Origin of the sequence: Streptomyces sp. NPDC026672, assembly GCF_040638185.1 — a bacterium.
GTDB lineage: Bacteria > Actinomycetota > Actinomycetes > Streptomycetales > Streptomycetaceae > Streptomyces.
Genome location: NZ_JBEZXS010000004.1, coordinates 1 through 57,330 on the forward strand (window position 1 = coordinate 1; position 57,330 = coordinate 57,330).

The 57,330-nt window shown below is 72.3% G+C and carries 46 protein-coding genes, 1 tRNA gene and 1 pseudogene (1 of these 48 only partly in view); 28 read left to right on the forward strand and 20 right to left on the reverse strand.

Annotated features, from left to right (window positions below):
- Positions 1-171: 171 nt before the first annotated feature.
- The 3 genes from AB0F77_RS04895 to AB0F77_RS04905 form a co-directional block, all read right to left on the reverse strand.
- Positions 172-369 carry a sigma-like protein gene (locus tag AB0F77_RS04895; RefSeq protein ID WP_361941525.1) on the reverse strand — a complete coding sequence of 66 codons (198 nt, stop codon included), beginning with the start codon at positions 367-369 and terminating at the stop codon, positions 172-174.
- A gap of 220 nt (positions 370-589) precedes the next feature.
- Entirely contained in the window at positions 590-3,541 is a 2,952-nt protein-coding gene (locus tag AB0F77_RS04900) for a BTAD domain-containing putative transcriptional regulator (protein ID WP_361941528.1), read from the reverse strand.
- 143 nt (positions 3,542-3,684) lie between these two features.
- Positions 3,685-4,077, reverse strand: a complete 393-nt coding sequence (locus AB0F77_RS04905; RefSeq protein WP_361941531.1) for a nitroreductase/quinone reductase family protein — start codon at positions 4,075-4,077, stop codon at positions 3,685-3,687.
- A 44-nt stretch (positions 4,078-4,121) separates the two neighbouring features.
- Here AB0F77_RS04905 and AB0F77_RS04910 point away from each other — a divergent pair, with 44 nt between their 5' ends.
- The gene (locus AB0F77_RS04910; RefSeq protein ID WP_361941534.1) at positions 4,122-4,820 is read left to right on the forward strand and encodes a GNAT family N-acetyltransferase; all 699 of its coding nucleotides are present in this window, start codon (positions 4,122-4,124) and stop codon (positions 4,818-4,820) included.
- Between the two features lie 582 nt (positions 4,821-5,402).
- Here AB0F77_RS04910 and AB0F77_RS04915 read toward each other — a convergent pair.
- Positions 5,403-6,911, reverse strand: a complete 1,509-nt coding sequence (locus tag AB0F77_RS04915; protein ID WP_361941537.1) for a CehA/McbA family metallohydrolase — start codon at positions 6,909-6,911, stop codon at positions 5,403-5,405.
- 131 nt (positions 6,912-7,042) lie between these two features.
- Between AB0F77_RS04915 and AB0F77_RS04920 the strand changes: the two genes are divergently transcribed.
- The 4 genes from AB0F77_RS04920 (at position 7,043) to AB0F77_RS04935 (ending at position 12,532) form a co-directional block, all read left to right on the forward strand.
- Entirely contained in the window at positions 7,043-7,888 is an 846-nt protein-coding gene (locus AB0F77_RS04920; protein ID WP_361941540.1) for a TIGR03619 family F420-dependent LLM class oxidoreductase, read from the forward strand.
- A 138-nt stretch (positions 7,889-8,026) separates the two neighbouring features.
- Positions 8,027-10,612 carry a bifunctional FO biosynthesis protein CofGH gene (locus AB0F77_RS04925; protein ID WP_361941543.1) on the forward strand — a complete coding sequence of 862 codons (2,586 nt, stop codon included), beginning with the start codon at positions 8,027-8,029 and terminating at the stop codon, positions 10,610-10,612.
- A gap of 105 nt (positions 10,613-10,717) precedes the next feature.
- Positions 10,718-11,281: a hypothetical protein gene (locus tag AB0F77_RS04930; protein ID WP_361941546.1), complete on the forward strand. Its 564-nt coding sequence runs from the start codon at positions 10,718-10,720 to the stop codon at positions 11,279-11,281.
- 135 nt (positions 11,282-11,416) lie between these two features.
- Positions 11,417-12,532: an ADP-ribosylglycohydrolase family protein gene (locus tag AB0F77_RS04935; protein ID WP_361941549.1), complete on the forward strand. Its 1,116-nt coding sequence runs from the start codon at positions 11,417-11,419 to the stop codon at positions 12,530-12,532.
- A gap of 69 nt (positions 12,533-12,601) precedes the next feature.
- On the opposite strand, the gene AB0F77_RS04940 is transcribed toward AB0F77_RS04935, so the two are convergent.
- The 3 genes from AB0F77_RS04940 to AB0F77_RS04950 form a co-directional block, all read right to left on the reverse strand.
- A complete protein-coding gene (locus tag AB0F77_RS04940; protein ID WP_361941552.1) occupies positions 12,602-14,155 on the reverse strand; it encodes a sodium:solute symporter family protein in 1,554 nt (517 codons plus the stop codon).
- Between the two features lie 309 nt (positions 14,156-14,464).
- Positions 14,465-16,402: an MFS transporter gene (locus tag AB0F77_RS04945; RefSeq protein WP_361941555.1), complete on the reverse strand. Its 1,938-nt coding sequence runs from the start codon at positions 16,400-16,402 to the stop codon at positions 14,465-14,467.
- Positions 16,403-16,588: 186 nt separating this feature from the next.
- Positions 16,589-19,870 (reverse strand): D-alanyl-D-alanine carboxypeptidase, encoded by a 3,282-nt coding sequence (locus AB0F77_RS04950; protein WP_361941558.1) that lies wholly within the window; start codon positions 19,868-19,870, stop codon positions 16,589-16,591.
- 243 nt (positions 19,871-20,113) lie between these two features.
- Here AB0F77_RS04950 and AB0F77_RS04955 point away from each other — a divergent pair, with 243 nt between their 5' ends.
- The 3 genes from AB0F77_RS04955 to AB0F77_RS04965 all read left to right on the forward strand — a co-directional run bounded on the left by AB0F77_RS04955 (position 20,114) and on the right by AB0F77_RS04965 (position 22,410).
- Positions 20,114-20,875, forward strand: coding sequence for a GPP34 family phosphoprotein (locus AB0F77_RS04955; RefSeq protein WP_361941561.1), 762 nt, complete (start codon positions 20,114-20,116; stop codon positions 20,873-20,875).
- A gap of 296 nt (positions 20,876-21,171) precedes the next feature.
- The gene (locus tag AB0F77_RS04960; protein ID WP_361941564.1) at positions 21,172-22,029 is read left to right on the forward strand and encodes a helix-turn-helix transcriptional regulator; all 858 of its coding nucleotides are present in this window, start codon (positions 21,172-21,174) and stop codon (positions 22,027-22,029) included.
- A gap of 189 nt (positions 22,030-22,218) precedes the next feature.
- Positions 22,219-22,410 carry a DUF397 domain-containing protein gene (locus tag AB0F77_RS04965; protein WP_361941567.1) on the forward strand — a complete coding sequence of 64 codons (192 nt, stop codon included), beginning with the start codon at positions 22,219-22,221 and terminating at the stop codon, positions 22,408-22,410.
- Between the two features lie 174 nt (positions 22,411-22,584).
- On the opposite strand, the gene AB0F77_RS04970 is transcribed toward AB0F77_RS04965, so the two are convergent.
- From AB0F77_RS04970 to AB0F77_RS04980, 3 genes are all read right to left on the reverse strand, one after another.
- Positions 22,585-23,433 (reverse strand): MerR family transcriptional regulator, encoded by an 849-nt coding sequence (locus tag AB0F77_RS04970; RefSeq protein ID WP_361941570.1) that lies wholly within the window; start codon positions 23,431-23,433, stop codon positions 22,585-22,587.
- A gap of 150 nt (positions 23,434-23,583) precedes the next feature.
- Complete coding sequence (locus tag AB0F77_RS04975; protein WP_361941573.1) at positions 23,584-24,084, reverse strand: glutathione peroxidase; 501 nt, start codon at positions 24,082-24,084, stop codon at positions 23,584-23,586.
- A 9-nt stretch (positions 24,085-24,093) separates the two neighbouring features.
- On the reverse strand, positions 24,094-25,077 hold the full coding sequence (locus AB0F77_RS04980) for an ArsR family transcriptional regulator (RefSeq protein WP_361941576.1): 984 nt from the start codon (positions 25,075-25,077) through the stop codon (positions 24,094-24,096).
- Between the two features lie 318 nt (positions 25,078-25,395).
- Here AB0F77_RS04980 and AB0F77_RS04985 point away from each other — a divergent pair, with 318 nt between their 5' ends.
- Together AB0F77_RS04985 and AB0F77_RS04990 are read left to right on the forward strand one after the other, a co-directional pair.
- Positions 25,396-26,589: an MFS transporter gene (locus AB0F77_RS04985; RefSeq protein ID WP_361941579.1), complete on the forward strand. Its 1,194-nt coding sequence runs from the start codon at positions 25,396-25,398 to the stop codon at positions 26,587-26,589.
- Between the two features lie 68 nt (positions 26,590-26,657).
- Complete coding sequence (locus AB0F77_RS04990; protein WP_361941583.1) at positions 26,658-27,194, forward strand: GNAT family protein; 537 nt, start codon at positions 26,658-26,660, stop codon at positions 27,192-27,194.
- 70 nt (positions 27,195-27,264) lie between these two features.
- Here AB0F77_RS04990 and AB0F77_RS04995 read toward each other — a convergent pair whose 3' ends face one another.
- Positions 27,265-27,777 carry an HNH endonuclease signature motif containing protein gene (locus tag AB0F77_RS04995; RefSeq protein WP_361941586.1) on the reverse strand — a complete coding sequence of 171 codons (513 nt, stop codon included), beginning with the start codon at positions 27,775-27,777 and terminating at the stop codon, positions 27,265-27,267.
- Between the two features lie 173 nt (positions 27,778-27,950).
- Between AB0F77_RS04995 and AB0F77_RS05000 the strand changes: the two genes are divergently transcribed.
- The 6 genes and pseudogenes from AB0F77_RS05000 to AB0F77_RS05025 form a co-directional block, all read left to right on the forward strand.
- Entirely contained in the window at positions 27,951-28,805 is an 855-nt protein-coding gene (locus tag AB0F77_RS05000) for a GNAT family N-acetyltransferase (protein ID WP_361941589.1), read from the forward strand.
- Between the two features lie 329 nt (positions 28,806-29,134).
- Entirely contained in the window at positions 29,135-29,803 is a 669-nt protein-coding gene (locus tag AB0F77_RS05005) for a 1,4-alpha-glucan branching protein (RefSeq protein WP_361941592.1), read from the forward strand.
- Between the two features lie 224 nt (positions 29,804-30,027).
- Positions 30,028-31,047, forward strand: a complete 1,020-nt coding sequence (locus tag AB0F77_RS05010; RefSeq protein WP_361941595.1) for a fatty acid desaturase — start codon at positions 30,028-30,030, stop codon at positions 31,045-31,047.
- A gap of 137 nt (positions 31,048-31,184) precedes the next feature.
- On the forward strand, positions 31,185-31,454 hold the full coding sequence (locus AB0F77_RS05015; protein ID WP_361941598.1) for a prevent-host-death protein: 270 nt from the start codon (positions 31,185-31,187) through the stop codon (positions 31,452-31,454).
- Positions 31,444-31,911 carry a type II toxin-antitoxin system VapC family toxin gene (locus tag AB0F77_RS05020; protein ID WP_361941601.1) on the forward strand — a complete coding sequence of 156 codons (468 nt, stop codon included), beginning with the start codon at positions 31,444-31,446 and terminating at the stop codon, positions 31,909-31,911. Before AB0F77_RS05015 ends, AB0F77_RS05020 begins: the two co-directional genes overlap by 11 nt.
- A gap of 94 nt (positions 31,912-32,005) precedes the next feature.
- Positions 32,006-32,230 (forward strand): annotated as a pseudogene (locus tag AB0F77_RS05025) (tyrosine-type recombinase/integrase); the annotation flags it as partial.
- A gap of 49 nt (positions 32,231-32,279) precedes the next feature.
- On the opposite strand, the gene AB0F77_RS05030 reads toward AB0F77_RS05025, so the two are convergent.
- Together AB0F77_RS05030 and AB0F77_RS05035 are read right to left on the reverse strand one after the other, a co-directional pair.
- A tRNA-Arg gene (locus AB0F77_RS05030) sits at positions 32,280-32,355 on the reverse strand.
- A 267-nt stretch (positions 32,356-32,622) separates the two neighbouring features.
- A complete protein-coding gene (locus AB0F77_RS05035) occupies positions 32,623-33,921 on the reverse strand; it encodes a M6 family metalloprotease domain-containing protein (RefSeq protein WP_361941604.1) in 1,299 nt (432 codons plus the stop codon).
- Positions 33,922-34,268: 347 nt separating this feature from the next.
- Between AB0F77_RS05035 and AB0F77_RS05040 the strand changes: the two genes are divergently transcribed.
- Entirely contained in the window at positions 34,269-34,913 is a 645-nt protein-coding gene (locus AB0F77_RS05040) for a TetR/AcrR family transcriptional regulator (RefSeq protein WP_361941607.1), read from the forward strand.
- 337 nt (positions 34,914-35,250) lie between these two features.
- On the forward strand, positions 35,251-36,777 hold the full coding sequence (locus tag AB0F77_RS05045; RefSeq protein ID WP_361941610.1) for an MFS transporter: 1,527 nt from the start codon (positions 35,251-35,253) through the stop codon (positions 36,775-36,777).
- Positions 36,778-37,096: 319 nt separating this feature from the next.
- Here the strand turns inward: AB0F77_RS05045 and AB0F77_RS05050 are convergent, their stop codons facing one another.
- A complete protein-coding gene (locus tag AB0F77_RS05050) occupies positions 37,097-37,609 on the reverse strand; it encodes a MarR family transcriptional regulator (protein WP_361941613.1) in 513 nt (170 codons plus the stop codon).
- Between the two features lie 117 nt (positions 37,610-37,726).
- Here AB0F77_RS05050 and AB0F77_RS05055 point away from each other — a divergent pair, with 117 nt between their 5' ends.
- Positions 37,727-38,515 (forward strand): class III extradiol ring-cleavage dioxygenase, encoded by a 789-nt coding sequence (locus AB0F77_RS05055; protein WP_361941616.1) that lies wholly within the window; start codon positions 37,727-37,729, stop codon positions 38,513-38,515.
- 56 nt (positions 38,516-38,571) lie between these two features.
- On the opposite strand, the gene AB0F77_RS05060 is transcribed toward AB0F77_RS05055, so the two are convergent.
- On the reverse strand, positions 38,572-39,090 hold the full coding sequence (locus AB0F77_RS05060; RefSeq protein ID WP_361941619.1) for an N-acetyltransferase family protein: 519 nt from the start codon (positions 39,088-39,090) through the stop codon (positions 38,572-38,574).
- A 189-nt stretch (positions 39,091-39,279) separates the two neighbouring features.
- Here AB0F77_RS05060 and AB0F77_RS05065 point away from each other — a divergent pair, with 189 nt between their 5' ends.
- Positions 39,280-40,278 carry a sigma-70 family RNA polymerase sigma factor gene (locus AB0F77_RS05065; RefSeq protein WP_361941622.1) on the forward strand — a complete coding sequence of 333 codons (999 nt, stop codon included), beginning with the start codon at positions 39,280-39,282 and terminating at the stop codon, positions 40,276-40,278.
- Between the two features lie 835 nt (positions 40,279-41,113).
- On the forward strand, positions 41,114-41,755 hold the full coding sequence (locus tag AB0F77_RS05070; protein WP_361942533.1) for a TetR family transcriptional regulator: 642 nt from the start codon (positions 41,114-41,116) through the stop codon (positions 41,753-41,755).
- Here the strand turns inward: AB0F77_RS05070 and AB0F77_RS05075 are convergent.
- Positions 41,749-42,792: a WYL domain-containing protein gene (locus AB0F77_RS05075; protein ID WP_361941625.1), complete on the reverse strand. Its 1,044-nt coding sequence runs from the start codon at positions 42,790-42,792 to the stop codon at positions 41,749-41,751. The two genes, AB0F77_RS05070 and AB0F77_RS05075, sit on opposite strands and share 7 nt — an antisense overlap.
- Before the next feature lie 644 nt (positions 42,793-43,436).
- On the opposite strand from AB0F77_RS05075, the gene AB0F77_RS05080 reads away from it, so the two are divergent.
- The 5 genes from AB0F77_RS05080 (at position 43,437) to AB0F77_RS05100 (ending at position 49,519) form a co-directional block, all read left to right on the forward strand.
- Entirely contained in the window at positions 43,437-44,852 is a 1,416-nt protein-coding gene (locus tag AB0F77_RS05080) for an MFS transporter (protein WP_361941628.1), read from the forward strand.
- Between the two features lie 182 nt (positions 44,853-45,034).
- Positions 45,035-45,796, forward strand: a complete 762-nt coding sequence (locus AB0F77_RS05085) for a DeoR/GlpR family DNA-binding transcription regulator (RefSeq protein WP_361941631.1) — start codon at positions 45,035-45,037, stop codon at positions 45,794-45,796.
- Positions 45,793-46,740: a 1-phosphofructokinase gene (pfkB, locus tag AB0F77_RS05090; RefSeq protein WP_361941634.1), complete on the forward strand. Its 948-nt coding sequence runs from the start codon at positions 45,793-45,795 to the stop codon at positions 46,738-46,740. The genes AB0F77_RS05085 and pfkB overlap by 4 nt, the downstream gene beginning before the upstream one ends.
- A gap of 409 nt (positions 46,741-47,149) precedes the next feature.
- The gene (locus AB0F77_RS05095) at positions 47,150-49,150 is read left to right on the forward strand and encodes a fructose-specific PTS transporter subunit EIIC (RefSeq protein WP_361941637.1); all 2,001 of its coding nucleotides are present in this window, start codon (positions 47,150-47,152) and stop codon (positions 49,148-49,150) included.
- A gap of 108 nt (positions 49,151-49,258) precedes the next feature.
- Positions 49,259-49,519: a hypothetical protein gene (locus AB0F77_RS05100; protein ID WP_361941640.1), complete on the forward strand. Its 261-nt coding sequence runs from the start codon at positions 49,259-49,261 to the stop codon at positions 49,517-49,519.
- Positions 49,520-49,537: 18 nt separating this feature from the next.
- On the opposite strand, the gene AB0F77_RS05105 is transcribed toward AB0F77_RS05100, so the two are convergent.
- The 4 genes from AB0F77_RS05105 to AB0F77_RS05120 form a co-directional block, all read right to left on the reverse strand.
- Positions 49,538-50,284 carry a DUF6227 family protein gene (locus AB0F77_RS05105; protein WP_361941643.1) on the reverse strand — a complete coding sequence of 249 codons (747 nt, stop codon included), beginning with the start codon at positions 50,282-50,284 and terminating at the stop codon, positions 49,538-49,540.
- A gap of 277 nt (positions 50,285-50,561) precedes the next feature.
- A complete protein-coding gene (locus tag AB0F77_RS05110; protein ID WP_361941646.1) occupies positions 50,562-51,782 on the reverse strand; it encodes an Ig-like domain-containing protein in 1,221 nt (406 codons plus the stop codon).
- A 155-nt stretch (positions 51,783-51,937) separates the two neighbouring features.
- On the reverse strand, positions 51,938-52,969 hold the full coding sequence (locus AB0F77_RS05115) for a P1 family peptidase (protein WP_361941649.1): 1,032 nt from the start codon (positions 52,967-52,969) through the stop codon (positions 51,938-51,940).
- Positions 52,970-53,005: 36 nt separating this feature from the next.
- A complete protein-coding gene (locus tag AB0F77_RS05120) occupies positions 53,006-54,241 on the reverse strand; it encodes a low temperature requirement protein A (RefSeq protein ID WP_361941652.1) in 1,236 nt (411 codons plus the stop codon).
- 228 nt (positions 54,242-54,469) lie between these two features.
- Between AB0F77_RS05120 and pflB the strand changes: the two genes are divergently transcribed.
- Positions 54,470-56,767, forward strand: a complete 2,298-nt coding sequence (pflB, locus tag AB0F77_RS05125) for a formate C-acetyltransferase (RefSeq protein ID WP_361941655.1) — start codon at positions 54,470-54,472, stop codon at positions 56,765-56,767.
- A 12-nt stretch (positions 56,768-56,779) separates the two neighbouring features.
- Positions 56,780-57,330: the 5' portion of a pyruvate formate-lyase-activating protein gene (gene pflA, locus AB0F77_RS05130; protein ID WP_361941658.1), read on the forward strand. It continues 289 nt past the right edge of the window; 551 of the gene's 840 nt are visible here — the first part of the coding sequence; it begins with the start codon at positions 56,780-56,782; its stop codon lies off the right edge, out of view.

Consider the following 57,330-nt stretch of genomic DNA (forward strand, 5'->3'; position numbering starts at 1 on the left):
ACCGGCCCGCCCGACGTGCCGCCCCCCCCCGCCACCCCCACCCGTACCGCCGGGGTGGCGGGGGGCCCGCCCCGGGTCCACCGCGTCGCTCTTCCTGTTGGTGACATGGTTCGGCCGCGGTGGCGCTCCCCCTGTGCGCGCCGCCGCGGCCGGTCCCCCGTCGGGCTGGTGTCAGGCGGTCTCGCCGGAGGCGTGGTTGTCCTGGACCGTGACCTTGCCGCCGGAGGCGTGGTTGTCGAGCGTGGTCACCTCGTCCTCGGGCTTCGGGGCCGCCGTCTCCTTCGCGGCCGCGAGGAGACCCTCCTCGACGACGGAGGCGTGGTTGTCGAGCGGCTTGAGGACGTCGTCGTTCTTCTCGGCGTGAGCCATGATCATCAACTCCAGCGATTTTGTGCTGCACAGGACGGAGCGGCCCGTCCGACGACTCCCCCGAGGGCCGTCGGACGGGCGCATGAAGGCCGCTCACCCTAAACGGTGGAGCCTCTCCGCGATCCGCCTGCCCCCCGACGCGACGGATCGACGCAGTCAGTCTGGCGAGGGACGATAAACAAACGATGAACGGTCCCCCGGCACGCGCTCCCGGCCGTCGCTACGCGGCGGGCAGCGGAGCCAGCAGACCGCGGACCTCCTCCGCCTCGACGGACCCCAACCGCTCGTAGATGGACAGGGCTTCGCGCCAGCACGCGTCGGCCCGCCCGGACTGGCCGAGCGCCAGGAGGGCCCTCCCGAGGACGGTGAGCACCGTGCCGCGGCGCCACTCCCCGCCGATGCCGCGCAGCGCGATCGCCTGCTCCGCGTGGCTCGCCGCCTGGGCGAAGCGGTGCCCCGCGAGGTGCACCTCCGCGATCCGGAAGTGGGTGACGCCCTCCCAGAGGGGCTGGCGGTTGTCGTGGAACAGGGCCAGCGCGTCGGTGAGTTGGGCCAGCGCCTCGACGAGCCGGCCCGCCTGGGTCAGCGCGATGCCGAGGGCGTACCGGCCGTTGGCCAGCCGCAGGGTGAGGCCCATGCGGTCGTAGATGTCGATGCCCTGCTGCGCGAGTTCGATGGCGCTGTCCGTACGCCCCATGGCCAGCCGGATCCGCGACAGGTTGCACAACGCGCTGGCCTCGCCCACGTCGTTGCCGTCGGCGCGGAAGTTGTCGATGGCCTGCTGGAGGTAGCGCTCGCCGTCGGCGTGCCTGCTCTGGTAGATCGCGATGATCCCGCGGTCGTTGGGCGCCCAGCAGCTGGGCAGCGGGTCCCGGGCCTCGTCGGCCAGTTCCATCGCGAGCCGCGCCTCGTCGTCCGCCTCGTGGAAGCGGCCCGCCACGAGGTGCACGTTCGTCAGCGCGGTGCGGGCCCGGGCCTCGGCCCGCGAGTCCCCGGCCAGACGGGCCGCGTCCCGCAGGGAGAGGGCGGCCACCTCGTACCCGCGCGCGTTGGCGCCCGACTCCGCCAGGTCCTTCGTCGCCCACAGGAGGTCGACGGCCCGGCGCAGCACGGCGGCCCCGGTCGACTGGCGCACACACGCCATGAGGCAGTTCGCCTCGGTGTAGAGCCAGTCCTGCGCGGCGCGCGGCGTCGTGAAGACCAGCCCGGGATAGGAGGTCGGCTCCAGGTGGTGGACCAGCCGGTCGCCCGGCCGCTCCATGGCGTAGACCCGGGAAGCGGTCGCCAGGTAGAAGTCCAGCAGCCGGGACAGGGCCGCCTCCCGCCCGCTGGGCGGCCACTCGTCCCGCTCCGCGCAGGCCCGCGCGTACAGCCGCACCAGGTCGTGGAAGCGGTACCGTCCCGGCGCCGCCGACTCCAGCAGCGACGTGTCGACCAGGGACTCCAGCAGGTCCTCGGTGTCCTCCGCGGCGAGGTCCAGCATCGCGGCGGCCGCGGCCAGCGAGATGTCGGGGCCGTCCGCCAGGCCGAGGAGGCGGAAGGCCCGGGACTGGGCGGTGTCCAGGGCTCCGTAGCCGAGTTCGAACGTGGCCTTGACCGCCAGGTCGCCCGCCTGGAGCTCGTCCAGCCGGCGGCGTTCGTCCGCGAGCTTCGCCGCCAGCACCGACACCGTCCACGTCCGCCGCGCGGCCAGCCGGGACGCCGCGATCCGGATGGCAAGCGGCAGGAAGCCGCACGCCGCCACCACGTCGAGCGCGGCCTCCCGCTCCGCAGCCACCCGCTCCTCGCCCACGATCTTCGTGAACAGGGACAGCGCCTCGTCCGGAGACATCACGTCCAGGTCCACCAGGTGCGCGCCCGCCAGGTCGACCATCCGCACCCGGGACGTCACCAGCGCCGCGCAGCCCTCCGTGCCGGGCAGCAGGGGCCGTACCTGCGCCGCGTCCTTCGCGTTGTCGAGCAGCACCAGCACCCGCCGCCCGTCCAGCACCGACCGGTACAGCGCCGCCCGTTCCTCCAGCGAGTCCGGGATCGCCGGGTCCGGGGTGCCGAGCGCCCGCAGGAACGATCCCAGCACCGTCTCCGGTTCGGCCGCGCGCGGCCCGGCGCCCTGGAGGTCGACGTACAACTGCCCGTCGGGGAAGGCCGTACGGGCCCCGTGGGCGACGTGCACCGCGAGCGTCGTCTTGCCGACGCCCCCGATCCCCGCGAGCGCCGACACGGCCATCACCCGGCCCTCCGCCGACGCCAGCACCGCGCTCAGCTCGTCCACGAACGCCGCCCGCCCCGTGAAGTCGGGCACGGTCGCCGGGAGTTGGGCGGGCCGCACCGGCACCACCGCGGGCTCCGCGGCCGGCGCCGAGGGCTCGGCGAGCGCCGGGTCGGCCTGGAGGATGCGCTGCTGGAGCTCCCGCAGGCCCGGCCGCGGGTCCACGCCGAGCTCCTCCGCGAGCAGCCGCCGGGTGTCGGCGTAGGCGGCGAGGGCCTCGGCCTGGCGGCCCGACCGGTACAGCGCCAGCATCAGCAGCTCGCGCAGCCGCTCCCGCAGCGGATGCGCCGCGGTCAGCGCCGTCAACTCCGAGACGGCCTCCGCGTGGCAGCCCTGCTCCAGGTCCATGTCCAGCCGGGATTCGAGCAGTTGCAGCCGCCACTCCTCCAACCGGACGCGCTGCCCCTCGGCGTACGGCCCCGGCACCCCGGCCAGCGGCTCGCCGTCCCACAGCGCCAGCGCCCGGTTCAGCGTCCGCCTGGCCCGGGTGAGGTCCCCGGTGCCGCGCGCCTTCTCCGCCTCCGCGGCGAGGTCCTGCGCGGCGGCCAGGTCGAGGGCGCCCTCGCGCAGTCCGCGCACCGCGTAGCCCCCGGACTCGCTGACCAGCACACCGGGGTCCAGGATCTTGCGCAGCCGCGACGCGTACGTCCGCACCGCGGCCAGTGCCTGCGACGGCGGTTCGGTGCCCCACAGCGCGTCGATCAGCTCGGCGGCGGTCGCCGTGCGGCCCTCGCGCAGCAACAGGGCGGCCAGCAGGGCGCGTTGCTGGGGGGAGCCGGTGCTGAGGGGCTGCTCGCCCCGCCAGGCGCGCACGGGACCGAGCACGCTGAACCGCAGCACGTCCGCCGACTCCACGACGGAGCCGGTGCGCCGCTGGTCCGGTACTCGCGGTCCACCGTCCATGCGTTCGTCCCCCTAGGCATCCCGAACAACTACGTCAGTTTGCCTTGTTCCGGGCAGTCGCGTCAGCCGTGGGAGACGCCGATCACAGGGCGGCGCACGGGAGTCCACAGGGCCCTCACACGCTCTCCGCACGGACCTGCGGCTCAGTCGTCCAGGTCGACCCGCACCGTCAGCAGGCCGGTGCCGAAGGTCCGTACCGCGAGGCCGTTCATCCGGGGCAGCGTGGCCAGGCGGGCCACCGGGTCGTCGTCGGGCAGGAGGCGCGCGGTGCCGGTGTGCCAGCGGCCCCCGACCCGGACGCGGACCCGCGGGTCGGCCTGGATGTTGCGCACGTACTGGGACCGGGTGCCGAACTCCGAGACGAGCCAGAAGACGTGCCCGGTCCGGCGTCCGCCCACGGGGGTGCGCCGGGGCCGGCCCGAGACCCGGCCGGTGGTCTCCAGCAGCGTCTGGAAGGGCACCCGCCGCATCACGGGGTTGAGCACACGCTGGAACGCGATGACGGCGCGGTGCCGGCGGTCGGCGGTCGGGGACATGGGGGGCCTCCCGGAACGGGGTCGGTGGGTGCGAAGGTACGCCCGTGCACCCCTTCCACGCCTTCCACGCCGAAGACATCCGTACCCCGCGGCTGGATCTCGTCCCGCTGCGCGTCGAGCACGCCGACGAGATGGCCGCGGTGCTCGCCGACCCGGCCCTGCACGCCTTCATCGGCGGCCGGTCGGCCGGTCCGGCCGAGTTGGCGGCCCGCTACCGCCGCCTCACCGCGGGCTCCCCCGACCCGACGGTCGTCTGGCTCAACTGGGTTGTCCGCCTGCGCGACGAGAACCACCTCACGGGCACGGTCCAGGCGACGGTCACCTTGGCCCCCGGCGCCGCTCCGGTGGTCCCCGGCCCGGCGGGCGCGACGGCCGCTCCGGGCGCGACGGAGACCACCGTCACCCCGGACCGGGTGGAGCCGGCCGTGCTGCCGGGCCCGGCGGAAGCCGCCCGCGCGGCGACCCCCGTCGAGGCGGCCCTCCTCCCCGGTGCGGTGGCCGAGGTCGCCTGGGTCGTCGGGGCCGCGTGGCAGGGGCGGGGGATCGCCTCGGAGGCCGCCGGGGCGCTGGTCGCGTGGCTGGGGCGGCGGGCCGTCGGGACGGTCGTCGCCCATGTGCACCCGGCCCACCTGGCCTCGGCCGCGGTGGCCGCGCGGGCCGGACTCACCCCCACGGCCGAGACACAGAACGGCGAGACCCGCTGGGTCCTCACCCGGGGGATTTCGCGTTCGCTGTCCTGGTGACCTGGTGGGCCGGGCTGTCTGCACGGTCGAGGCGCAGGACGGTGAGGCCCGCTGGGTTCTGATCCGGGGGATTTCGTGCTCGCTGTCCTGGTGACCTGGTGGGCTGGGCTGTCTGCACGGTCGAGGCGCAGGACGGCGAGGCCCGCTGGGTTCTGGCCCGGGGGATTTCGCGTTCGCTGTCCTGGTGACCTGGTGGGTCGGGCTGTCCGCACGGTCGAGGCGCAGGACGGTGAGGCCCGCTGGGTTCTGATCCGGGGGATTTCGCGCTCGCCGTCCCGGTGACCCTCGCGCCGGTCGTCGCGTCGGCTCCCGGCCGTATCGTCCCGGTGGCCTCCGGCCTCGCCGTCCGGTCCCCCACCCAGCCGTCCCCGTGCCCCCGGCCCATGGACCCGGACCCACTGGCCGCCCCCGTGGCTTCCGGCCCGCAGCCCCCGGCTCCTCGGGCGCGCCCCCGGCCGGTGAGGTCGAGCGCGCCCGGCCGACGGACCGGAGCGTGCCCGGCCGAGGGAGCCGAGCGTGCCCGGTCGACGGAGTCAATCGTGCCCGGCCGACGGAGCCGAGCGTGCCCGCCGGCCGACGGAGTCAGCGGTGGCCGAGGAAGATCGGGTTCGTCAGGGCCGCCAGGGCGCCGGGCAGCGGCCCCGCCGCGGCCTCGTGCCGGACCTCCGCGCGCACGTACGCGGCGTACGACGGCGTCGTCCGCCACTCCAGCACGCCCGAGCCCGACACCGGCAGCGGGTCCCCGGTCAGCAGGACCCCCTCGTCGGTGACGAAGCGGACCGTGCAGCGCGGCGCCCCCGACACCTCCAGACGGACCGTCACCGGGGTGTCGGCGGCCACCTCCAGGCGTTCCCCGATCCCGGCCCGTTGGCCCCGGCCACCGGTCGCGGTGAACGCCAGCGAGACCTTCGAGGACTCGACGACGTACGACCGTCCGGCCCGGATGCCGTCCTGGATCGCCTCCCGGGTCAGGCCGTCGGCGAGGACCACGGTCTGCGGCAGCCCCACCACGTCGGGATCGCGGTGCGCGTCGCTGTTGCCCATCGCCGGCAGCCAGTCCGTCCGCCCGGCCCGCACCGACGCCACCAACTGCCCGTCCCAGGCGGCCAGCGCGACCTCGTCGTCGGCCGTGTACGGCCCGTTCCACACCTCGACCGCGTCCGCCTCGCCGAAGCCGAACTTCCAGGAGCAGCCGACGCACGTGGCGTGCGGATGCGCCGGGACGACCAGGCCACCGGCGCGGCGGATCTCCCGGGCGAACCGGCCGAAGCGGTTGTCGCGGGCCCGGTAGCGCCAGTCCACGAAGGTGCCCGGTTCGGTGCCGAGGGCGACCACGTGGCCGTTGCGGGTGGTCACCTCCTCACCCACCATGATCAGCAGGTCGTCGCCCGCCTCCGCGGCCCACGCCGGGTGCGCCGCGTGCGTGTTGTGGTCGGAGCTGTTGATGAAGTCCAGGCCCGCCGCCCGCGCCAGCGCCGCGATCTCGGCCGGGGTGCGGCGTCCGTCGGAGTACCAGGAGTGCAGGTGGCAGTCGCCCCGGTACCAGGCCCGGCCCCGCCCCGCGGCCCGCTCCGGCGGGTACACGGGCCGGACCGGGGTGCCGGGTGCGCCGTACGTCAGCGTGATCGTCAGCTCGTAGCCGAGGCCCTGCGGGGCCACCGTGTAGGGGCCGAGCACGACGTGCCAGGTGCCCTTGCCCACCGGGCCGGGCACATAGCCGGGCGTGGCGTCGTCGGCGCGCAGGAAGAACTCGGTGCGGGCGCCGCCCGACCAGCCCCGGAAGCCCCGGCCGCCCAGATCGGTGCCGTGCTGGTCGAAGATCCCGATGTCCAGCGCGTTGCCGGCGGTCCCGGCCGGCACGGTGGGTCTGTCGTAGGTGTAGGAGACCTTGATCTCCTGTACGCCGGCCGGGACTTCGACCGGTACGTACACATAGTCGGGGGAGCCCGGCGGCAGGGTGCCGCGCACCGTCCGGGTCTCCTGGTCCTGGCCGTCCGCAGCCGCGAAGTTCATGGTCCCCAACGTAAGCGCGGCGGCGGCACCCGTCACGAACAGAGCGCGCCTGCCGAAGCCCTTCGTGTCCTCGTCCATGGCCGCCACTGTCGGGGACAGGGGTGAACTCCCGTGGAAGAAAGCCGTGAAAGAAAGAAGAAGACCCCACTCGGGCGCAGTGCCGACCGGTCGGTATGGACATCGCCGTCACGCCCCGGTACAGATGGGTCATGCGCATTGCCGTCACGATCTTCCTCACCGACGAGACCATCGCCCCGGTGCCCCTGGCCCGCGAGCTGGAACAGCGCGGCTTCGCCGGGCTGTACGTCCCCGAGCACACCCACATCCCCGTCGAGCGGACCACTCCGTACCCGGCCGGCGGCGAACTGCCGCGCGAGTACGGCCGCACCCTCGACCCGTTCGTCGCCCTCGGACAGGCCGCCGCCGTCACCGAACGCCTCGGCCTCGGCACCGGCATCACCCTCGTCGCGCAGCACGACCCGATCGACCTCGCCAAGCAGATCGCGACCCTCGACCACCTCTCCGGCGGCCGGTTCACCCTCGGCCTCGGCTTCGGCTGGAACGTGGAGGAGGCCGCCGACCACGGCGTGGAGTGGCGCACCCGGCGCGACCTCGGCCGGGACAGGCTGCGGCTGATGCGGGCCCTGTGGTCCGAGGAACCCACCGCCTACGAGGGGGAGTTCGGCAGCGTGCGGGCGAGCCACGCCCACCCCAAGCCGGTGCAGAAGCCGCGCGGCCCGCTGGTCGGCCCGCGCACGCTCGTCGGCGGGGCCGCCGGGCCCAAGCTGTTCGCGTCCATCGCCGAGTACGCCGACGGCTGGCTGCCGATCGGCGGGCGCGGGCTGACCGAGTCCCTGCCGGTCCTGCGGTCCGTGTGGGCGGACGCCGGCCGCGACCCGGCCGCCCTCCAGGTGGTCCCGTACGCGATCGTCCCGACCCCGGGCAAGCTGGCGCACTACGCGGAGTTGGGCATCGAGGAGGTCGTGGTGCAACTGCCGGCGGCGGGGGAGGCGGAGGTGTTCCGGGCTCTGGACGCATACGCCGAATACTTGTAAACAGGGGACGACTTGTCCCACCAGGGGCGCGGGGAACTGCGCGCCCGGCTACAGCGGGCCCGCACCCGACAACGTACCGTCGAGACCACGCACCCTCGTCCCGGCTGAACCGGCGGAGCCGCTACGTATGCTCGAAGGATGACGATTTCCGCGACAGCCGGAACCGGCCCCACCGAGAACTCCATGCGTCGCGCCCTCAAACGCGCCCGGGACGGCGTCGCCCTCGACGTCTCCGAGGCGGCGGTCCTGCTCCAGGCGCGCGGCGAGGCCCTCGACGACCTCGCCGCGTCGGCGGCCCGGGTGCGGGACGCGGGTTTGGAGGCGGCCGGCCGGCCCGGTGTCATCACCTATTCGAAGAGCGTCTTCCTGCCCCTCACCCGGCTGTGCCGGGACACCTGCCACTACTGCACCTTCGTCACCGTGCCCGGCAAGCTGCGCCGCGCGGGGCACGGAATGTTCATGTCGCCCGACGAGGTCCTCGACATCGCCCGCAAGGGCGCCGCGCTCGGGTGCAAGGAAGCCCTGATCACCCTCGGCGACAAGCCCGAGGACCGCTGGCCCGAGGCGCGCGAATGGCTCGATGCGCACGGTTACGACGACACCATCGCCTACGTCCGGGCCATCTCCGTCCGCATCCTGGAGGAGACCGGCCTGCTGCCGCACCTGAACCCGGGGGTGCTGTCCTGGACCGACTTCCAGCGCCTCAAGCCCGTCGCGCCGTCCATGGGCATGATGCTGGAGACCACCGCGACCCGTCTGTGGTCCGAGCCCGGCGGCCCCCATTACGGCTCCCCGGACAAGGAACCCGCCGTCCGGCTGCGGGTCCTGGAGGACGCCGGCCGCTCCTCGGTGCCCTTCACCTCCGGAATCCTCCTCGGCATCGGCGAAACGTACGAGGAGCGTGCCGAGTCGCTGTTCGCGCTGCGCAAGGTCGCCCGCGCCCACCACGGCGTCCAGGAACTGATCATCCAGAACTTCCGCGCCAAGCCGGACACGGCGATGCGCGGCATGCCCGACGCCGAACTGGACGAGCTGGTCGCCGCGGTGGCCGTCGCCCGGCACGTCATGGGCCCGGCCGCCTGCCTCCAGGCCCCCCCGAACCTCGTGGACAGTGAGTACGAGCGGCTCATCGGTGCCGGCATCGACGACTGGGGCGGTGTCTCGCCCCTCACCATCGACCACGTCAACCCCGAACGCCCCTGGCCCCGGATCGAGGAGCTGGCCGCCCGTTCGGCCGCGGCCGGCTTCGAGCTGCGCGAACGGCTGTGCGTGTACCCGGAGTTCGTGACCCGCGGCGAGCCCTGGCTGGATGTGCGGCTGCTGCCGCACGTGCGGGCGCTCGCCGACCCCGACACCGGCCTCGCCCTCCCGGACGCCGTGGTGGAGGGCCGGCCCTGGCAGGAGCCCGAGGAGGTCTTCACCGCCACGGGCCGCACCGACCTGCACACCACCATCGACACCCAGGGCCGTACCTCCGACCGGCGCGACGACTTCGACGTGGTGTACGGCGACTGGGACGCCCTGCGCGAGGCCGCCGCCCCCGGCATGCTGCCCGAACGCATCGACACCGATGTGCGCGCGGCCCTCGTGACCGCCGCCGACGACCCGACGCGCCTCACCGACGAGCAGGCGCTGGCCCTGTTCCACGCCGACGGCCCGGCGCTGGACGCGCTGTGCCGGGTCGCCGACGACGTGCGCAGCTCGGCGGTGGGCGACGAGGTCACGTACATCGTCACCCGGAACATCAACTTCACCAACGTCTGCTACACCGGCTGCCGTTTCTGCGCCTTCGCCCAGCGCCGCACCGACGCCGACGCCTACACCCTCTCCCTGGACCAGGTCGCCGACCGGGCCCAACAGGCGTGGGACGTGGGCGCCGTCGAGGTCTGCATGCAGGGCGGCATCCACCCCGACCTGCCCGGCACCGCCTACTTCGACATCGCGCGGGCGGTCAAGGAGCGGGTCCCCGGCATGCACGTGCACGCCTTCTCGCCGATGGAGGTCGTCAACGGCGCCACCCGCACCGGCCTGTCGATCCGCGAGTGGCTCACCGCCGCCAAGGAAGCCGGACTCGACACCATCCCGGGCACCGCCGCCGAGATCCTCGACGACGAGGTCCGCTGGATCCTCACCAAGGGCAAACTGCCCGCCGCCACCTGGACCGAGGTCATCACCACCGCCCACGAACTGGGCATCCGCTCCTCCTCGACCATGATGTACGGCCATGTCGACCAGCCCCGCCACTGGCTCGGCCACCTGCGCACCCTCGCCTCCATCCAGCAGCGGACCGGCGGATTCACCGAGTTCGTCACCCTGCCCTTCATCCACACCAACGCCCCCGTCTACCTCGCCGGCATCGCCCGCCCCGGCCCCACCATGCGCGACAACCGCGCCGTGACCGCGATGGCCCGACTGCTGCTCCACCCGCACATCCCCAACATCCAGACCAGCTGGGTCAAACTCGGCGCGGACGGCGCGGCGGAGATGCTCCGCTCCGGCGCCAACGACCTCGGCGGCACCCTCATGGAAGAAACGATCTCCCGCATGGCGGGCTCCTCCTACGGCTCCTACAAGTCCGTACGCGACCTGATCGCCGTCGCGGAGGCGGCGGGCCGCCCGGCGAGGCCCCGCACGACCCTGTACGGAGAGGTGCCCGAGGAGCGCCGCCGGGCCGCGGACGCGTCGGACGGACACCTGCCCGCGCTGCTGCCGGTGCTGGACTGAGGGACGCCTCGGAGGGCCGGACGGTCGCAGTACGATGATCCGACCCTTGTTCGACGGGGGCCCCGCGATTCGGCCGGGGCCCCTTAGCTGAGGAGATACGCACCCGTGGCTGCCCGACTGCCCTCGTGGGCCTGGGTCACCGGACTGACGGTGGGGGCGACCGTCGCCGTCGTCGCCCTCGCCGTGCAGGCCGACAAGGGTCCGCACCCGACCGCCGCGACGGCGCGGCCCAGCGCCTCCGCGTCGGCGCACCCCACGTCGAAACCGAAGCCGCCGGCCGCCCCCGCGGTGCCCTCGGCCTCGGGCACCGGACGCCGGATCGTCTACTCGATCGGGCAGAAGCGGCTGTGGACGGTGGACGCGAGCGACAAGACGATGCGCACGTTCGCGGTCTGGCCGGGGACGGTGGCGCCGGACGCCGGGACGTACACCGTCTCCAACCGCGTCGAGGGCCCGAAACCCGGCTCGGACGGCGTGCAGATCGAGCACATCCAGTACTTCGGCGCCAACAAGGCCGGAGTGAACTTCGCCTTCTCCAACGCCGTCGACGGCTCGTCCCCGCCGCCCGCGAACGGTGTCCAGACCAGCGGCATCCGGATGCACAAGGCGGACGGCGCGGCGCTCTGGGCGTTCGGGACGACCGGGACGAAGGTCACCGTCGTCGAGTGAGCGCGGCCACAACCGACCGCTTGCGGTCGCTCGGCTCCTGATCGACGTACCGTTTTGCCCCCTGAACCGATCGTTCCAGGTCGATTACAGTGCTGAACCGAGGTAGGTGCGGACGGTGGCGCTGAGGAGGTCTGGGTGGGTGCGACGTCCGGTGCCGTCTGGGGCCGCGCCGAGCAACAGGACTTCCGCAGCAGGGTGCGCGGCACCCTGCTCGGCGTGGCCGTGGGCGACGCGCTCGGGGCGCCGGCCGACGCCCTCGCGGTGGAGGAGATCCGGTCCGTGTACGGCGCGGAGGGCGTCGCCGACCTCTCCCACGGCCTCGGCGGCCGGGGCGCCGTCACGCACCACACCCAGCTCACCCTGTTCACGGTGGACGGGCTGATCCGCGCCCAGGTCCGCCGCGACACCGGTGCCTGGCACCCGCCGACCGATCTGCACCGGGCGTATCTGCGCTGGGCGGTCACCCAGCGGGACTGGGGCCCCGACGAGCGCCGCGCCGAGGACGGCTGGCTGGCCCGCGAGGAGTGGCTCTACGCCCGGCGCGATCCGACGCGCCCGCTGCTGATCGGGTTCGGGGACACCACCATGGGCACTCTGGAGTCGCCCAAGAACCCGGCGGCGACCGGCCCGGAGGCGGTGGCCCGGTCGGCGCCGTTCGGACTGCTGGTCGGCTGGGAACCACAGCTCGTGGCGCAGCTCGCCGTGGAGTGCGCGACGCAGACCCACGGGCACTCGACCGCCTATCTGTCGGCCGGCGCGTACGCGGTGATCGTGCACGGGCTGGCCCGCGGCGAGGGGCTGGACGGCGCCGTGCAGCGGGCGCTCGCGCTGCTCGCCGCGCGCCCCGGTCACCAGCCGGTCTCGGACGCGCTCCAGCACGCCCTCGGGGCGGTGCGGCAGGGGATGCCGACCCCGGCGCGGGTCGAGGAGCTGGGCGGCGGGGGCACGGCGGACGGTCAGCTGGCGGTCGCGGTGTACTGCGCGCTGGTGGGGGAGGACGTACGGCACGGGCTGTGTCTCGCGGTGAACCAGGGCGGCCCGTCCGGGGCGGCGGGCGCGCTCACCGGGGGCCTGCTGGGCGCCCTGCACGGCGAGACGGCGCTGCCCCCGGCCTGGCTGGCCGAGGTGGAGGGGCGGCCCACGATCCTGGAACTGGCCGACGACTTCGCCATGGAGATGACCCAGGGCCCGGCCCTGCACAGCCCGGCGGGCGCGTCCCCGGCCTGGCTGACCCGCTATCCGCGGGCCTGAACCCGGCCCGGGTACGGCGACGGGCGGTCGCTCCCCCGCGGAGCGACCGCCCGTCTTCGTGCCGTACCGCTACGCCTCCTTGGGCGTGGCTCCGGCCGGCTGCGGGACCGCCGCGGCCGCCGAGTCGTCGTCCGTGTTGATCCGCTCGATCAGGGCGTCGCGCTCGGGGGTGTCCTCGGGCTTCACGTAGCCGATCACGATGTACAGGACCAGGGAGACGGCCAGCGGGATCGAGACCTGGTACTGGAGCGGCACACCGCCCTCGACGCTCCAGTTGATCGGGTAGTTGACCAGCCAGAACGCCAGCAGGCCCGCCGCCCAGCTGGTGAGCGCCGCCGTCGGGCCGGACTTGCGGAAGGTCCGCAGCAGACCGAGCATCATCGGGATCGCGATCGGGCCCATGAGGCCGGCGACCCACTTGATGACGACCGTGATGATGTCCTTGAACGTGGGCGAGTTGACCTGGGTGGCCACGGCCATCGAGAGCCCGAGGAACACCACGGTGGTCACCCGCGCCGCGATCAGCCCGCTGCGCTCGCCCCAGCTCCGCGCCCGCTGCGACAGCACCGGCGCCACGTCCCGGGTGAAGACGGCCGCGATGGCGTTGGCGTCGGAGGAGCACATGGCCATGGTGTGCGAGAAGAAGCCGACGATGACCAGGCCGAGCAGACCGTGCGGCAGCAGCTGTTCGGTCATCAGCGCGTACGAGTCGGAGCCGTCAGGCTTCTGGGCCTGCACCAGCAGCGGCGACATCCACATCGGGAAGAACAGCACGACCGGCCACACCAGCCAGAGGATCGCCGACAGCCGCGCGGACCGCGCCGCCTCCCGCGGGGTGGCCGTCGCCATGTAGCGCTGGGCCTGGTTGAGCATGCCGCCGTTGTACTCGAACAGCTTGATGAAGAGGAACGCCAGCAGGAACACCGTGCCGTACGGCCCGACCAGTGGCTTGCCGTGGCCCTGGAGCGCGGGCTCGTCCCACGCGCCGAAGAAGCCGATGCCCCGGTCGTCCAGCTTCAGCACGACCGCGACGAACATCGACAGACCGGCCAGCAACTGGATGACGAACTGGCCGAGTTCGGTCAGCGCGTCCGCCCACAGACCGCCGATCGTGCAGTACACGGCGGTGATCGCGCCGGTGATGAGGATGCCCTGGTTCAGCGAGACACCCGTGAAGACGGACAACAGGGTCGCGATCGCCGCCCACTTGGCGCCCACGTCCACGATCTTCAGCAGCATGCCGGACCAGGCGAGCGCCTGCTGCGTGGAGAGGTTGTAGCGGTTCTTCAGGTACTCCAGCGGGGAGGCCACGTGGAGCCGGGAGCGCAGCCGGTTGATCCGGGGCGCGAACAGCCGCGAGCCGATGGCGATGCCGAGGGCGATCGGGAACGACCAGGTGACGAAGGAGGTGACGCCGTAGGTGTAGGCGATGCCGGCGTACCCGGTGAACATCACCGCGCTGTAGCCCGACATGTGGTGCGAGATGCCGGACAGCCACCAGGGCATCTTGCCGCCGGCCGTGAAGAAGTCGCTGACGTTGTCCACACGCTTGTGCGACCAGACGCCGATCGCGACCATCACGCCGAAGTAGCCGATGAGCACGGCCCAGTCGAGCCCGTTCATGTGCCCCCCTTCCAGGGTCCGCCTTGTGAACTCCACTCAGCTGGACGGCACTTCGCATGAGCGGAGCGGGGACGGGGAAGGCCGCGAAGTGCCCGCTCATCGTGGGTGCGTTTACGAGGGCACGACAAGCAAGCGTAAGGTCAAGAGCAAGTAAAAATGTTCGGCTTGCTGACCTTGGTTCATCCATATGAACGCGATCGGGTGGGGAAAGAGACGAAAAGACCGGACGAAAAGGGCCAGGCGAAAAGGGCCGGACGAAAAAGGCCGGACGGAAATGTTCCGTCCGGCCTTCTTCCGTCCGCCCTCACCTCACTTGAGCTCCTCCGGACACGGGGTGCCCCGCGGCAGCTGGTACGGCGCCGCCAGCCGGTACGTCCCCGCCCGCGGGGCGAGCAGCGTCGTCCACTTGTCGCCGTCGGCGTCCTCCTCCGTCTCCGCGAGGCAGCCGTTGGCGTTGGTGTACGTCTTCGGCATGCCCTCGGGGCGGTGCTTGGACTCCTCCGTCTCCTGCGGCGCTTTCAGGCTCTTGCCGTCCGCGTCGACGATGCTCAGCCACGGCGAGTACGGGATGCGGATGAGCACCCGGCCCGCGCTGCGGACCTCGATCGTCAGCTCGCCCTGCTCCGCCCGGTCCACGACCGCGTCCGGCTCGGCGAGCGGCGTCGGGTCCGTCACCCGGAACAGCTGCCAGTTGGCGTCGCCCCACACCTGCTTCAGGAACGGCATCCCGCGCTGGACCAGCTCCCGCTCCCGCTCCCCGCCGTCGCCGTCCGGCTCGCCCTTGGGCACGACGACGTAGTGCACCGCCCAGCGCCGCAGCCACTCGTGGTAGTTCGCCGAGTTGAGGGTGTCGTCGTAGAAGAGCGCGTTGCGCTCCATGTCGGCCTGGCGGTTCCAGCCGCGGGCCAGGTTCACGTACGGCGCGAGCGCGGACGCCTCGCGGTGCGAGCGGGACGGGACCACCTCGACGCGGCCCTTCTCGGCGCCGACCTGCTGGAGTTGGTTGACGAGCGGCGCGAGTTCCCGCGCCCAGGACGCGGCCGGGGTCGTGTGGACGGTGTCGTCGACCGACTTGAAGCCGATCCAGCCGGCGAACCCCACGGACACCAGCACCAGCGCGTACCACTTGCGCGAGCGCGGCACCGTGAACGGCAGCGCCGCGGCCAGCACCACCCCCGCGAACAGCATGGGGAGCCGGGAGATGTTCGACCCGATCTGCGAGCTCACCAGCCACACCAGGACCACGGCGAGGCTGTAGATCCCGGCCGTCAGCCGGACCGTCGTCCAGTCCCGGGGCACGAGGAACACGCAGAACAGGCCGTACAACAGCGGCAGTACGGCCGAGCCGAAGCCCATCGGCTGGGTCCCGGAGAACGGGAACAGCCAGGCCGACGCGGCCACGACGGCGGCCGGCGCGAGCCCCAGCGCCCAGGCGCCCGGACGGCGCCGCTGGAGGAACAGCGCCACCGCGACCAGGCCCACGAACAGTCCCGCGACCGGTGACGCCATGGTGGCGAGGGCGGCGAGCGGCGCGGCGACCAGCGCCTTCGCCCAGCGTTTGAAACGCCAGCGGTGCGGCCAGCAGAAGACGGCGGCGACCGCGCCCAGCGCGAACACCGTGCCCAGACCGAACGTGACCCGGCCCGACAGGGCGTTGCAGATCAGCGCGTAGACCCCGGCCAGCGAGGCCCACACCGGATAACGCACCGAGCGGCTGCGGACGAGGACCATCGTGAGCAGGCCCGCCGAGACCGTGCCGGCGATCATCATGGTCGTCCGCACGCCGAGCACCGACATCAGGTACGGCGAGACCACGCTGTACGACACCGGGTGCATGCCGCCGTACCAGGCGAGGTTGTACGCCGAGTCCGGGTGCCGGCCCACGAACTCCGCCCACGCGTCCTGCGCGGCGATGTCCCCACCGCTGTTCGCGAACGCGAAGAACCAGATGACGTGCAGCACTCCGGCGAGGCCCGCGGCGAACAGGGCGGGGTGGGCCAGGAGGTGGCCGTGGAGGGGGGCGAGGGCGGCACGGAGGCGGCTCGCCCCGGTGGCCGGAGGGGCCGCGGCCGACGGGCTGTCGGAGGGGCCGCCGGAGGGGCTGCCGGAGAGGGCGTCAGGCGCCGGGGCGGGGTCCCGGCCAGGGGTGTCGTGACCGTCCGTGGCGGGGGCGGGCAGGTGTATTCGCGGGCCGGATGCCGGGCCCGGTTCGGCGTCGTCTGCGCGTGTCGGCTCCGCAGTGGCCACCTGAAGGCACTCCCCGTGTCCCGTCTTCTGTTCTCGGCCGTGTTCCTCTGTGTTCCCGGCCGGTTGGCCGCCCAGTCCCGGTCCCCGGCGACCTGCCCCGATTCGTGACGCTAGCACGCACCCCGCCGCGGGGCTCCCGGGTGGGTGCCCCCCGACGGGGTGCGGTGGCGGACCATGGGGCGCGGCTCAGCCCAGACGTGTCAGTTTGTCCGTGAAGCCCGGTTCGGCGAGATCCTGTCCGAGCGCCACCGGCACCTGCACCGCGCCGCCCGAACCGTCACCCACGGTGAGTGCGCCCACCTTGGTGCCCGCCTTCGCGGTGTGCGGCACGTCGTCCGCGGTGAACGACAGCTTCACCTTCAGCCCGGACCAGCCGACGGCGGTGACGTCCTTCGTGGCGACGACCGGGGTACGGCCCCCGAGCCCGTCGTCCACGTAGCCGACGACCGCGCCCTTCTTCAGGATCGTCGCCGTGCGCAGCGCGCCCTGCGCCGCCCGGATGAGCTTGTCGCCGCCGGACAGGGCCGCGCTCAGGATGGTGTTCTCCGGGCCGCCCGCGGGCTGGCGCAGCACCGCGCCGACGATGCGGTGGGTCTGGCCGCCCGCGTCCTTCTTCGCCGCGAAGACGAGGTTGCCCAGGGCGGAGGTGGTGGTGCCGGTCTTGATGCCGACGACGTCGTTGTGGCCGACGAGCTGGTTCCAGTTGGGGTGGTTGACGCCCTTGTAGTCGTCGTACGACATCATCGCCGCGACCTCGCGGAAGGCGGGCTGCTCCATCGCGGCCTTGGCGAGCTTCACCTGGTCCACGGCCGTGCTCACCGTCGAGTCGGTCAGGCCGGAGGGGTCGGTGTACGTCGTGTTCGTCATGCCGAGGCTCTTGGCGGTGGCGTTCATCTTCGTGACGAACGACTTCTCCGAGCCGGCGTCCCAGCGGGCCAGCAGCCGGGCCACGTTGTTGGCCGAGGCGATGAGGATGCCCTCCAGGGCCTCGCGCTGGGTGAGCGCGTCACCGGCCGTGACGTCCACGGTGGACTCCTGGCCGGCCTTCGACTGGTCCTGGGCGGCCTGGTCGATCTTTATCTTCGGCCCGTCGGCGCCGCTCTTGAGGGGGTGGTCGCGCAGGATGACGTACGCCGTCATCACCTTGGCGACGCTCGCGATCGGCACGGGCTTCTGGTCGCCGGAGGAGCCGAACGAGCCGACGCCCTGGACGTCGAGCGCGGCCTGGCCCTGGGCCGGCCACGGGACGTCCACCTCGGCGCCGTCGAAGGTGTACGTGTCCTGCGCGGTGAGGTCGAGCGCGGGCTTCGGGATCGGGCGCAGGGACTGTACGACCGCGAAGACGACCACCAGCAGGAGGACCAGCGGGGTCCAGATCTTGACCCGCCGGACGAGCGTGCGGATCGGGGTCTGCGGGGGCGGGGGAGTGTTGGTCAGCTCCGCGAGCAGATCCAGCGGCGGCTTGGGCGGCAGCGGCTGCTGGGTGGTCCGCGTGGGGTCGTCGAGGGGCTTCAGCGCGACGAACCTGCTGGTCCGCTCGGACTCCTCCGCAGGCGCCGCGGGCTTCTTCCCCCCGACCTTCAGCGTGGTGGTCGGCTGATCGACAACAGGCCGAGGAGCCTTGAGCATGGCAGTGGGCTGATCAACACCCCCACCCTTCGAATCGGCACCCCTCTTGGAGCCACCATCCCCCTTCGCTCCAGCGCCTCCCTTGGGGCTGGTGCCGGGGGCGGGCGTGGCGCCGCCCTTCGGGCCGGTGCCGGACTCGGCGTCGGCTCCGCCCTTGGGGCGGGCGTCGGCCGTGGACGCGGCGCCGTCCCTGGGGTCGGTGCCGGGGGCAGGCGAGGCGCCGCCCTTCGGACCTGAGCCGGAAGCGGGGGTGGTTCCGCCCTTGGTGGCGGTGCCGGGAGTGGGTGTGGCGTCGTCCTTGGGTTCGGTGTCGGCCTGCGAGCTGCCGTCGCCCTTCGGACCCGTGCCGGTCTTGGTGTCCGCGTTGCCCTGCGAGCGGGATCCGCTCTTGGGGTTGCCGCGTCCCTCCGCTTCGGTGCCGGACGCGGGGGCGGAGCTCTTCGCCGGGTCGGCGTCGCCCTTGGCGCGGGCGTCGTCCACCGGGCCGTCTCCGGCCTTGGACGCCCCGGCGTCGCCGCCCTTCGAGCCCGTGCCGGGCTTCGGGATGGCGTTTCCGTTCGATCCGGCGCCCGTCTTGGAGGCAGCGCCGCTGCCCTTCGCGTCGGCGTCGGCCTTGGACTCGGCATCGCCCGTGGGGGCCGCGCCGGTCTTGAGGCCGGCGTCTTCCGCCGGGGCGGCCCCGGGCTTGGAGGTGGTGTCCCCCTGCGAGCCAGCTCCCCCCTTGGAGTTGCCGCCTCCCTTCGGGCCGGTGCCGGACGCGGGGGCGGAGTCCTCCACCGAGTCGGCGTCACCCTTCGCCCCGGCGTCGCCGCCCCTCGGGTCGGTGGTGCCGTCCGGCTTCGGGGTCGTGTTCTTCCTCGCGGCGGCCTCGGTCGCGGAGCCGTCGGTGTCCTTCGGTGCGGCGGCGTCAACCTTTGGGGCCGTCGGGGCGTCACTCCTGGGGGTGGCGTCGGCTGTTGAGGCTCCGTCACCCTTCAGACCGGTGCTGTCCTTCGCCGCAGCGTCCCGCTTCGAGTCGTCGTCACCTCGCGCGCCGGCCTCGTCGGAGTCGCCCCGCTTCGGGCGAGGGCCGCCCAGGCTCAGCCTCGGGTCGGCGGCCTTCGGCCTGTCACCCGCCTTCGCACCGTCACCCTTCGAACCGGTGTCCGCCCCGGCCTTCTCGGAACGCGTGTCCGGCTCACCCGAACTGGTCGTCTTCGTGCCGGACCCGGCGCTCGCCTCGGTGTCCGTGCTCGTGCTGGCGTCGGTCTCCGGGCCGTCGGTCTTCGCTGCGCCGGGAGTCGTGTCTGTCGCGGAGATGGTGTCCTGCTTCGGGCTGGAGTCGGTCGGTCGGTCAGTGCTCTGCTCAGGCTCGCCCGGCGTACCGGAGGACGACGCCCCCGCACCCGTACGGGCACCGGCATCCTCGTCCCCCGCGGCTCCCGCACCGTCACCGACGCCCCCCGGGCCCCCGGAAGCGGCCTCAGCCTTGGCTACGACGCCCGTACCACCCTCCGAGGTTCCCTCGGCCGCACCGTCGCCGTCACCCGGCTCTCCGGGCCCACCAGGCTCTCCGGGCCGTACCCACGCCGCCACCACGGCCCGCAGACGGGATTCCTCCCCCGGTTCCCCCGGTTCCGCCGAATCCGCGGACGCGGACGCGCCCGGACCCCGGGACGTCAGCACACGCGTCCTCGTGTCCCCGGCACCGCCCCCGGCACCCCCGTCCCCGTTCTCGCCCCCGCGCCGGGATTCACGGGCCTCGGGAACCGCCGCCCCGCCCCCCGGCGTCGGTTCCGCCGACGACTCGCGCTGCTTCGACCTGTCGGGGGACTCGCCCGCCACCGATGCCTCCTCCATGTGCCGCACGTCCTCCGTGCGTCTGCCCTGCCGTCCGTCGAACCTGCCGAACCCGCCGAGGCCGCCCCGACAACGCCTCCCCGACGCTGTCCGAAGCATGTCCCAGTGTCCTGTGTGCGGGCTTGACCACTGCGGTAGACGAGAACGACATACCTACCGGTTCCCTTACGAACCGGTCACGCACCCTCGACAGACCAATGTGAGAGGGGTCACCCTGTCATTCATCCACGCGGGGAGGCATGGATGGGCAGGAGCCGCAGAACACTTCCGGAGGAGCTTCTGTTGCTGGCATTGGACCCGACCACGGGTACCACTGCGCAGCCGCAGTCGCTCGACCTCGGTCTGGCCGGAGCACAGCTAGTGGAGCTGGCGCTGGCCGGACGGATAGCCCCAGACGGGGATCGTATCGCCGTGGTCGTGCCACGGCCGACTGGAGATCCGACTTTGGACTGCGCGTTGGAGTTGCTGCGAAGGCGTGGCGCTCCGGTGCGGGCCGTTCACTGGATCGGCGGGCCACGCCTGGGGCTCCGCCAGACCTACCTCTCGCATCTGGAGCGGTGCGGCATGGTGCACGCCGTGCCGGGCCAGATGTGCGGGGTGCTGCCGACGACGCGGTACCAGGCGACGGACACCGCCATCAGCAGGGAGATCCGGTCGAGGCTGGATTCCGCGATCCGCACCGGCGTACCGCCGGACCCGCGGACCGCGGCGCTCGCCGCGCTGGCGCACGCCGTCGGCCTCGGCAAGCACCTGTACCCGGGCAATGAGGGACGCTCCTCACGGTCCAGGCTGCGGGACCTGATCAGGCACGACCCGATGGGCGGCCTCGTGGCGCACGCCGTGATGGACGTCCAGAACGGCGCGGTGGTACAGCCGCGCCGCGGTCCGGCGGCCCCGGCCACGGCCGGTCGTCCGACCGGTCCGGGCCCCCGGCCACCGGAACCCGCCAGGGGCGTGCCGATGCAGCCGAGGCACGGATCGATGGCACGCGCCGCGGTCCACTGACCACGGGCGGTACCGGCAGCACCGCAGTTGAAGACCGCACGACCGTACGACCGCACCGCCGCACCTACAGTCCCCAAGACCGGTACGGGAGCCGCTGGTCAGAGCGGGGCGGTGGGGCCGGGGAGACCCGGTTCCACCGCCCCGCTCGGCTGTTTGCGCCTTGAACTGACGCGTACGCGCCGCATATCCGCCGTTTCCCAGCGGTAGTAAGGACCTTGGTGGCAATCTGCTCAGCAGCAGATACGCAAAGTGCCAGGTACAACAGGTACGGGCAGTCAGCCGGAGGTGCGCGTCCCGTGGCGTCCAATGTCAATCCCACTGTCAGGCGACGCCGCCTGGGCCAGGAGCTGCGCAGGCTCCGTGAGCTCAAGGGCATGACGGCCGAGGAGGTCGCCGAGCGGCTGCTGGTCTCGCAGTCGAAGATCAGCCGGCTGGAGAACGGCCGCAGGAGCATCAGCCAGCGCGACGTGCGCGACCTGTGCGGGGTGTACGAGGTCGAGGACCAGCGGGTCGTCGACTCGCTGATGGAGATGGCCCGCGACTCCCGCCAGCAGGGCTGGTGGCACGCGTTCGGGGACATCCCGTACAGCGTCTACATCGGTCTGGAGACGGACGCCGAGTCGCTGCGCGTGTACGAACCCCAGCTCGTCACCGGCCTGTTGCAGACCCGCGCGTACGCGGAGGCCCTGGTGCAGGGGGCGTTGCCGGAGACCTCGTCCGGCGACATCGACAAGCGCGTCCAGGTGCGCATGCGCCGACAGGAACGTATCACCGCCGAGCACAACCCCCTTCGGCTGTGGGTCGTGCTGGACGAGGCCGCCCTGCGCCGGGTCGTGGGCAGCGAACTGGTGATGCGGGAACAGCTGGAGCACCTCATCGAGATGTCCCAGCTGCCCCACGTCACCGTGCAGGTCCTGCCGTTCGAGGTGGGGGCGCATCCGGGGCTCAACGGGCAGTACGCGATCCTGGAGTTCGCCGACGCCGCGGATTCGAGCGTGGTCTATCTGGAGGGCGTCACCAGCGACCTGTACCTGGAGAAGGCGCACGACGTCCAGCGGTACGCGGTGATGTACGAACATCTGCGGGCACAGTCCCTCAATGTCGAACAATCCAGACAGTTCATCTCGGATGTGGCGAAGGGGTACGCACGCTGACGCTTCGTCAGATGAAGCGCCGGATCGTACACCGATGTCCCGTTCCAGGGGAAGCCTCCCCTGGAATATGCCATCCACACGAGTGAACAGCTGCTCCGGAAAGGGAAGTTGCCGAGTAGCGTCGATCACGCCAACCGTTCAACTGGGCTGGCGTGAATCGCACTACAGCAACTCGCAACAGGAGTGGACATGGCACTGCTTCAGGGCGCCACGGAGACGTGGACGAAGTCCTCCTATTCCGCAGGGAACGGAGCCTGCGTGGAGGTCAAGTCGCCCGCGACCACGGACCTCGCCGTACGCGACTCCAAGGTCACCGAGGGCCCGGTCCTGGCCTTCCCCGCCGACGCGTGGAACGCCTTCGTGGCTTCGGTCAAGGCGTAAGGGGGCAACTCCGTCCTTGACCACCGTCACTAGACAACTCAACAGCACCACCACGAGCCCTCTCGACCAGCCGCCGTCCTAGCCGAGAGGGCTCAACCCTGTCTCGGCGCCCGACCGTGGTCCGGTGTCCGACCGTGGTCCGGTGTCCGCCGTGTCTCGGCGCACGGCCCCGGCTCAGCGCACGGGGAACGCCACGTCGCACACTGCGTCCCCGGGGCCCGCCGCGTCCCAGTCCGCGAAGTAGACCTCGCGGCACGGACCCGCCGGCTCCAGCCCCTCGGCCGCCAGCCACTGCTCCACCGCCTCGAACGCCGCCAGGATCTGCGGATGGGCCACCTGCGCCTTGGTGATCCGGGTGTACGCCAGCCTCTGCGCCGGCTCCACCCGTACGGCCGTGTTCCGGGCCCGCCCGGCCCGCGCCGCCCACTCCCGGGCCGCCGCCGCGTCCACGACGGGCACACACGCCTCCGCGGGGCCGTCGCTCTCCATGGACACCTCGGAGTGGTAGACGACGAACGGCGCCGCCGCCACGCCCCCGCACTCCCGCGCCGCCGTCTCCAGCCGGCACAACGACCCGCCGATCCAGGCCGGCAACTCGTCCGCCAGCGTGTGCCGGGTCTCGGTGACCACCACCCGCTCGGGCACGTCCACCGTCTCGACCACGAACTTCCCGTACATCTCGGAGCTCCTCCCCGACAGCCGTCCACGGAGGTACTCGGCGAGCGTCCGCTGTCCCGCGACCCGCGTCTCCACGTCCGCCCAGTAGGCGGCGACCCGGTCCGCGGCCTCGGCCCCGCCCGCGCCGACCACCTCGGCGATCAGCGCGAGCGGCATGTCCAACTGCCGCAGCAGCGCCACCAGCCGGGCCCGCTCGACCTGGTCGGCGCGGTAGCGGCGGTAGCCGCTCACCGCGTCGACGTGCGCCGGGGGCAGCAGCCCCAGCCGGTCGTACAGCCGCAGGGCCTTGGCCGACAGCCGGGCCCGCGCGGCGAACACGCCGATGGTGAGCAGTTCGTCGTCCACGCCGCCGTCCTCCGTCGCCGGGCGTCCGTCGCCCGGTCACGAGGACGGTCGACCCTGTCCCAGGGGCAGGGTCAACCCCCCGCCGCGATCAGGCGTTCCGGCGGACAGGTGCTCCCGTGGTGGTGCTTCCGTGGTCAGGTGCTCCCGCGGTCAGGCGAGGGCGCCCTCCACTGCCTTCACGACCTCCGCCGACTCCGGCTCGGTCTGCGGGGAGAACCGGCCGAGGACCGTGCCGTCCCGGCCGACGAGGAACTTCTCGAAGTTCCAGCGGATGTCCCCGGTGTGGCCCTCGGCGTCGGCGACGCCCACCAGACGCTCGTACAGCGTGTGCCGGCCCTCCCCGTTCACCTCGACCTTCTCGGTCATCGGGAAGGTCACGCCGTACGTCGCGGAGCAGAACTCGGCGATTTCGTCTGCGCTGCCGGGCTCCTGGCCCAGGAACTGGTTGCAGGGCACGCCGAGCACGGTGAAGCCCTGGGCGGCGTAGCGCTCGTGGAGGCGCTCCAGACCGCTGTACTGGGGGGTGAGGCCGCACTTGGAGGCCACGTTCACGATGAGCACGGCCTTGCCCGCGTACTGCGGCAGGTCCGCGGAACCGCCCTGGAGGGCATCGATCTCGACGTCGAGCACGGAGCCGTTGTCAGTAGTCATAAGCGGATGCTAACTCCGGTACATGTCGTCGTGGTGCCCGGCCTCCACCAGGACCTGCCCGGCCGCCGTCCGCGCGTACAGCACCGAGCGTCCCGCGCGCCGCCCCGCCACCAGACCGGCCTCCCGCAGCACCCTCAGATGCCGGCCGACCGAGCCCAGCCCCTGCCCGGTCACCGCCGTCACCTGGGACGTGCTCATGGGGGAGCCCAGCAGCACCAGCACCCGGGCCCGCGCCGTCCCGAGCAGCGCCCCCAGACTCGCGGGCACCCCGGGGTCGTCCGCGCCGGTCAGCGCCCCGGCGCACGGATAGATCACCGCGTACCGGTCCCCCTCCTTCCAGGACACCCACCCCTGCTGCGGTGTCACCGGCACGAACACCAGCTCCGCCCCGGCGATCTCGCGGGGCGGATACGCGTGCAGGTTCACCTGGAGCCGGTTCCCGCCCAGCCAGCGGGTGCGCCCCGGCCGCAGCGTGTCCAGCGCCGCCGCCCAGCCGCCCCGGCCCATCCGCGCCGTCCGCGCGACCACGTCGGCCTCCAGCACATGGCGGCGCCGGGTCCAGTACGGACGTACGGTCTCCTCCCACACGAACTGAAGGAGCGCGGCGGCCCGTTCGGGCAGATCGTCGCGGTCCAGGGCGGCCGGGAGCGCGCCCGCGAGGGACGTCCGCAGATGGGCGCGCGCCTCCGCCGGGACGGTCGTCCGGACCCGGGCCACCTCCTCGGCGAAGGTCTCGCCGTCCCGGGGCGGAGGCGTGAGGAAGTCGGCGATCCACTCCCTGCCGAGCCCGGAGCGCACCAGCAGCGCGGTCACCGGGTCCGCCGCCAACCGGGCCCGGTAGCCGGGCAGATGCGCGCGCAGCCAGCCGGTCTCCCCGGGGTGCGCGCCCGCCCCTGCGTGCAGCAGCTTCAGGCTCGCGAAGGTCTCGGCGAGCGGCGACAACACGAACCGGCTGCGCGCGAGCGTGTCGGCGTCGACCTCCCACCAGCCCATGAGCTCCCCCGGACGACGTGACGACGGACGACGTGACGGTCGTACACGCCCCTGTGCGCGCCCTGTGGCGACGAGAAGGGCGCGCACCCCTCGTGCACCCTCCTGCGCCCCTGGCACGGCCCGTACGCCCCCTGGGTGCCGCCACGGACGCCCGCCCGCCCGCTCGTGACGGCCACGGACGCACAGGCACCCCCGCGACGGACGTACGACGGTGCCGCAGGCCGCCCACCAACCTGCCCGTCCCCCCGCCGCCCGGCCAGGGTTTCGCGTGCGCGCGAAACAATAACGCCGGCCGCCGCCCGCCCCGAGACTCCCCGCATGCGCAGCTACCGCGACCTCTTCCGCACCCCGGAGTTCACCCCGCTCTTCCTCGCCTCCGCGTTCCAGACCGCCGCCGGGACCCTCGGCGGACTCGCCCTCGCCACCCTCGTGTACCGGGCGACACAGTCGCCGTTGCTGTCCGCGCTGAGCATGTTCGGCCCCTCGCTCGCCCAGGTGCTCGGCGCGACCCTGTTCCTGTCCGGCGCCGACCGGCTGCCGCCGAGGGCCGCGCTGGCCGGGATCTCGCTGTCCTTCGCGGCCGGCACGGCGCTGCTGGCCGCGCCCGGACTGCCGGTCGGCGCGCTCCTCGGGATCGTCGTCGCCCTCGGCCTGGTCTCCTCGCTCGGCGGCGGGGTCCGCTGGGGGCTGCTCACCGAGATCCTGGTCAAGGAGGGTTATCTGCTGGGGCGTTCGGTGTTCAACATGCTCGCCGGACTGACCCAGATCGCGGGGTTCGCGCTCGGCGGCGTCCTGCTGACCGTCGTGTCCCCGCGGGTCGCGCTGCTGCTGGCGGCGGCGCTCCACCTCGCGGCCGCCGCCGTCGCACGGTTCGGCCTCACCGCCCGCCCGCCGCGCGCCACCGGCCGGCCCTCGGTCGCGGTGACCCGGCGCACCAACGCCCTCCTGTGGTCCGACCGCCCGCGCCGCCTCACCTATCTCGGCCTGTGGCTGCCCAACGGCCTCGTCGTCGGCTGCGAGTCCCTCTACGTGTCGTACGACCCTGGCGCCGCGGGCACGCTGTTCGCCTGCGGGGCGCTGGGCATGTTCGCCGGGGACCTGACCCTCGGCCGGTTCGTGCCGGCCCGGGTGCGCACGCGGCTCGCGACACCGCTGCTGGTGCTGCTGGCGGCGCCGTACCTGACCTTCTTCCTGCACCCGGCGACACCCCTCGCGGCGGCGTGCGCGACCCTCGCCTCCGTCGGGTTCGGCGCGAGCCTGGTCCAGCAGGAGCGGCTGATGGCCCTCACCCCCGACGAACTCAGCGGCCACGCCCTCGGGTTGCACTCGGCGGGCATGCTCACCCTGCAAGGCGTGAGCGCGGCGCTGGCGGGCACGGTGGCCCAGTTCACCTCGCCCGCGACGGCGATGACGGCGATGGCGGGCGCGTCACTCACGGTGACACTGACCCTGGCGTGGGCGGACCGCCGAACTCCACGCCCCGCGCCGGCTCCGGCACCGCGCGGGGCCTGAGACGTGCTGGACGACCCGCAAGGGCAAACCGTTTGATCCCGTCGCCCGGGGTGCGATACCCATGCGACATGATCCGTGGGCAGAAGGTCGGGCTGCGCGCCCGTCACGAGGTGGACGTACCGGTGCTGCACGCCGCGCTCCACGACGACGTCGCGGGCCGCGCCCGCACCGACTCCCGCCCCTGGCAGCCGATCTCGGCCGGCTCCCCGCACTCGCCCTTCGCGGTGACCGCGCCGTCCGAGACGGTGGCGCAGTTCTCGGTGGTGGAACTGGAGTCCCAGGCGCTGGCTGGGGCCGCCCTGCTGTGGGGAGTCGACACCCACAACCGCTCGGCCCACCTCGGCCTGTCCCTCCTGCCCGAGTTCCGCGGCCGCGGCCTCGGCACGGACGTGGTCCGCGCCCTGTGCGTGTACGGCTTCACGGTCCGCGGCCTCCAGCGCCTCCAGGTGGAGACCCTCGCCGACAACGCCCCCATGATCGCGGCGGCCCGGCACAACGGCTTCACACTCGAAGGCACCCTCCGCCACGCGGCCTGGGTCCAGGGCGAATTCCTGGACGAGACGATCCTGGGCCTCCTGTCGACCGAGTGGCGAGCGGACCACTGACGGGGCTGGGCCGTACGAGGGAGAGCCTGCGGGTGACCCTGCTGGAAGTGGCTCTGGCGCAGCATCTGGCCTACGTCGGGCGCGGTCGGCGTTCTTCGCGTTCGTAGCGTTCCACCCGGCGGGCCAGCTTGGCGCGGTATCTCTCGGGGGAGTGGAGCGCCTGGGAGCGGCGGATCATGTCCTCCGGCGTGAGGCTCTCGGCGTAGTCCCGGAGCGCGGGCACCCGCAGGAGGGCGGCGCGCCGCGACTCGGCCTCCTCGACGGTCCCGAGCGGAGTGCCGTCGTTGCGCTCGTGGTTGCAACCCCAGTGCGTGAGGCGCACGTTGTCGACAGTGTCGGCGCCGCCGGCCGCGATGGCGCGGACGTGGTCGACGCTCGGCGACCGGGGGTCCGGATGCCGGTAGGTCCCGTTCCCGTCCACCGCGTCCCGGCACAGCCCACAGACCCAGCCGTCCCGCTCCCCGATCTCCTCGACCGTGTACCGCCCGGCGCCCCCCTTGTCCCGCACCCGCTCACGCCGCCGCCGGTCCTGGGCCCGCTTGGCGTCACCGCGCCGGGGCGCGGACGATTCCCCGTCGCTCATGTGCTCCTCGCCGACCACGCACGCCTCCTCGGCACTCTCTTCCCGATCCCGATCCCGATCCCGGTGTCGACGGGTTCCCCTTCGTGGCCTCCCGCGCCGAAGCAATCGTGCCCCGCACGGCCGACGGGCGAAAAACCACGGGCGTACGCCAATACCACGCGGGACCATGAGACATGAGCCCGGACGACTGGCATTTCACCCACGACCTCGACGTCTTCCTCGCCCGAGCCGGCGACTTCCTGCACTCGCGCCCCTCGCTCCACACGCTCCCGCTGACGGTGACCGAGACACTTCGGACACGCGGGCTGCACACGTTCGGCACGGAAGCCCCCGTCTTCGGCCTGCTGGAGCGGGCGGGCGAGGTCCGCGCGACCTGCTTCCGCACGCCGCCCCGCAACCTGAGCCTCACCCCCCTCACCCCCGAGGAGGCCGACGCCCTCGCCGCCCGTCTGGCCGGCCTCGGCCACCCCCTCCCGGGCGTCGGCGCCGACCACGGCACCGCCACCGCCTTCGCCGAGGCATGGCAGCGGCACACGGGCGCCACGCCGACGCTCCACGAACGGCAGCGCCTGTACCGCCTCGGCACGCTCACCCCGCCGGATCCGCTCCCGGAGGGCCGAAGCCGAGTCGCGGACGAGCGGGACCGCGACCGACTCATGCTCTGGCACGTCGAGTTCGCCGCGGCCGTCGGAGAGCCCGCCGCCACGGACGCCGGCCACTGGGCCGACGCGCGCATCGCCGACGGAGGCGTCACGTTCTGGGAGACCCCGGGCGGCACCCCCGTCTCCATGGCGGGCCGCACCCCGATGGTCGCGGGCCAGATCCGGGTGGCACCGGTCTACACCCCGGTCCACCTGCGCGGACGCGGTTACGCGGGCGCCGCGACGACCGAGGCGAGCCGCGCCGCGCTGGCCGCGGGCGCGGAGCACGTACTGCTCTTCACGGACCTGGCCAACCCCACGAGCAACGGCCTCTACCAGCGGCTCGGCTACCGCCCGGTCACCGACTTCGCGCAGTACGACTTCTGACGCCGACGGCCTCGTCGAACGCCCCCGGCATCCGGTAGCAGTACGCCACCAGCTCCCCGCGGTACGGCTCGAAGTCCACCCCTCCATCATGACGGCCCCACGGCCGACCACCGGAGTGACGCACGCCGACAGGTGCGACCGGTCGTAGATCACGCCGTCCACCGCACCCCACACGATGCCGAGCACCGCCGCGACGACCAGCACGTTGTTCCCCAGCCGTCCCCAAGTGGCCGACCACGGCGGGTGGGACTGCCCGAACGCCCCCGTGGTAGCCCCGGGATGGGAAGGTGGAGGGGCTCGCGTCCGTCCAGGGGAAGAGACCCGCCCGCATGGCCGTCATCCACCGCACCTTCGTCAAGCCGACCAAGCTGGAACTGCTCAACTTCTGGCTCCCGAACCGCCCTTGGTACCGGGGCGGCGGGGGCGAACCGGAGCTGACGAAGGCCGGCGGCTTCCGGCTGGACGACCCGGAGGGCGAGGTCGGGATCGAGTTCCTCGTGGTCACCGACGCCTCCGCCGCGCACCCGGTCACCTACCTGGTCCCCCTCACCTATCGCGGCGCCCCGCTCGACGGCGCGGAGCACGCCCTCGTCGGCACCATGGAGCACGGGGTCCTCGGACGCCGTTGGGCCTACGACGCCTGCCACGACCCCGTGATGGTCGCCCAGTTGGCGGCCCTGCTGGAGGGACGGGCACAGGCCCAGGCCCAGAGCACCAGCGACACCCTCGACCGGGAGATCACGGTCTCCTTCACCGGCGGGGACCCCGTCCCCACGGACTTCACCGCCACGGACGACGAAGAGGGCACGGCCCTGACCACACCCCACGGCCCGACCCTCCGCCTGCACCGAGTCCTGAACCCCACCCCGAACACCCCGGACACCCCGCTCACCGCTCCCCCGGGATCAACCGCCCACGTCACGGGCCCCTGGCAGCAGCCGGACGGCACCCGAACCCGCAGCCTGTTCGCCACACTCCACTCGACCGTCCGGCCGTGACAACGCCCACTGCTGGCGCCGTCGTCACTCACCAGAAGCCCACGTGGGTCCGGTTCCGTGGCGTTCACGCCCTGGACATCGGCAACGACCTGCGCGGATGCCGCCCGGTGCGATCGTGGGCCGTGGACCGCTGAACGCGCTCGACAGCACACGGGCGCGTGATCCGGCTCGGTCCGGCACCGGCTCCGAAACGGCTGAGCGATGGTGAGGAACCGATGAACCCGATGAACCCGAGTGACGTCGACCGTACCGACCACACCGCCGCCGACCATCAAGCCGGACATCAAGCCGACCATCAAGCCGATGCCGGGCCCAAGCCGCTGCTCGACACCCGCCAGACGGCCGCGGCGGGGGTGACGATGTGGATCTTCGTCGTCGCCCCGCCGGTCTCCCTGATCGCCGTGGTGCCGTTCGCGTGGGGATGGGGCCTGTCCGCGCTGGACCTCGGCATGGCCGTGGTGTTCTACGTGGTCTCCCTGGCCGGCCTCACCGTCGGCTACCACCGTCTCTTCACACACCGCTCGTTCAAGGCACGGCGGGGCCTGCGGATCGCCCTGGCCGTCGCGGGTTCGCTGGGGATCGAGGGCTCGCCCGTCCAGTGGGTGGCGAACCACCGGCGCCACCACGCCTTCGCCGACCGCGAGGGCGACCCGCACTCGCCCTGGCGCTACGGCACCGACACGCGCGCGCTGCTCAAGGGACTCCTCCACGCGCACGTCGGGTGGATGCTGAAGCGCGAACTGAGCAACCGGGCCAGGTTCGCTCCCGACATCGCGGCCGACCCCGATCTACGGCTCATCGGCCGGCTCTTCGGACCACTGACCGCCGTCTCGCTCCTGACCCCGGCGCTGGTCGGCGGATTGGTCACCGGCACCTGGACGGGCGCGCTGACCGGGTTCTTCTGGGCCGGCGTGATCCGGATGGCGCTGCTGCACCATGTCACCTGGTCGGTGAACTCGATCTGCCACGTCGCGGGCAGCCGCCCCTTCGCCAGCCGGGACAAGGCCACCAACTTCTGGCCACTCGCCCTGCTGTCCTTCGGCGAGAGCTGGCACAACTCCCACCACGCCGACCCCACGGGCGCCCGCCACGGAGTCCTCCCGGGCCAACTGGACCCGGCGGCCCGCCTGATCTGGCTCTTCGAAAAACTCCACTGGGCCCACGACCCCCACTGGCCAACCCCGGGGCGCCTGACACCTCGCCTACTGCCTAATTCGGGCAGCCCACAGGGCTCGTCGGGCTGACACCACCTGTGCGGCAGGTTGCTGCAGAACCTGCCGCACACTCGAGCGGGATCGAGGACTCCGAGGCAAGAGCAGCGGAAGACGACATGGACTGTCAGCGGTGCCATGGTGTAGCACCGGGTGCTACCGTGGTCGGTATGAGCGTTCAGCCCGAAATCACCCAGCGGGATCTGCGTAGTCGGTCCCGAGAGATCATGGACGCCATACAGGGCGGCCAGTCGTTCACCGTCACCCGTGACGGACAGCCGATCGGTCAGCTCGTCCCCTTGCGGCGACGGCGTCGGTTCGTCTCCCGTCAGGAGTTCGCCGCGATGTCCAGGACTGCACCCGGTATCGACCTCGACGCGTTCCGCACCGACCAGGACGCCACGGCCGACACCTATCTGGATGATCCCTATGCCCGCTGACCGCGCGACGTACGAGCAGGGGCTCCTCGATACCAACATCATGATCCTTCGCCGGTGGGTGGCTCCCGAGGAACTGCCGGACGAAATGGCGATCACTGCCATCACCTTGGCCGAGTTGTCCGCCGGTCCGCACGAAGTCCGTCGCAACGACGAGCAGAGCGGCTACGACGAACACGTGGAACGCGCCCGCAGGCTCGATGTCCTGCAACGTGCCGAAAACGAGTTCGACCCCATCCCCTTCGATGCCGAAGCAGCCCGCATCTACGGCCGTATCCGCGCGGCGGTGATCAGCGTCGGCCGCAAGCCGCGCCGTCGGGTGGCCGACCTGATGATCGCCGCCATCGCCGTGGCCGAGGACCTTCCCCTCTTCACCACCAACCCTGACGACTTCAAAGGGCTCGACGACCTCCTCACCGTCGTACCGGTCACCCGTCCCACGGAGCCCCACGGGAGCTGACGAACCTCAGCACATGGAGCACGCGCCGGGTCCGGCAGCTTGCGGGCGGGGCGGTGAAGCACGACCAGGAGCACGCCGACGCGCGCCGGCCGCGAGGAACTCATCACGCGCGACGTCGCAGCTCGTCGAGTTCGCCAGCCTCCGTGTCGTCCGGCTCCACGATGCCCGTCACGGCGCCGCCGCCCTCCTCGCTGCGGCCAGAGTTGCGTCCTGTGTGGTGATCGAGATCCTCGGTCACTTGCAGATCAGCATCACCATGGACGTGTACACGCACGTCGTGCAGGACACCCGGCGCGAAGCCATGAGTCACATGGACCGGCAGTGGACGCCAAAGGCCCCGGACCAAGATCGGTCCGGGGCCTTTGCGCTGGTGCCCCCGGCAGGATTCGAACCTGCGACACCCGCTTTAGGAGAGCGGTGCTCTATCCCCTGAGCTACGAAGGCGGGGTGTGACCCGTTGGTCACTGGCGTCAGCGTACCGGATGTGGGGGTGCGGGGTGTGGGTGGTCGTCGGGAGTAGGGGTGGTGAGAAGCGCCGCGGTTCGCGGCCCGTTCGCGGCCCGCTTTCGGTCAGCGGCCTGCTCCCGGTCAGTGGTCCGCTTCCAACTTCAGGTCCGCTTCCAACTTCGGGTCGGCGCCCTGCTTCGCGTCGGCGTCCTACTCCGCGTCGGCGGCCCATCTCGGGTCAGCCGCCCGCTTCAGGGTGCCGGGCTACTTTCGGGTCACCCGTGCCGTGTAGGCCCCGTCCGCCCCCGCCCCCTTCACCTCCTTCACCTCCACCGAGATTCCATGGGTCGGGTCCTTGAAGGTCTCGCCGTCGGTGAAGGGGGCGTCCGAGAGTTCTGCCTGGACGTTGGGGCTGCGGGTGCAGCCGCCCGTGTCGCGGTGGGCGTCGTAGACCGTGATCGGGCCCTGGCCTGTGTCGACGTTCGCGTCGACCTTGTAGATGAGGACCCCCGGCCCGCACACCGTCTCGTCGTTGCCGCCCCGCGTGCGCAGCTCCAGCGCGTACCCCGTGCGCGTGTCGACGGGGACGAAGACCAGCTTGCGGCCGCCGGGACGGGACAGCGGCGTCAGTTCGTACTCCGTGCTGCCCCGCGCCGCCGCGCAGCTCACCTGGGACGCGTCGAGCCACCCGAGCTTCCACTTGTGCCAGCCGAGCAGGTCGTTGTTGGCACCCCAGTCCTCGCTCATGATGTCCCAGTGCCCCACCGCGCCCCCGCCCTGCTGGGTGTAGAGGTCGGGCAGCCCGAAGACGTGCCCGTTCTCGTGGGGGAGGACCCGGTAGCCGGTCTGGGCGTAGGAGCCGGAGCCGTCGTCCTGGCGGGAGTAGACGAAGGACGCGTTGGCCACGGGCACCCCGTCGGCGACCGGCGCCTCGTTGTTGCCGGCGAACGTCACGGACAGCACCGTGTCCAGGGCGGAGGGCCCGGCGTTCGGGGAGACCAGCACGTTCAGCAGGTCGTACGAGCGGAAGTCCACCTCGGGATCGGCGGCGGCCACGATGTCCTGGACCAGCTGCCGGTAGCCGGGGTCGAAGGGGGCGCCGCGCTCTATGCCGTACTCCTTGAACGACTTCGGCATCCGCAGCCAGTGGGTGACCGGTGTCTCGGCGCGGTAGTCGAGGCGGCCGTAGGACGCGATGCGGAACCAGTCCCTGGTCTGCGGGAAGAACTCGCGGTAGCGGTCGAGCGCGCTGCCCTCGCCGGGCGCGTCGGAGAAGTCGACCATCAGGGTCAGGGCGCGGACGGTGCCGGTGGAGCGGGAGTAGCCGCCGGGGGTGGGGATGCCCTCGGTCATCTGGACCTGGCGGGCGCCGTTGATCAGGCACGGACCGAGGACGCCGGCGCGGGAGAGGGCGGCGATGGGGCCGGCGCCGGCGGTCGCGGCGCCCGGGACGAGGTGCCCGGTCCCGGCCGAGGTGCTCAGCGCCAGGGTCAGCGCGGTCACGCAGGTCAGGGTGGCCACGCGCCGCGGGCGTATGCGTCGGCTGCCGGGCTGCGGCTGCATGCATGGACCTCCCGCTCCACGGCAGCCGCCGGTCTCTGGCTGCACCCTTGCGCTCACCCTGTGTCGTGGGGGCGGAGGGCGCTCGCCGGAGCAGCCGAACGGGGGTTTCCCGCCGGTACGCGTGTGAGTCAGGTCACAGGAATTCGCCGGAAGGGTGGGAAATAACCGGGGACCGTTTCCCCGTTTGAACCTGTGTCCGGCCGAAACGGGGACCCGCTCCCCGGATCGTCGTCGGCGGCGGATCCGGCGGGAGAGCGGCCGGGCCCGGAGTGAAGAAGTACGACAGTGAAGAAGTGCGACGAGGAAGCCCGTCCGGCCCAGTGGCCGGACCGACCGAGGAGGACGCCGTGACCACCGCGACCCCCGTGCGACGCAAGACGTCCCGGCCGCGCGCCGACGCCCTGCGCAACCGGGAGCGGATCGTCAGGGCCGCCCGGGAGATGTTCGTCGAGTACGGCCCCGATGTGCCGCTCGACGAGATCGCCCGCCGCGCCGGCGTCGGCAACGCCACCCTGTACCGCAACTTCCCGGACCGCGAGGCACTGGTCCGTGAGGTCGTGTGCTCGGTCCTGGACCGCACGGTGCGGGCGGCGGAACAGGCCCTCGCGGACGGCGGCGACGCCTTCCACGCACTGGAGCGCTTCGTGCACGTCTCCGCCGACGAGCGGATCAGCGCGCTGTGCCCGATGCTCGCCACCACGTTCGACAAGCACCACCACGATCTGGAGGTCGCCCGCGAACGTGTCGAGCGGAGCGTCGAGGAGCTGATGGACCGCGCCAAGGCGGCCGGTCTGCTGCGCCGGGACGTCGGCGTCGGGGACGTGATGGTCGCCGTGGCCCAGCTCAGCCGGCCCCCGGCCGGTACGGCCTGCTTCAGCGCCGACCGCTTCGTCCACCGTCATCTCCAGCTGTTCCTGGACGGGTTGAGGGCCCCGGCCCCGTCCGTCCTGCCCGGCACGGCCGTGACCATGGAGGATCTGCGTCGCGCCTGATCAGACGACTCGGTCGGAGTCACAGCAGCAGCAACAGGCACAGCCAGAGCCACAGTTACAGCCGCAGCAGCCAAAGCAGCCACAGTCAGAGCACGAGCCCGACGCGACCCGAACCGGCCTGACCGATCGGTTCGGGGCCGAACTCCGGTCATCACTCACACCGGCGAGTACGCAACTGCGCGGCGAGTGATCCTCACACCCACGAGCCCCACGAGCCCCACGGCCGTCGACGCGGACGAGCCGTGATCCCGGCCCGTCACGTCACCTTTGTCTTTTTCCCAGGCCCCGTCCCTTTCTCCTGTCCATGAAATCCCGAAGTCCCGAAGTGGATACCCCCATGTCTCAAACAGCCGTGAAGGCACCCGACGCCAATCGCTGGAAAGCGCTCGTCTTCATCGCGCTCGCCCAGCTGATGGTGGTCCTCGACGCCACCATCGTGAACATCGCCCTGCCCTCCGCCCAGCGCGACCTCGGCATATCCGACGGCAACCGGCAGTGGGTCGTCACGGCCTACGCCCTCGCCTTCGGCGGTCTGCTGCTGTTCGGCGGCCGTATCGCCGACCTGTGGGGCCGTAAGCGCGCCTTCGTCCTGGGCCTCGCCGGCTTCGCCGCCGCGTCCGCGCTCGGCGGTGCCGCCACCACCGGCTCGATGATGTTCGGCGCCCGCGCGCTCCAGGGTGTCTTCGGCGCCCTGCTCGCCCCGGCCGCGCTCTCCCTGCTCGCCGTGATGTTCACGGACGCCAAGGAGCGGGCCAAGGCGTTCGGCATCTACGGCGCGATCGCCGGTGGCGGCGGCGCCGTCGGCCTCATCCTCGGCGGCTTCCTCACCGAGTACCTCGACTGGCGCTGGACGTTCTTCGTGAACGTGCCGTTCGCCATCGTCGCCGCGGCCGGCGCCTACTTCGTCATCCGTGAGCCCGAGGGCGGCCGCAACCGCTCCCCGCTCGACATCCCCGGCGTGATCCTGTCCACGCTCGGCCTGGTCGCGCTGGTCTACGGCTTCACCCGCGCCGAGTCGGACGGCTGGGGCGACGTCCTTACCGTCTCGATGTTCGTGGCGTCCGCGGTGCTGCTGATCTCGTTCGTGCTGGTCGAGTCCAAGGTCAAGGCCCCGCTGCTGCCGATGCGCGTGATCACCGACCGCAACCGCGGCGGCGTCTACCTCTCGCTGGGTCTCGCGATCATCGGCATGTTCGGCCTGTTCCTCTTCCTCACCTACTACCTCCAGGTCGTGAAGGGCTACTCGCCGGTCAAGACCGGCTTCGCGTTCCTGCCGATGGTGGCCGGCATGATCACCGGCTCCACCCAGATCGGCGCCCGGCTGATGACCCGGGTCCCGGCCCGGCGCCTGATGGGCCCCGGCTTCCTGGTGGCGGCGTTCGCGATGCTGCTGCTGGCCCAGCTGAAGGTCGACTCCTCCTACGCCACGCTGCTGCTGCCCGCGATGATCCTGCTCGGCCTCGGCATGGGTTCGGCGTTCATGCCGGCCATGTCCCTGGCCACCCAGGGCGTCCAGCCCCGGGACGCGGGTGTCGCCTCCGCGATGGTCAACACCTCGCAGCAGGTGGGCGGCGCGATCGGTACGGCCCTGCTGAACACGATCGCCGCGTCCGCGACGACCTCGTACGTCAAGGACCACATCACGGGTGCGACCTCCGCGCCGCAGCGGCAGCTGGTCGAGCTCCAGGCCATGGTGCACGGCTACAGCAGCGCCATCTGGTTCGCCGTGGGCATCCTCACCGCCGCCGCGGTGATCGCCCTGACCCTCGTCAACGCCGGCCGCCCCGGCAGCGGCGTCGTGTCCTCGGGCGAGGGCACGGGCGCGGACGAGGCCGAGCAGGCCGTCCCGGTGATCGCCCACTGACGCGGGGCCGCCCGGCACCGGGCATCCACGTAGGAACGACACCGGGACAGCCGTATCCGTATCGATAGAGAACGCGTCCGCCGAGAGATCCGTACAGAGATCCGTACAGAGATCCGTACAGAGATCCGTACAGAGATCCGTACGGGGATCCGGGAAGAGACCCGCACGGAAATCCGCTGAGAGAACCGCACGGGAATCCGCGGAGAAGGCGGACGCGCTGAAGAGGCGGACGAACGGCAAGACCTGTCGTGCGTGCGAGGAGGGGACGCCCCGTACGCACGACACCCCGGGGCCTGTCCTGGCCCGCTGAGTGAGCGGCTCAGCGGAGCCAGGGCAGGTCCGCACCCGCCTCGTTGGGCTGGAGGCCCTCGGCGACGATCTCCATGATCTCGCCGAGGGCCTTCTGCTGTTCGGGGGTGAGCCGTTCGAACAGGGCCTGGCGCACGGCGGCCACATGGCCAGGCGCGGTGCTGCGCAGCACCTCGAAGCCCTCGTCGGTCAGCACCGCGAACTGGCCGCGCTTGTCGGAGGGGCAGTCCTCGCGGCGCACCCAGCCGTTCTTCTCCAGCCGCGCTATGGCGTGCGAGAGACGGGAGCGGGTGATCTTCGCCTTCATGGCCAGCTCGGTCATCCGCAGCCGGCGGCGCGGGGCCTCGGCGAGCGCGACGAGCAGCCCGTAGTAGACGTGCGGCATGCCCGCGTCACGCTGGAGCTGGCGGTCGAGATGGTCTTCGAGGAGGGTGGTGGCGTGCAGGTAGGCGCGCCAGACGCGCTGCTCCTCGTCGGTGAGCCAGCGGTGCCGTGCGGCGGCGGGGTCGGGTGCCGTGTTCATGTGTCCCACTGTACGAGGCATCTCCTTGAAACTTGAACAAGTGCGGCGTAAGGTATGGGGTGGAGCTTGAGACTTAAAGCAAATGGATCGTGAGGTCCGCCGGAGGGAGCCGCAGTCATGTCCGCCGCAGCCAAGGAGCGCATGCCCGCCCTGTACCTCAGTCATGGCGCCCCGCCCCTCGCGGACGACCCGATCTGGCCCGGTCAGCTCGCCGCCTGGTCCGCCGACCTGCCCCGCCCCAAGGCGGTTCTCATGGTCTCCGCCCACTGGGAGGAGGCCCCGCTCGCCATCGGCGCCGTCCAGCCCGTGCCGCTCGTCTACGACTTCTGGGGCTTCCCCGAGCACTACTACCGCGTGACGTACGACGCTCCCGGCGCCCCCGAGCTCGCCGAGTCCGTGCGCAAGCTGCTGCGCGCCCCCGGCACCCCCGTCCAGGACGTCCCCGACCGCGGCCTCGACCACGGCGCCTACGTCCCCCTCGTCGAGATGTTCCCCGAGGCCGACGTCCCGGTGCTCCAGATCTCCATGCCGACCCTCGACCCCCAGCGGCTCATGGACATCGGCCGCAGGCTCGCGCCGCTGCGCGACGAGGGCGTACTGGTCGTCGGCTCCGGCTTCTTCACCCACAACCTGGCCGCGCTGCGCCACGCGGGCGGGGTGCCCACCTGGTCCTCCGAGTTCGACGACTGGGGGCACCACGCCCTGGAGTCCCGCGACTGGGACGCCCTGCTCGGCTTCCTCGACAAGGCTCCCGCGGGCCGTTACGCCCATCCGCGCACGGAGCACTTCGCCCCGCTGTTCGTCACCATGGGCGCCGCCGAGGCCGGCGGTGAGCTGGACGCGCAGAAGTCGGTGATCGACGGGTTCTGGATGGGCATGGCCAAGCGGTCGGTGCAGTTCGGCTGAGCCGCCGGGGGCGTGGGCCCGTCCGCCGGCAGTGGGGGCCCAACCGGCGGGCCGGCTCACAGCTCCTTCTCGTACCAGGCCACGTCCCAGTACCGGCCGAACTTGCGGCCCACCTCGTGGTACGTGCCGACGTGCCGGAACCCGAAGCGCGCGTGCAGTCGTGCCGACGCCTCGTTGGGCTGGGTGATGCCCGCGTAGGCGCGGTGCACGTCCTCGCCGGACAGGGCCTCGAACAGCGCGCCGTACAGCAGTGTGCCGATCCCGCGGCCGCCGGCGTGCGCGGCGACGTACACGGTGGTCTCCACCGAGGGCGCGTACGCGGGCTTCGCGCGGAACGGACTGGACGTGGCGTATCCGAGGATCTCCCGAGAATCCGCGTCGACGGCAACCCTGAGGCGGTGCGGGCCGTCTTCCGGATGGGAGAGCAGCCACGGGCGGCGCTCCACCGGAGTGAACTCCGAGGTGTCGAATGTGATGGGCGTCTCACGAACGTAGTGGTTGTAGAGGGCCGTGAGGGCATGGAGGTCGCCCTCGAATCCCGGTCTGACCTGCACCTCTGTACGTTCCGACGGCACCGCGCCTCCTCATGTGGCGGCACAGGGTACTGCATGATCAGAAAAATCGGGGGGCGGGTTGGGAATTCTGTCCTGTTTCCAGTCGTTGTTTCCATCGGATGCAGGGCACTCGTGGAGAGTCCGAGAGTCCCCGGGAGTGCTGAGTATCCGAAGGATCACCCGCTAGCCCACCATCGCAAGGGAGCACGCATGGCAACCCGTGCCGTCGCCCGTCGTCAGTCCGCCACCGGCGAGACGGCCGACTCGGCAAGCAGTGTTCGCGCCCATGGCGGCGAGATCGCCGACCGCGATCTGGTCGGCATGTACCTCGACGAGATCGCGCGTACGCCGCTGCTCGACGCCGCCAAGGAGGTCGAGCTGTCCCAGACCATAGAGGCGGGCGTCTTCGCTCGGCAGGTCCTCGACGGTGAAGAGGAGTCCGCGACGGACGCCACCCGTGAGGAGCTGGAGGCGCTGGTCGCCGCCGGCGAGCGAGCCAAGGACGTCTTCATCCGCTCCAACCTTCGCCTGGTCGTGGCGGTGGCCCGGCGCTATCCGCGCAGCGGGCTGCCCCTGCTCGACCTGGTCCAGGAGGGCAACGCGGGTCTGGTGCGCGCGGTCGAGAAGTTCGACTACCGCAAGGGCTTCAAGTTCTCGACGTACGCCACCTGGTGGATCCGTCAGGCGATCACCCGCTCCATAGCGGACCAGTCCCGCACGATCCGGCTGCCCGTCCACCTGGTCGAGGAGCTGGGCCGTATCCGCCGTGTGCAGCGCGAGTTCAACCGCGAGCACGGGCGCGAGCCGGAGCCCGCGGAGATCGCCGCGGAGCTGGGCTCCACGCCGGACCGCGTCACCGACGTGCTCGACTGGGCCCGTGACCCGGTCTCGCTGAACATGTCCGTGGACGACGAGGGCGAGACCCAGTTCGGCGACCTCCTGGAGGACACCTCCGCGGTCTCCCCGGAGCAGTCGGTGCTGACGCTGCTGCGCAGCGAGGAACTGGACGGCCTCATCGGCCGGCTCGACCAGCGCACGGCGAGCATCATCAAGATGCGGTACGGCATCGAGGACGGCCGGGAGCGCACGCTCACGGAGGTCGGCAAGGAGCACGGTCTGACGCGGGAACGCATCCGCCAGATCGAGAAGCACGCCCTGCTGGAACTGAAGAAGCTGGCCCGCAGCACGGGGTTCGACGCGGCGGCGTAGGGTCGGCCGGTGTGCGGGGCGCCGGGTGCAGGCTCGGGGTGGCTGCCACGGGCTTGAGGGCTTGGGGTGGCTGCCACGGGTGCCGGTGTCCGCGGTGTGCGAGTGCGGGCCGCGTGGGGCGGGGGGTTTCGCTTCCGTCACGGGGGTGCGTGGCCTGGGCGTGGGCAGGGGGTGTGTGGTCGTGTGTGATGTCCGGGCGTGGGGTGACGGGGTGTGCGCCCGGCGGCGTACGACCTCCTCTCCCGCGCACGCCGGGTGGCGCAAGAGAGCGCAAACATGGCTCTGTACCGCCGCTTCAACGCGCTGGGCCGCGGGAACAACCCTTCCGGGCGCGGGAACGGACCGGACGCGCGACCACGTCACCCGCCCCGGAACACCCTTCGACTCCCGCCGGATCCCCCGGACCCGGCGGTGCCCGAAGCGCGCCGACCCACGCACCACAGATCCAGAGCCACGTCAGATCCAGAGCCACGTCCCGACGCACCACCCCCCCCGGCGCCGGGACCTTCCCAGAGCCGGACTTCGGCGCCTGTCCCCCCGGGCGTCGGAGTCCGGCTCCTTTTCCCGGCGCAGCCTTTCGCGGCCGTACCTCGTTCCCGCCGGGCCGGTTCCGCGCGCCGTCGGTCGGTTTGTTGGTCGGTGTGCTGGTCGGCGGGCCGATCGGTGGGTCACCCCGCACCTGAACCCCGGGGTGGCCCACCGGATGGCAGATTCTGCCACATGGGCATAGCCTGCCGCCGTGAGCACCCCCAGTTCCGCCGGAACGCCGTCCGACCCGGCCGATTCCTCCCCGTCCGCGCCCTCGCTGACGGAGCGCCGCAAGGCCGAGACCCGTATGGAGATCGCCCGCGCGGCGGCCCGCCTCTTCGCGAGCCAGGGCCTCAGGGCCACCCGCGCCGAGGACATCGCGAAGGCCGCCGGCATCGCACCCCGCACGTTCTACCGCTACTTCGCCACGAAGGAGGAGTCGGTCGCCCCCCTCTACGCGGCGGGCGCCGAACGCTGGGCGGAGGCGGTGCGCGCGGCCCCGGCGGACCTCACCGTTCCGCAGGCCCTGGCGAACGCCGTCCACCACACGCTCACCCCCGGGATCGGCGTCTCCGCGGCGTCCTGGGAATGGGTCCGCACCCTCGTCCGCCTCGCCCAGGCCAGCCCCGGCCTGCGCAAGGTGTGGGCGGAGGTCTGCCAGGCGGGGGAGGAGACACTGGCGCTGGTCCTGCGCGACCGCGCGGCCACCGGACCGGCCACGGCGCGTGACGACAACGTTGCCGTCACGTCCCGTGACGACGTCGCCCCGGCCGTGATCACCCCCGAGCTGCGGTTCACGGCGGCGGTGGCGAGCGCGGCGGTCCGTGTGGCCGTCGAGTCCTGGGCGTCCGGCTCGGCCACGGCATCGGGCCCGGACGGCCCGACGGCCCTGGCGCTGCGCAACCTGGAGGCGCTACGGGGGTTCGCGTGGGGGCTGCCGGGTCACTGACCCGGCCCGCTCCCGCCCGCGCGGCCGTCCTCGCCCGCGTTCGCGCCTCCGCCGTCGTCCCCGCGCTCAGTCCCACCCGCCCCGGCCCGGCTGAGACGCGCCCCCAACTCCCCTACGCATTCGACGAGTTCACGGGGATGCCGGACGGTGAACTCGTACCCCGTCGTTGCCAGTCGCATCGCCATCCACTCCACCGGGTCCCCGGTCGTCCCGCGCACGACGCAGCCCGACTCCCCGTCCGGCTCCGGCGTGCCGAACCACGCCGGGAGCCGCGCGGCGACGTCGGCGGCCGGTGCGGCGAAGGCGACCGTGAACCCGTACGTCTCCTGCCGCCGGTGGATCGACCGCCGCAGATACTCCGCCGCGCTCCCCGTCGGCAGCTCCCGTGGCGCGAACCGCGCACCCGTGGCGAAGGGTTCGCTGACCCGGTCCACGCGGAAGGTCCGCCAGTCGCCGCGGTCGAGGTCGTACGCCACGAGGTACCACCGCCGTCCCGTCGACACCAGCCGGTACGGCTCCGTCAGCCGCCGTGACTCGGTGCCGTCCCCGGCGCGGTAGGCGAACCGCAGCCGTTCCTGTCCGGCCACCGTCGACGCCATCACGGTCAGTGTCTCCGGCGCGATGCTCGCCCCGTCCCCGCTGGTCAGCGGGGTGGTCGCGGCCTGGAGCGTGGCGACGCGCCGTCGCAGCCGGGAGGGCAGCACCTGCTCCAGCTTCGCCAGTGCCCGTACGGACGCCTCGTCCACGCCCGCCACCGCGTGCCCCGCGCCCGCGCGCAGCCCGACCGCGATCGCCACGGCCTCCTCGTCGTCCAGCACGAGCGGCGGCATCGCCTTGCCCGCCACGAGCCGGTAGCCGCCGTCGGAGCCGCGAGTCGCCTGCACGGGATAACCCAGCTCCCGCAGCCGGTCGACGTCCCGCCGGACCGTACGGCGGGACACCCCGAGCCGGTCGGCCAGCTCACCGCCCGGCCACTCGCGGGGCGTCTGGAGGAGGGAGAGGAGCTGGAACAGCCGGGCCGGGGTGTCCGTCGTCATACCTACGAGGATGCCGTGCGGATAGGACACGATCCGACCTAATGCCTCCCTAGCGTCACACCATGCCTTCCACGGACACGACTTCTCCCACGCCCCCGACGCCCGCCGCGACCGCACCCGACTCGACGGACGTGACTTCTCGAACCGGCGAGGTCCCTCCCGGGGGTTCGTCGGCCGGGGCCGCGTCTTCGGCCCCGGCCGAGCCCGCGACCGGAGGCCGCGTCCCGGCCCAGGCGGCACCGCCCGCCGCGACGGGCCGGTCCGCTGAGGCGGGCGGCACCGCGGAGGCGGGCGGGGCGGCGGAACCTGGCCGGTTGGCGGGAGGCGAGCGGTCCGTCGAACTCGGCCGGTCGGCGGGAGGCGAGCCATGCGCCCAACTCGGCCGGTCGGCCGGAGGCAAGCCATCCGCCGAACTCGGCCCGCCCACTCAAGCCGCCCTGTCCGCCGAAGTCGGCCCACTCGCAGAAGTCGGCCCGCCCACTCAAGCCGCCCCGTCTGCCGAAGTCGGCCCACTCACCGAATCAGACGCGCCCCCGGAACTCGCCGCGCCCCCAGGATTCGGCCCGGCCGCGGAACCCGGCCCAGCCGCAGAACTCCGCCCAACCGCCGGAGGTAACCGGCGGTGGTTCGCCCTAGCCATCGTCATGACCGCGGCCTTCATGGACCTGGTCGACGTCACGATCGTCAACATCGCCATCCCGTCGATCCAGCGGGACGCCGGTGCCACCTTCGGGCAGATCCAGTGGATAACCGCCGGCTACGCCCTCGCCTTCGCCGCGGGTCTGATCACCGGCGGCCGGCTCGGCGACATCCACGGCCGCAAGCGGCTGTTCCTGGTCGGCATCGGTGGCTTCACCCTCGCTTCCGCCCTGTGCGGCTTCGCCGCGAACCCGGAGATGCTCGTCGCCTCCCGCATCCTCCAGGGCGCGATGGCGGCGCTGATGGTGCCGCAGGTCCTGTCGATCGTGCACGCCACCTTCCCCGCACACGAACGCGGCAAGGTCTTCGGCCTGTTCGGGGCGATCGTGGGGCTGGGCGCGGTCTCCGGCCCGCTGCTCGGCGCCCTGCTGACGGAGTGGAACCTGTTCGGCCTCGAATGGCGCCCCATCTTCCTCATCAACCTGCCGGTCGGCGTGCTCGCCCTCGTCCTCGGCAGCCGGTACATCACCGAGTCACGGGCCCCGAGGGCGCTGAAGCTGGACCTGGTCGGCGTCGCCCTGGTGACACTGGGCCTGCTCATGCTGCTCTACCCGCTCACCCGCGGCCGTGAGCTGGGCTGGCCGCTGTGGGGGTACCTCTCGATGGGCGGCGCGTTCGTCGTGTTCGGGGCGCTGGTGGCGTACGAACGGCGCAAGGGGGCGCGCGACGGCTCCCCGCTGGTCGAACTCTCGCTGTTCCGGGTGAAGAGCTTCGCCGCGGGCATCGCCGTGCAGACCGTCTTCGGCGTGGCGCTCGGGGTGTTCTTCCTGGTGTGGACCCTCTATATGCAGGTCGGCCTGGGCTGGAGCCCGCTGCGGGCCGGACTGACCGGCGTGCCCTTCTCGATCGCGGTCTCCACGGCCGCCGGGCTGTCGGTGCAGAAACTGGTCCCGCGCTACGGCCGCGGAGTGCTCCAGGCCGGCGCGCTGATCATGGCCGTCGGCGTCCTGCTGTACATCGGCGCGTCCGAACGGTACGGCCTCGCCATCGCCTCCTGGCAGATGGCCCCGCCGCTGGTCGTGATGGGCGTCGGCATGGGGCTGATCGTCGCCCCGCTGACGGACGCGGTGCTCTCCGAGGTGCCGCGCGAGCACGCGGGCTCCGCGTCCGGGCTGATCAACACCGTGCAGCAGATGGGCAACGCGCTGGGGCTCGGCCTGGTGTCGGTGGTGTTCTTCGGGCGGATCGCGGACCGGTTGACGCCGGCCGGGACGGGACCGGCGTTCGTCCACGCCTACCAGTACGCGCTGGCCTGGGTCGCCGCCGTACTGTTCGTGATCTTCCTCCTGATGTTCGCCCTGCCGAAGCGGCCGGCGACGGGTTCCCCCAAGGCCGCCGAAGGCCCGATCGTGTCCGACTGACGCCCGAACCTGTTTACTTTGCGGAATCCTGGTCGTACCGTCGACTCGAAACCACAGGTTCGGACATCCGTCCGAGCACGCGGTGCCGGATGCCGGGCATCGGATGTCCGGTGTCGGTGTCGGTGTCGGTGTCGGTGTTGGGTTCGGTGTCGGGTTCGGGTATCGGTCGGAGGCGGACGGACATGTACGCACCGGAGCGGCAGCAGGAGATCCTCCGGCTCGCGCGGGAGAGCGGCCGGGTGGACGTGCTGTCGCTGGCCGAGGTGTTCCAGGTCACGGCGGAGACCGTCCGCCGCGACCTGAAGGCCCTCGACCGCGCGGGCCTGCTGCGCCGGGTGCACGGCGGCGCCATCCCGGCCGGACGCCTCGACTTCGAGCCCGACCTCGCCGAGCGCGAATCCACGGCCGCCGACGAGAAGGACCGCATCGCCAAGGCGGCCCTCGCCGAACTCCCCACCGAGGGCACGCTGATCCTCGACGCCGGCACGACGGTCGCCCGCCTCGCGGCGGCCGTCCCGCTCGACGCCCCGCTCACCGTCGTCACCCACAGCCTGCCCATCGCGGCCCGCCTCGCCGACCACCCGGGCATCCAACTCCATCTGGTCGGGGGGCGCGTACGGCACCGCACGCGCGCCGCCGTCGACGCCTGGGCCCTGCGCGCGTACGGCGAGATCCGCGCCGACGTCCTGTTCGTCGCCGCCAACGGCTTCTCCGCCGAGCACGGACTGACCACCCCCGACCTCGCGGAGGCGGCCGTCAAGCGGGCCGCGATCGCCGCCGCCCGCCGGGTGGTCCTCCTCGCCGACTCCGCCAAGCACGGGCAGGAGCACTTCGCCCGCTTCGGCGACCTGGGCGACGTCGACCTGCTGATCACCGACGGCGGACTGAGCCCGGAGGACGCGGCCGCCATCGAGCGCGGCGGCACGGAAGTGGTGCGCGCGTGATCCTCACCGTCACCCCCAACCCGTCCCTGGACCGCACCTACGAGGTTCCCGCGCTCGACCGCGGCGAGGTCGTCCGCGCCACCGGCGAACGCGTGGACCCCGGCGGCAAGGGCGTGAACGTCTCGCGCGCCGTGGCGGCCGCCGGACGGCGCACGGTCGCCGTCCTGCCCCTGGGTGGTGCGCCGGGCGCGCTCGTCGCCGAACTGCTGCACGCCCAGGGCATCGAGGTCGTGCCGGTACCGATCGCAGGCGCCACCCGCTCGAACATCGCGCTCGCGGAGGCGGACGGGGTGCTCACGAAGATCAACGCACCGGGTCCGCTGCTGTCGGCGGGCGAACAGGAGGCGCTCGTCGAGACGGTGCGTGCGCGGGCGCGCGACGCGGACTGGGTCGCCTGCTGCGGGAGCCTGCCACGAGGGCTCGCGCCGGCGTGGTACGCCGACCTGGTCGCGCGGGCGCACGCCGCCGGTACGCGCATCGCGCTCGACACTTCCGGGCCCGCGCTCCTCGCGGCGTTGCGCGAGCGCCCGGACGTGGTGAAGCCGAACGCGGAGGAGCTCGCGGAGGCCGTCGCGCGTCCCCTGGCCACGGTGGGCGACGCGGTGAAGGCGGCCGAGGAGTTGCGCGAGCGTGGCGCGCGCGCCGTCCTCGCGAGCCTGGGCGCGGACGGGCAGGTGCTCGTGGACGACTCCGGCACCTGGTTCGGCCACGCACGTGTGCCCGTGGTCCGCAGCAACGTCGGCGCAGGCGACGCCTCCCTCGCCGGCTTCCTGACCGCCGGCGGCCACGGCCCCGACGCCCTCGCCTCGGCCGTCGCCCACGGCGCCGCGGCGGTCGGCCTGCCCGGCAGCGAGATGCCGACACCGGCCACCCTGAACCCGACGGCGGTGACCGTCACACCGACCATCCCGACCGACCGCGAACTGCGGGAACGGGCGCAGTGAGGTGGGCGGGGAGAGTTGCGGGGCCGAACGCGCCGAACGCGCCGAACGCGCCGAACGCGCCGAACGCGCGGAGTGCTCGGACGTGCCGACGCCGATCGGCGAGGGCGACGGCCCGGCCCGAGGGCGGGCCGGGGCGCCCGGCGTGCGATGTCCGGCGACCGGCGCGCGGGCACGGAGCCGCACCGGACAGGGACCCGCCATCGCTCCGCCGCTGTACCCACAGCCGCCAGCCGCCAGCCGCCAGCCGCCAGCCGCCAGCCGCCGGCCGTCCGAAGTCGCGCGAAGCAGCCCTGAGTTGCCGGACCGTCCCTCAGGAGGACCCGACGAGGACGGTCCCCTCACCCCGGCACCGTCCCACCCCACCTCGTCCGACCCCACCCCGGGGGCGATACGTGCGAAGGAGCCCGCGATGAGCGACCTGATCACGGCGGACCTGGTCGACCTCGACCTGTCCGCCGACACCAAGGAGGCGGCGGCCCGAGCCCTCGCCGAGCGCATGACCGCCCTGGGCCGGGTGACCGACCTGGAGGGCTTCCTCGCCGACGTGGCCGCTCGGGAGGAGCAGATGCCGACCGGCCTGGACGGCGGCATCGGCATCCCGCACTGCCGCAGCACCCACGTCACCGAACCCACCCTCGCCTTCGGCCGCAGCGCCACGGGAATCGACTTCGGCGCCCCGGACGGCCCGGCCGACCTGGTCTTCCTCATAGCGGCCCCCGCCGGTGCCGACGACACCCACCTCACCATCCTGTCCTCCCTGGCCCGGCGGTTGACGGACCCCCGGTTCACGGCGGCGCTCAGGGCCGTGGGGGACACGGGGGAGGCGGCCGCGCTGATCCGGGGGGAGGAGAAACGGGGCGTGGACGGCGGTGAGCAGGTGCCGGAGGTGGACGAGGGCGCCCGGGTGTTCCGGATCGTCGCCGTCACCTCCTGTCCGACCGGTATCGCCCACACGTACATGGCGGCCGAGTCGCTGGAGAACGCCGGCCGTGACGCCGGTGTCGAACTCGTCGTCGAGACACAGGGCTCCGCAGGCTTCACCCGGCTCGCCCCGGAGGTGATCGCGGCGGCGGACGGCGTGATCTTCGCGCACGACCTCCCCGTACGCGAGAAGGACCGCTTCGCCGGCAAGCCCACCGTCGACGTCGGAGTGAAGGCGGGCATCAACCGCCCCGCCGAACTCATCACCGAGGTGCGCGAGAAGGCCGCGCATGGCGAGGTGACCGCGGGGGCGCCCGCCGGTCCGCGCACGCCCGTGGAGCGCGCCGGCGCCTCCGGCGAGGGCTACGGCACCAGGCTTCGCAAGTGGCTGATGTCCGGCGTCAGTTACATGGTCCCCTTCGTCGCGGCGGGCGGCCTGCTCATCGCCCTCGGCTTCGCGATCGGCGGCTACAAGATCAACAAGGCGCCGTCGGTCATGGACCACTTCGTGTGGACCCAGGCCGACAGCTGGGGCGCCCTGCTCTTCCAGATCGGCGGCGTGGCCTTCGGCTTCCTCGTCCCGGTCCTCGCGGGCTACATCGCGTACGGCATGGCGGACCGGCCCGGCCTCGTCCCCGGGTTCGTCGGCGGCGCGATCTCCCTCACCATCAACGCGGGTTTCCTCGGCGGCCTGGTGGCCGGACTGATCGCCGGCGCCGTGGTCATGGCCGTCCAGCGGGTCGCGATCCCACCGGCGTTGCGCGGCATCATGCCCGTCGTGGTGATCCCACTGATCTCCTCCGCGATCGTCGGCCTCCTGATGTTCGTCGTGATCGGCAAGCCCATCGCCTCCGCCCAGAAGGCCATGACCGACTGGCTGGGCGGCCTCACCGGCACCAACGCCGTCCTGCTCGGCGCGCTCCTCGGCCTGATGATGTGCTTCGACCTCGGCGGCCCGGTCAACAAGGTCGCGTACACCTTCGCCACCGCCGGCATCGCCGTGGCCGACCCCGGCGACTCCGCGATGAAGATCATGGCGGCGGTCATGGCGGCCGGCATGGTCCCGCCGCTGGCGATGGCCCTCGCCACGACCGTGCGCGGACGGCTCTTCACCCGCACCGAGCGCGAGAACGGCAAGGCCGCGTGGGTGCTCGGAGCCTCCTTCATCTCGGAGGGCGCGATCCCGTTCGCGGCGGCGGACCCGCTGCGTGTCATCCCGTCCGCGATGGCCGGCGGCGCGGTCACCGGCGCGCTGTCGATGGCATTCGGCGCCACCCTGCGCGCCCCGCACGGCGGCATCTTCGTGGTCCCGCTGATCGGCGACCCGTTCCTGTACCTGCTCGCCCTCGCGGCCGGCGTCTGCGTCACCACGGCCCTCGTCGTTGTCCTCAAGGGCCTGCGCACACCCGCCCCGGGGAGCGCCGAGGGCGAACCGTCCGCCGACCGTCCGGCGACGGCACCGGACACGAAACGGCCGGTCACCGCCTGAACGGCCGTGCCCCCTTGTCCCTTTGGGGAGCTGTGAGTTGTTCGCGTCACCTGCGAGATACGTCACGGTCCGGGGCGAAGTCCCGGGCCGTGCTGTCTACTGGAACCCATGCCCCAGAACGTCTCGATCCTCCAGCTGACCGGTGCCGCCGTCCTGGCTGCCGCGACCGTCGTCTGGGTCGCCGGTCTGACGCGCATCCTGCGCCACACCCGCCGCGCGGCCGCCGAACTCGGCCATGGCCGTCCCCGGCCCATGCTCCGCGCCGTGCCGGGTCAGAGCGGCGCGGCTCCCGCCCGTGAATCCGTCGCCCTGTCCCCGGCGGAGCAGGACGCCTTCGCGGTCCTCGTACGGCAGTTGGGCGGCCGCTGACGGACCGGGCGGTCCTCGCTAGGGCTGCCGGGCGGCCCGGCGTTCCATCGCCTCGCGGGCCGCGTCCTCCGTGACGTACACCTCGCACATGTGGCGTCCGTCGGGTGTCGCGGTGTGCTCGACCTCCCAGAGGGAGACTTCCTGGCCGTCGCGCAGCAGGAACGCGTGCTCGTAGAGCGAGAAACTCAGGCCCGCCCGGCCCGTGCGCCCCGGACGGCCGAACGCCTGGGTGATCTGGTGCGCGAACGCCGTCGTCAGCAGCTCCGCCGTCCTGTCGTCCGGCCGGTCCGCGTTCTCCGCGCGGCGCAGCAGCCGGCGCGCGTGGTCGGCCGAGTCGTCGGGAACGTAGGCGTGACGCGGCTCGGGGATGGTGGCCAGCTGCGTCAGCACCGGGAGCTCGAACTCCGGTGTCTCCGGTGGCAGCGGGAGCCGCGCGGTGGCGGTCCGCAGGTCCTCGGCGCTGGTGTACACCTCGTGCTGGGGCTCACGGTCCTGCGCCGTATTGTGGACCAGTTCCCAGAAGGTCACCGCGGAGCCGTCCGCCAGCAGCCATGTGTGGCGGTAGGTCTCCCGGTGCAGGCCGGCGCTGTGGTGGGCGGAGTGCAGCGAACTGTTGTGCGCCAGCGCGCAGTCGAGCTGCCTTATCGCCTCTTCGGGCAGTTCGAACGAGTTCATGGCGCGCCGCAGGAGCCGCGCGAGATGCTCCTCCGGAGACTCGGGCGACTCGGCTGGTTCGTACGCGGTCGTCTCGTACGGAACGCTCAAGGTTTCTCCCGGCGTTGCTGCATGTCACCTTGTGGGTGCATACCGTAGCCCCTCGGTCGGACATCATGTCCGGGAACCGAGAAAACGTACGCCACGAAAACGCGCGGGCCACGCGGAAAGTTCCCGCGTGACCCGATGATCTGTCAAAAGTTGCCGGTCAGAGGGCCCTTGGGGCGGGGGAGGTGGTGCGGTGGCTGCGCGCGCCGGGGATTTCCGCGGCGCGTGAACCGGCCACCGACCCCGCCCCGCGCTCCCTCGCGCCCCGGGTCCGGTCGTGTCAGGCGGCGCTGCCGGCCACCCACTCGCCCCAGGGCATGTTCCAGCCGTTGAGACCGTTGTCCGGGGCCACCGTCTTGTCGGGGGAGTTCTTCACGATCACGACGTCCCCGATCAGCGAGTTGTCGTAGAACCACGCGGCGCTCGTCGCCCCCTGCGCGCCCTGCACGTCCGCGAGCCCCACACAGCCGTGGCTCGTGCCCTCGCGCCCGAACGGCGGATTGCCCTTGCTGTACCAGTAGTTGCCGTGGATGAACGTCCCGGACGACGTCAGCCGCATCGCGTGCGGCACGTCCGGGATGTCGTACTCACCGCCGTAGCCCACCGTCGAGCCGTTCATGCGCGTCTGCGTGAACTTCTCGGAGATCACCATCTGCCCGTTGTACGTCGTGTGCTGCGGGCTGCCCGCCGAGATCGGCACCGACTTGAGCGTGCTGCCCTCCCGCACCACCGTCATGGTCTGCGTGCCCACGTCGACCGTGGAGACCTGCGACCGCCCGATCGTGAAGTCCACGGTCTTCTTCTGCACGCCGTAGACGCCGTTCGCGCCCTCGACCCCGTCCAGGTCGATCTTCATCGTGACCTTGGAGCCGGCCTTCCAGTACTCCTGCGGCCGGAAGTCCAGCCGCTGTGCCCCGAACCAGTGCCCCACCACCTGCTGCCCGCTGCTGGAGCTGACCGTGATGTGCGACTGCACGGTCTTCTTGTCGGTGATGGCCTTGTCGAAGGTGAACGACACCGGCATGCCCACACCGACCGTGGTCCCGTCGTCCGGCGTGTACGTCCCGATGAAGCTGTTGGACGACGTGACCGTCGTGAAGATGGAATTCGCCGCGGCGGTACGGCCGCCGGAGTCCTTCGCGGTCGCCGCTATCGCGTACTTCGTGCCCCGCTCCAGCTGCTCCTTCGGCTTCCAACTGCCGCCGTCCGCCGATATCGCCCCCGGCACGGCCTGCCCCGACCCCGCCACGCTCATCTTCACGTCGGTCAGCCTGCCGCCGCTGACCTTCACGCCGGTCGCGTTGATGGACGCCCCGGTCGATCCGTCCTTCGCCGATATCGCGATCTTCGCCGTCGAGGTCTTCGGCGAGTCCTTGCCGCCCTTGGCGCCATCGGTCTTGGCGCTGGCGTCGCCGCCGCATCCGGTGAGGGTGAGGGCGCCGACCAACAAGGCGGCACAGGCCCCCAGCGCGCGCCGCGCTGCAATGTCCGGCGTTGTCACGGGCTGCTCCAGGTTCGTGTGATGTGCGGGATCCGCTCCGATGCGTGGAGAAAGAGGGAACCGCCCCCACGGGAGGTTCCCTCCGATCGGGATGAAGCCAGGCACGTGACAGAACCGCGACAATCCGAGCCGCACGGCGACGGAACGCGCTCGTGCTACCTGCCGCCCCCGTACAACTCCTCGTACGCCGGCCACGTTCCGCCCGCCCCGTCCACCGACTCCGCGGCGCGCACGGCGCGGACGATGGCGCGCGTCACCACGTCCGCGCCCGCCGCGAGAACGTCGTTGAGCGCGAGCGGATGTGCGGCGTCCAGCGCGTGAGCCCCCGTGGCGAGAGCGAACACCGTGTCACCGTCGTTGAGCAGATGCACTGGTCGCACGGCGCGCGCGATGCCGTCGTGCGCCGTGCCCGCCAGCTTCTGCGCCTGTGCCTTGGACAGGTCCGCGTCCGTGGCGACCACCGCGAGCGTCGTATTGAGCGGCGGAGCGCCGTTCTTCACGGCGGCCTCGGCGAGGCGTCGGCGCGCGGCCTCGTGCACGCCCTGCTCCGGGTACGTGACGCGCCCCTCGAACAACTCCCCGTAGAGCGCGCCCGTCCCCGGGTCCATCGCCGACCCCGCGGCGTTGACGGCCACCAGCGCGGCCACCGTGATCCCCGAGCCGAGGACCGTGCTCGCGCTGCCGATGCCGCCCTTGAGCTGCCCCACCACGGCGCCGGTACCGGCGCCGACGGCCCCCTCGCGCACCCGCGCGCCCAGGTCGCTCGCCGCGGCGGCCTCGACCGCCGTGCGCCCCGTCGCCGCGTCCGGCCGCGCACGGAAGTCGCCGCCGCGCCCGAGGTCGAAGAGGCAGGCGGTGGGCACCACCGGCACCACGTGCGTGGGGTCCGGTCCGACCCGCACCCCACGCCCCCGCTCCTCCAGCCACGCCATCACGCCGGACGCCGAGTCAAGACCGTACGCGCTGCCCCCGGTCAGGACGACCGCCTCGACCTTCTGGACGAGGTTGCGCGGGTCGAGGGCGTCGGTGTCCTTGGTGCCGGGGCCGCCGCCGCGCACGTCCACCGCGGCCACGGCACCGCCCTCCGGCGCGAGGACGACCGTCGTACCCGTGAGCCAGCCGTCACCGGTGCGGGTCGCGTGTCCGACCCGCAGCCCGGCGACATCCGTCAGAGCGTCAACTGTCATGGCAGCCAGTCTTGCCCACCCGGGGGAGTGCGGCGATCAGACGGGGGCGCCCGCCTTCGCCGCGCGCCCCTGCCCGGACCTGCGCGCCGTCAGCGTCGCACCGGCCGCCACCGACAGCCCGCACACGACTCCCGCCGCGAGCACCGCCCAGTCGCCCAGGAAGGTGCAGCAGATCACCAGCAGGGCCGTGACCGGCAGCACGAGCTGCTGGCTGATGCCGAACTTGAAGTGGCGCGCGTGCAGCGCCCACACCGTGAGCAGATACAGCGCCGTCGGCAGGGTGACCGCCGCCGAGGCGGACAGGGCCGAGACGGGCGACTCACCCACCGTGTGCTCGACCGCCACCTCGAGACCCGCGCCGATCGCGGCGGCCGAGGCGAAGATCAGATAGTGGCCGTACCCCCACAGGAACGACTGCCGGTTGCCGCGCAGATGACCGTGGACGGGCACCACGAAGTAGATCCACCAGGCGGAGAAGACGATCAGCAGACCGCCCGCCGCGATCGGCAGCAGCTCGCCGAGGACGTCGTGCTCGTCCAGGGCCGACTTCACGGCGGCCGTCGCCGCGGCGATCGTCTCGCCGAGCACGATGATCGTGAACAGCCCGTACCGCTCGGCGATGTGGTGCGGATGCCAGGCGGTGGCGTTGATCCGCTCCGCGAACAGGGGCACGCACAGTTCCGCGATCACCATCACCAGATACAGCCAGGGGCGCGCGGGCTCCGGCAGCACCACCAGCCCCGCCCAGCCGACCTGGCAGATCAGGATGCCGCCCGCGTACCGCAGGGCCATGGTTCTCTCCGCGCCCCGGGCGGATCTCGCGGCCCGCAGCCACTGCGCGACCATCGCCAGCCGCATGATCACATAGCCGAGCCACACCACCAGGAAGTCGTGGTCCGTGAACGCCCGTGAGACACCGGCGGCCAGGACCAGGACGCCGGCGATCTGGACGAGGGTGACGACCCGGTAGAGGACGTCGTCGTTGTCGTACGCCGAGGCGAACCAGGTGAAGTTCATCCAGGCCCACCAGATGGCGAAGAACAGCATCGCGTAGTTGAGGATGCCCTCGCCCGCGTGCCCCTCGGCGACGGCGTGCACGAGCCCCACGCCCACCTGCGCGACGGCCACGACGAAGCACAGGTCGAAGAAGAGCTCCAGCGGCGAGGCGACCCGGTGGGCCTCACCGCGCCCGCGCGCGGTGAGGGGGCGCAACGGCCGTCGGGTCTGCGGCCCGTCCGGAGAGGCGGGCGGGTGAGCGGAACTCGGCGTCATGTCACCCAGGAGAGCAGAAAACCGCACCGAAATCTTGTGAAGCGATTCACAAAACGTCCTGGGGTCGCGGCTCCGGGACAATGGCCTGGTCGGACGGCACGGGGGCCGACCGGCCCGGCCCGCCGGGGGACCTTCGGCCGGTGATCGAGGACCAACGCGGCGCCCGGAGGGAGCGCCGGAGGCGTGCAATGGATCCGTAGCCACCAGCCGATGCGGAAGGTGCGGGTCATGACTGCCACGCCTGCGGAAACCACCCCTGCGACACCCGCGGAAGAGACGGCGGGCGAGACCTTGGCGGCCCGGGGCGCCTGGGACGGCTTCCGGGGCGACCGGTGGCGGGAGTCCATCGACGTCCGCGACTTCGTCCAGCGCAACTACACCCCCTACGAGGGCGACGCCGCCTTCCTCGCCGGCCCGACCGAGCGCACCACCAAGGTCTGGAACAAGCTCCTCGCGATGTTCCCCGTCGAGAACGAGCGGGGCATCCACGACGTCGACGTCCACACCCCGTCGCGGATCGACGCCTTCGCGCCCGGCTACGTCGACCCCGACCTCGACCTGATTGTCGGCCTCCAGACCGACGCCCCGCTCAAGCGGGCCATCATGCCCAACGGCGGCTGGCGGATGGTCGAGAACGCCCTCACCGCCTACGGGTACGACCCCGACCCCGCCATCAGGACGATCTACACCAAGCTCCGCAAGACCCACAACGACGGGGTCTTCGACGCCTACACCCCCGAGATCCGCGCCTGCCGCTCCTCCGGCATCATCACCGGCCTGCCCGACGCCTACGGCCGCGGCCGCATCATCGGCGACTACCGGCGCGTCGCCCTCTACGGCGTCGACCGGCTCGTGGCGGCCAAAGAGGCGGTCGGTGTCCTGCTCGACGCCGAGTGGCCCACCGCGGAAGTCATCCAGGAGCGCGAGGAGACCCGGGAGCAGATCCGCGCCCTCGAGGAACTCCGGGCCATGGCCCTCTCCTACGGCTACGACATCTCCGGCCCCGCCCGCACCGCCCGCGAGGCCGTCCAGTGGCTGTACTTCGCCTACCTCGGAGCCGTCAAGGAGCAGAACGGCGCGGCCATGTCCATCGGCCGCATCGACGCCTTCCTCGACGTCTACTTCCAGCGGGACATCGAACTCGGCCTCCTCACCGAGTCCCAGGCCCAGGAATTCGTCGACGACTTCGTCATCAAGCTCCGCATCGTGCGCTTCCTGCGCACCCCCGAGTACAACGAGCTCTACTCCGGCGACCCCACCTGGGTCACCTGGTCCCTCGCCGGCCTCGGCGAGGACGGGCGCCCGCTGGTCACCCGCACCACCTTCCGCGCCCTGCACACCCTCTACAACCTCGGCCCGGCCCCCGAGCCCAACCTCACCGTCTTCTGGTCGCCGCGGCTGCCCGAGGCGTTCAAGGAGTTCGCCTCCCGCGTCGCCATCGACACCAGCGCCCTCCAGTTCGAGTCCGACGACCTCATGCGCCCCAAGTACGGGGACGACACCGCCGTCGCCTGCTGTGTCTCCGCGATGGCCATGGGCCGGCAGATGCAGTTCTTCGGCGCCCGCGTGAACGTCGCCAAGGCCCTCCTGTACGCCGTCAACGGCGGCCGCGACGAGATCTCCGGCAAGACCGTCGCGAAGGGCTTCGAGCCGATCACCGACGAGTACCTCGACTACGACCTGGTCCTCACCGCCTACGACGCCATGCTCGACTGGCTCGCGAAGACCTACGTCCACGCGCTCAACGTCATCCACTACATGCACGACAAGTACGCCTACGAGCGCCTGGAGATGGCCCTGCACGACCGGGCGATCCTGCGCACCATGGCCTGCGGCATCGCCGGTCTTTCGGTCGCCGCCGACTCCCTGTCCGCCGTCAAGCACGCCCGCGTGAAGGTGATCCGCGACGAGAGCGGCCTCGCCGTCGACTACGTCGTCGAGGGCGACTACCCGGCGTACGGCAACAACGACGACCGGGCCGACTCCCTCGCCCGCTGGATCGTGCACGAGTTCATGGAGAAGGTCCGCCGGCACCCGACGTACCGCGACGCGGTGCACACCCAGTCGGTCCTGACGATCACCTCGAACGTCGTCTACGGCAAGAAGACCGGCAACACACCCGACGGCCGCCGCGCGGGCACCCCCTTCGCACCGGGCGCCAACCCCATGAACGGGCGTGACGAGCACGGCTACATCGCGTCGGCGCTCTCCGTCGCCAAGCTGCCGTACGACGACGCGGAGGACGGCATCTCGCTGACCAACACCATCACCCCGGGCGCGCTCGGCCGCACCCCCGCCGAACGCGTCGCCAACCTCTCGGGCGTGCTGGACGGCTACATGGCGAGCGGCGGGTTCCACATGAACGTGAACGTGCTCGACAAGGCGACCCTCGAGGACGCGATGGAGCACCCCGAGAAGTACCCGCAGCTCACCATCCGGGTCTCCGGGTACGCGGTCAACTTCGTCCGGCTGACCCGCGAGCAGCAGCTCGACGTCATCAACCGCACCTTCCACGGCTCGCTCTGAGGGCGAGGGACCATGACCACGACCCTGCCGTCCGCGCCGGCGACCCCGCCGGCGCCGGACGGGCGCCCCGCCGTGCGGGCGGCCACCCCGGTCACCCCGGCCGTCGCGGCGACCCGGCGGCCCGCCGTGGGCTCGGTGCACTCCTGGGACCTGTCGACCGGCGTGGACGGTCCGGGCACCCGCTTCGTGACCTTCCTCGCCGGCTGCCCGCTGACCTGTCTGTACTGCCACAACCCCGACACCTGGCGGATGCGCCACGGCAAGCGGACCTCGGCCGACGCCGTCGTCGCCGAGGCGGCCAAGTACACGCGGTTCATCGCGGCGGCGGGCGGCGGGGCCACCGTCAGCGGGGGAGAGCCGCTCCTCCAGCCGGTGTTCACCGGCGAACTCCTGCACCGGTTCAAGCACGAACTCGGCCTGCACACCGCCCTGGACACCTCGGGCTACCTCGGGGTCCGCGCCACCGACGCCCTCCTCCGGGACACCGACCTGGTCCTGCTCGACATCAAGTCCTGGGACCGGGCCACCTACCGCAGGGTCACCGGCCGGCCGCTGGAGCCCAC

Bases quoted from the DNA above. Each gene is read 5' to 3' on its own strand.
- AB0F77_RS04895 (WP_361941525.1), bottom strand. From the start codon at position 369: ATGGCTCACGCCGAGAAGAACGACGACGTCCTCAAGCCGCTCGACAAC.
- AB0F77_RS04900 (WP_361941528.1), bottom strand. From the start codon at position 3,541: ATGGACGGTGGACCGCGAGTACCGGACCAGCGGCGCACCGGCTCCGTC.
- AB0F77_RS04905 (WP_361941531.1), bottom strand. From the start codon at position 4,077: ATGTCCCCGACCGCCGACCGCCGGCACCGCGCCGTCATCGCGTTCCAG.
- AB0F77_RS04915 (WP_361941537.1), bottom strand. From the start codon at position 6,911: ATGGACGAGGACACGAAGGGCTTCGGCAGGCGCGCTCTGTTCGTGACG.
- AB0F77_RS04920 (WP_361941540.1), top strand. From the start codon at position 7,043: ATGCGCATTGCCGTCACGATCTTCCTCACCGACGAGACCATCGCCCCG.
- AB0F77_RS04925 (WP_361941543.1), top strand. From the start codon at position 8,027: ATGACGATTTCCGCGACAGCCGGAACCGGCCCCACCGAGAACTCCATG.
- AB0F77_RS04940 (WP_361941552.1), bottom strand. From the start codon at position 14,155: ATGAACGGGCTCGACTGGGCCGTGCTCATCGGCTACTTCGGCGTGATG.
- AB0F77_RS04950 (WP_361941558.1), bottom strand. From the start codon at position 19,870: ATGGAGGAGGCATCGGTGGCGGGCGAGTCCCCCGACAGGTCGAAGCAG.
- AB0F77_RS04955 (WP_361941561.1), top strand. From the start codon at position 20,114: ATGGGCAGGAGCCGCAGAACACTTCCGGAGGAGCTTCTGTTGCTGGCA.
- AB0F77_RS04965 (WP_361941567.1), top strand. From the start codon at position 22,219: ATGGCACTGCTTCAGGGCGCCACGGAGACGTGGACGAAGTCCTCCTAT.
- AB0F77_RS04975 (WP_361941573.1), bottom strand. From the start codon at position 24,084: ATGACTACTGACAACGGCTCCGTGCTCGACGTCGAGATCGATGCCCTC.
- AB0F77_RS04980 (WP_361941576.1), bottom strand. From the start codon at position 25,077: ATGGGCTGGTGGGAGGTCGACGCCGACACGCTCGCGCGCAGCCGGTTC.
- AB0F77_RS04985 (WP_361941579.1), top strand. From the start codon at position 25,396: ATGCGCAGCTACCGCGACCTCTTCCGCACCCCGGAGTTCACCCCGCTC.
- AB0F77_RS04990 (WP_361941583.1), top strand. From the start codon at position 26,658: ATGATCCGTGGGCAGAAGGTCGGGCTGCGCGCCCGTCACGAGGTGGAC.
- AB0F77_RS04995 (WP_361941586.1), bottom strand. From the start codon at position 27,777: ATGAGCGACGGGGAATCGTCCGCGCCCCGGCGCGGTGACGCCAAGCGG.
- AB0F77_RS05000 (WP_361941589.1), top strand. From the start codon at position 27,951: ATGAGCCCGGACGACTGGCATTTCACCCACGACCTCGACGTCTTCCTC.
- AB0F77_RS05005 (WP_361941592.1), top strand. From the start codon at position 29,135: ATGGCCGTCATCCACCGCACCTTCGTCAAGCCGACCAAGCTGGAACTG.
- AB0F77_RS05010 (WP_361941595.1), top strand. From the start codon at position 30,028: ATGAACCCGAGTGACGTCGACCGTACCGACCACACCGCCGCCGACCAT.
- AB0F77_RS05015 (WP_361941598.1), top strand. From the start codon at position 31,185: ATGAGCGTTCAGCCCGAAATCACCCAGCGGGATCTGCGTAGTCGGTCC.
- AB0F77_RS05020 (WP_361941601.1), top strand. From the start codon at position 31,444: ATGCCCGCTGACCGCGCGACGTACGAGCAGGGGCTCCTCGATACCAAC.
- AB0F77_RS05035 (WP_361941604.1), bottom strand. From the start codon at position 33,921: ATGCAGCCGCAGCCCGGCAGCCGACGCATACGCCCGCGGCGCGTGGCC.
- AB0F77_RS05045 (WP_361941610.1), top strand. From the start codon at position 35,251: ATGTCTCAAACAGCCGTGAAGGCACCCGACGCCAATCGCTGGAAAGCG.
- AB0F77_RS05050 (WP_361941613.1), bottom strand. From the start codon at position 37,609: ATGAACACGGCACCCGACCCCGCCGCCGCACGGCACCGCTGGCTCACC.
- AB0F77_RS05055 (WP_361941616.1), top strand. From the start codon at position 37,727: ATGTCCGCCGCAGCCAAGGAGCGCATGCCCGCCCTGTACCTCAGTCAT.
- AB0F77_RS05065 (WP_361941622.1), top strand. From the start codon at position 39,280: ATGGCAACCCGTGCCGTCGCCCGTCGTCAGTCCGCCACCGGCGAGACG.
- AB0F77_RS05070 (WP_361942533.1), top strand. From the start codon at position 41,114: ATGGAGATCGCCCGCGCGGCGGCCCGCCTCTTCGCGAGCCAGGGCCTC.
- AB0F77_RS05075 (WP_361941625.1), bottom strand. From the start codon at position 42,792: ATGACGACGGACACCCCGGCCCGGCTGTTCCAGCTCCTCTCCCTCCTC.
- AB0F77_RS05080 (WP_361941628.1), top strand. From the start codon at position 43,437: ATGACCGCGGCCTTCATGGACCTGGTCGACGTCACGATCGTCAACATC.
- AB0F77_RS05085 (WP_361941631.1), top strand. From the start codon at position 45,035: ATGTACGCACCGGAGCGGCAGCAGGAGATCCTCCGGCTCGCGCGGGAG.
- AB0F77_RS05095 (WP_361941637.1), top strand. From the start codon at position 47,150: ATGAGCGACCTGATCACGGCGGACCTGGTCGACCTCGACCTGTCCGCC.
- AB0F77_RS05100 (WP_361941640.1), top strand. From the start codon at position 49,259: ATGCCCCAGAACGTCTCGATCCTCCAGCTGACCGGTGCCGCCGTCCTG.
- AB0F77_RS05115 (WP_361941649.1), bottom strand. From the start codon at position 52,969: ATGACAGTTGACGCTCTGACGGATGTCGCCGGGCTGCGGGTCGGACAC.
- AB0F77_RS05120 (WP_361941652.1), bottom strand. From the start codon at position 54,241: ATGACGCCGAGTTCCGCTCACCCGCCCGCCTCTCCGGACGGGCCGCAG.
- pflB (WP_361941655.1), top strand. From the start codon at position 54,470: ATGACTGCCACGCCTGCGGAAACCACCCCTGCGACACCCGCGGAAGAG.